This window comes from Exiguobacterium sp. BRG2 (assembly GCF_031844245.1).
Lineage (GTDB): Bacteria > Bacillota > Bacilli > Exiguobacteriales > Exiguobacteriaceae > Exiguobacterium_A.
Window position 1 is genome coordinate 1 of the sequence record NZ_JAUZUW010000002.1, and the last position, 57,423, is coordinate 57,423.

The following is a 57,423-nucleotide window of genomic DNA, read 5'->3' on the forward strand; positions in this document are numbered from 1 at the left end:
CAGAAAAAAAACCTTAACTCAAGAATGGAAGTCTTGAGTTAAGGATTTTCATACAAATGTCAGCTTGTCGCAATCAAGCGAATTTTTTTATGGCGTTTCAATTTATGGAGGAGCCAAGCGTGAACGACCTCACAGGATTGACGTGGTAACGTCAGTTCAACAAGCGATTCCTGCTGTTGCCCTTTAATGACGAAAAGTCCATTTTCTTCATCGACAGGGGCGATGGTCATTGAACTCGCTTCATTCAGCGACAGTTTCACTTCACCGAGTGTCGCATCCTTTAATTTGAGGATGTTCCCGTTCGTCGCAAATTTCGTGAATGAGCCAATTCCGTTCACTTTTAACTGATCCATATTGAATTCCTCCTTCTGCTGATTCCAGTACCATCCCTACAAAAAAACAGGTCTAACTTCTATCTTAAAAAGGTTATCCTCATTATAGCGAAGTCCTCACAAGATGCTAGTCTTATTTTGTGTGAAAATTCGAAAAATTTTTTAACGATATTGTCACATTGTCCAGAATAACCGTAAAGAAGGAATCATCATTTAAAATTCAAATAGAACAAAAGCATCCTTTTCTAAAAGAAAAAGATGCTAAAGGTCAATTTAACTCAAAACTCCATTTCTTTTTTCGGCACACAAGCGTTCCACGTCTAAGAATTGATTCTTTCTCGGCTTCAAAATCTTCATGTAACACGCTCATGTCTTCATAACGGCCAGCCACATAGACAGGAATCGTAATATTTCTTGAAAAAACAGATCGCTTTGCGCTTTCGAAATCAATCAGGACCCCTTCTCCGAGAAAATGACGGATATGAATCATGATTTCAGCTGTTAAAGCAACAGAGGCAACGGATCGTGCGTGCTGTCGGAATTTTCGTTGCACAAGATCAGCAATCAATTGTTCGACGCTTGCCCAGTCTTTTAAGTAAACGGAAGCATGAAGTCCGTCATGCTCGCTAAAATAGACCAATTCATTTTCAATCGAATCAAGGAAGGGAAGTGGCATTCCACGTTTCATATGCATTAGAAATAATAATTCCGCGATTTCGACATCCGTTAATACGTCGAGTGAATGGGAGGAACGAATATCGATAGCGATCAATGGATGACGCTGCACATCCGTGGATTGTGAAAACTGTTCGATTTCATGCGCTTCGATATAATGTAGCATTGTCCGAAACGATTGTTTCGTCTGCTTGAAATCACTTCCTGAAATAAGCAAAGGACGCTTTAAATCGACGGCTGCGGCGAAATCAGAGAAATGCACCCCTGACATCGTCAAGCGTTGATTTTCTTCGTCCTCATATAAGTAAAGTAACGCACTTGACATACCACTTCGCTTCCTTTCCGTGACTAACTCATTCATAATTCAATAGTAGCAAAACTTCGAATTGCCTGAAAGGATATTTACTCCTGAAAACGGGCATACTACATAGAGAAGCATAAAGAGAGGTGATGGAGCATGTGGGGCTTGCGAAAGCCATTCCCGGAATTGCGAACCGAGCGCTTCGTATTACGTGAGCTCGAAAACCGTGACGCACGTGAATTGTTTAAAATCCTATCAGATGATGAAGTCATGTACTATTACGGATCAGATCCGCTTGTGACAGTCTATGAAGCAAAAAATGTCATCAGTTACTTCAAGGAACAGTTTACACAAGGTAAAGCGATTCGCTGGGCAATTGCTGATGCAGAAACGAATCAATTGATCGGTACGATTGGTTTTCATAACTGGCTTTCCCAATACCATCGAGCTGAAATTGGCTTTGAAGTCAGTCAAGAGTATTGGCAACGCGGGGTGGCTTCCGAAGCGGCTCGAGCTGTTCTGACTTACGGATTTGAGGAATTCGCTCTCCATCGTATCAGTGCTCTCGTAGCACCTGAGAATCTTGCTTCCAATGCATTGGTTCAAAAATTAGGGTTTCAAGCAGAAGGATTATTAGAAGATTATGCATATAGTCATGGTCGTTTCATGAACTTGACGATGTACCGTATGCTCGCATCTGAGTGGAAGGGATGAGGTAGTCAATGGAAAAACAAACACTTGTACTCCTACATGGATTTACAGGAGGGACAGATTATTTTAATCGGGTAGAGGCAAATTTACGACATTCTTTTGAAGTTTTACCGTTGAGTTTACCAGGACATGAAGGACTGGATGTCGGACCTGATACGATTGAGGGGTTCGCAGAATGGGTCATGGATGATCTAGAGCGACGTGGTGTTGAAAAGCCAATCATCGTTGGTCACTCTTTTGGCGGGTACATCACGGCTGCAATCGTGGAAAGGTATGCCGACCAAATCAGTGGATATGGTCTCGTTTACTCAACGGCGAAAGCAGATGATGAACAAGCGAAACAAAAACGAAATCAAAATATCACGCGCGTCGAAGAAGTTGGAGTAAGAGAATTTGTCAATGGTCTTGTTCCGTCCTTATTTGCGGAAGGAGCCGATGAATTCGCTGTTGCTGAAGCACTTGAAATTGGGTATATGATGACCGTCGAAGGAGCCATCCGTGCACTCTCTGCGATGCGAGATCGTCGGGATATGACGAAAGCTTTAACGAAAGCAAACGTAAAAGGTGTCATCATTCATGGTACGAAGGATCCATTGATCTCAGAGGAAAGTGCGTTTGCACCAACAAATGATCATCTCATACATCGGTCAACAGACAGTGGACACATGGGGATGTTTGAGACACCGGATGCCTTCGTTGCAATTATCGAAGAAGCATTCAAGTAAGTTTTTGCCCTACGGTCATGTCTGTAGGGCATTTGCTTTGCATTTCAGATTAGATATCTGAAATGATAGAAGTGGAGGGGATACACATGAAAATCGTAGCGATTGAACCAACACCAAGTCCAAATAACATGAAAGTCATCGTTGATGAGGTCTTTTCGGAAAAGGGGCAGACATTCGAGCATGCCTTTGGCGCACCGGAACACATTCAGCGATTACTTGAAATACCTGGCGTTAAGTTTGTTTATCAGGTCAGTGACTTTTTATCGATCGAGCGTTATCCGAAATATGATTGGCGTTCGCTTGTCATCGATATACGACGTGCGTTCGGTGAAACGTTAAATGACGTTGAACAGCACGAGACAGATGCTGAGTATGAGCCAGTCCATTTATTTGTACAGTTCATTTTAGGCGTACCAATGCAAATCAAAGGTGTGAAAGGCTTAGAAGAAAAACGAGAAGGGTTGCCAGAACGATTCCGAGAAGCAGCGCTATTCGTCCAACCGTTCGTTCAGAATGTCATTAGCGATCGACGCTGGGTGGAACAAGCACCTCGATACGGTGACCTTGACGAAAGTTTGCGTGAAGTAGCGAATGAGATTGAGATCGCATATCCAGTCGAACGTATCGAACGTCTCAAGTCGCTCGCAGCAGGGGAAGATATTGCCTTTAGTGGTCAAGCTATTCGTTCGTCTGATTGGAAAGAACGATTCGCGGCGCTTGATGAACTGCCTGTTGAAATGGAATGGGTTCCGGCGTATGCACGATTATTACAGGATGAAAAAATGCAAATTCGTCGTCAAGCAATCGTAAAGCTTGGGATGTTCGAAGAACATCGGGAAGAATTATTAGAGTATCTGACAAGTGCACTCCATGATCCATCAGGTATCGTACGACGAACAGCAGGTGATACGATTTCGGATTGGGCGATGCCAGAGGCTGAACCAATGATGATGGAGGCTTTGACGGATAAAAATAAACTAGTACGTTGGCGGGCTGCTCGATTCCTGTTCGATGTTGGAACAGAACAGTCGATTCCAAGACTGCGTGAAGCGAGCCGAGACCGAGAATATGAAGTCGCTTTACAGGCGGAACTCGCCTTGACTCGAATCGAAAGTGGGGAAGAAGCACTAGGGACGGTTTGGCAACAAATGAATCGAATGATAGATGAAAGTTCATGAGAACTCAAAATAATATTGTGTGAAAGAATCATTCGACAAAATGAGCCATCGATTGTCTAGGTATATTTTCCCTGTTATCTAAAAATGATGGTAAAATAATCAAAATTATGTTGTCATCTTTTTGAAATCGAAATGAAATGTGTTGGAAACGCTCGTAAAAACGCTTGCATGCACCAACTATGTAGATTATTCCAAAATATCCCTATTTGAACTGGAATATTGTTTTGAAATGAAATGTCGAATGACTATTCTCTTCTTTTTTCATCTCTTTGATACAGTAAACCTACAACAACGAATTCGAAGCATGTAGGTCATCTTTTGGCTTGGCATATGAATGAGAAAAGGGGAGAATCGGGGATATGTTACTTTTCGCTGAAACTGATTTAGCAGTAGGATACAAGGAACGGACAACAACAGGGGTATATGTCACGATCGAAACAATGGACAGTCGTACGATTACATTGGTTGCACCAGCAAACGCGGCAGAAGATATCTGTGACGAACTGTTTGCGACAGGTTTAGAGCAATTGTTTTCATTCAAGATGAATCCATCTACTTTACCTGTAGCATAAGAGATGAAATGTACGAGAGAGGAAATCCTCTCTCGCTTTTTTTTGTGATAAAATTGATTAGATAAAAGGAGGGATGAAATGAAACGTCTCGTTTTCATTCTGTTGCTGCTTACTGTTTGTTTAGCAGGTTGCCAAGAAAAGAAACAACAGGCAACAAAAACCATGAACGAACCGATTCAGATTGCAGTCAAAACGACAAAGCAAGACAGTATGATGCAATTAGACATTTCCTTAACGAATCCAAATGATCACAGTGTAAACGTGACATACCCTTCCTCGCAACGATTTCAGGCTCAATTGATTGATGCAAAACAACACGTAACGTATGATTTTGAGAAAGAACAAGTATTCACGCAAGCGATTGAGAAGGATACGTTCACAAAACGCGAAACGAAACAGTACACGGTTGAATTACCGATCTCCTCTTTAGGTGATAGCAAGGAAGTTCGCGTATCGACAATCCGCCAGTTCAAAGGAGCAAATGCAAAACAAACGACGGATCAACAAATGATTGATTCAAAATGACGATCAAAACGATGTGAAGGAGTGAATTTATTCATGCAACAAGAAATCATCCAAGTAACAGGCGTTAAACCTATCATTGATCCAGCCCAAGAAGTAAACGAGCGGGTAGCCTTCTTGAAGGCGTATCTCAAGCATACAGGGGCGAAGGGATTCGTATTAGGCATCTCCGGGGGACAAGATTCAACGCTCGCAGGTCGTCTATGCCAACTGGCAGTTGAAGAGTTGCGAAAAGAAGAGGGACAAGATGTCTCATTTTATGCGGTCCGCTTGCCTTACGGTGAACAACAAGATGAAGCAGACGCACAGGCAGCCTTGACTTTTATTCAACCGGATCATTCGCTTCGTGTGAATATCAAACCAGCGGTCGAAGCATCGATGCGGGCATTCGAAGAGGCGACAGGTGCAGAACTTTCAGACTTTAGCAAAGGAAATACGAAAGCGCGAGAACGAATGAAGAGTCAATATGATTTAGCTGCTCATTATGGCTGTTTAGTCGTTGGAACGGATCATGCAGCCGAATTCGTGACGGGATTCTACACGAAACATGGGGATGGTGCATGTGATTTAACGCCATTAACGGGACTGAATAAACGGCAAGGGAAACAACTCTTACGTTACTTGAACGCCCCAGAAGTCTTGATTGAAAAAGTTCCGACAGCAGACCTTGAAGAAAATCGTCCGGCACTACCAGACGAAGTGGCACTCGGAATGACATACGAAGAAATTGATGATTATTTGGAAGGTAAGTCGATTTCAGAAGCAAGTCAAGAAAAGTTAGAGACGCAGTATAAACGTGTTGGACATAAGCATCATATGCCCGTCTCACCACTTGATGAATGGTGGAAAGCATAATCAAAAATAAGGAGATATGATTTCATGATTGAAATCATGTCTTTTTTCATGTTCTTCGATTCTTCTCCGGTCGTTATGGGAAAAGAAGAGAAACGATGGTTGAGGAGGCGAGAGTATGACGATTGGGATCATAGGTGGAGGGTTATCCGGATTGACAGCAGCGGCATTATTTGCAAAACAAGGAACACCGGTCACGCTCTGGGATGCTGGATTACTCGGAGGACGTGCCACCTCTCAAACCGTAAAGGGCTTTACATTTAATTACGGTGCCCATGCGATTTATGGACGCGATCAATCAATTCTTCGCAAATTAACGAAACAACTCGGTATCGAAGTGACGTGGCTTGATTTTTCAGCGAGTCGTGCGAAATATGAATTTTCAGGTCATTTGACGGCTGTTCCTGCGAATGCCTGGGGACTACTGAAAACAGAAGTCATCGAAGGAACGAACAAAGTACGTTTTACATGGGAGATTATTAAAACGATTTTACGAGTCGAACGAGGGAATCCGCAACAATCCATCGGGCAATGGTTAAAAACAGAACGCGTCGATGAACAAGTGGCACAGTTGATGCTTGATTTGGCATCAACGAATTTTTTTACGGCAGAACCAGAAAAAATTCCATCAGATGTCTATTTCGAGTATTATCAAAAGCTTTTTCGGACGCGAAAGCCTGTCTCATACATCGAAGGGGGTTGGCAAGGGTTAGTACAGGAATTGGAACGGATCATCCTAGAGAACCGCGGAGAGATCTTGAAAAAAACAAAAATAACAGCAGTCGAATTGACTACGACAGGATTCTTGGTACGTGATCGAAAAAAACAAGAATGGAATGTGGAACGGATCATCTTTGCCGTACCACCACGTGAAATCTTAAAAATGGCGACTCCAACGACGATCCAAAAATTCGTGACACCGCATGCGAGTCATGAACCCGTCGAAGTTTTCGTGTATGATCTCGGACTTCAGCCTTATATCCAAACACCGTACTCATACATCTACGACCGTTCGCATCGAGCGTTCATCACGGATTTATCGCATTATGATGCAAGCCTCGCACCAAAGGATGGTCAAGTCCTTCAAGCAATCGCTTATCTTGAACACGATCGACTTGAGGATCCTGATTATATCGGACATGTTCAAACGGGAATCGAACAGATGCTTGACGTTCATTTCACAGACTGGAGAGAACGTATCGTTGCAGAACGAACGATTAAACGAGCAGTCGTACAAGAAATCAAATGGAAAATGGGGCAAGGTCCTCTTGCGACTCAAATTCCGGGACATGCAGGTGTCGCTTTCGTCGGAGACTGGTGTGAAGGGACGGGACAACTCTCAGAGCTTGCGTTCTCAAGCGCCGTAAGTGTTTTCAATCGATGGACGTGATGTAAAACGACAAAAGAAGGAGAAGCCGAATTGACTTCTCCTTCTTTGTATTGACCAAAGATTCATATCTTACGCTTCATTGTTCGAACGTGCTGGATAGAACGCTAGAATCAAGAGTAATGTAAAGGCAATGAGACTCATCATCGGAATCGTCAAGAAACCGAAATAGTTGACCCATTTGATGAGACAGCCACTCGAACATAACGCTTCGCCATCGGGTAAACGCTCAAGGATGACATGGTACAAGGCGACACCAAAGCCGGCAAGCACATATAGGCGTACAAAGAGTGGATCGATCGTTTTCGACCGGAACAAGGATATGAGCAAATAAAAGGCTGTCGTATACATGAATAGTCGTTGCCACCAACAGAGAGGGCAGGGAATGAATCCACGAATTTCACTAAAATAGAGACTGCCAAGCGTTGCAATCGTTGAGATGATGAACATAAAATGATAGCGTGTCATATGTATCGTCCTTTCTAACGTGTTAAACTAATGCCATCTTATATCATGAGGAGTCGAATCTCACATTGCAAGTGTCGGAAATGGAAATGTTGATCACTTTATCGGAAGAATTGAATATGAGGCGAGCTGCTGAACGATTATTCGTTTCACAACCTGCGCTTAGTCAACGTCTTGTTGCGATTGAGAGACGCTGGGGAACCAAACTATTCATTCGTTCATCGCGTGGCTTAAGCATCACACCGCAAGGAGAAAAAGTGATTGGTCTCGCAAAAGAGATGAATCGGAAGGAACTCGAACTAAAAAGTGAATTGACGGCAGAAGAGGGTGCCGTTTACGGAACGCTTCGGATTGCTGTCGCCTCCATCATGGGACAATACTGGCTCCCGCGTGTCTTAAAACGATTCGTCGAGCGTTATCCGCATGTGCGTGTCCAGTTGGTCACCGGATGGTCAAGTGAGATGATGCGTCATATGTTAGAGGAACACTTTCATATCGGGATCATTCGTGGAAACCCGGACTGGAAAGGTGTTAAAGAGCGCCTTTTTTCAGACCCGCTCTATCTAGTTGATAGTGAGTTGACGTCGATTGAACAATTGCGTGTGACGGATCGCCCGTTCATCCAGTTCAAAAGTGATTCGACGTACTATCAAGAAATTTTAGAGTGGTGGCAAGATCGGTTCGCAAGTCCCCCATCTCGGACACTGGTCGTCGACCAAATCGAGACATGCAAACAGATGGCGTTACATGGCATCGGTTTTGCGATCTTACCTGAGTCGACGATTCAGCAATCGAATGAAGTCATGCAGCTTCCGTTGAAGACATCATCCGGAAAAGTACTGAAGCGAGATACTTGGATCTTGTCCACGGAGTCGATGCTTGAATTAAAACAAGTCCAAGCTTTTTGGGACATCGTAAAAGAAGAAGGAGGAAGTCAGTCAGATGGAATACGCCATTAAAATGCGGCGCGCGCTTCATAAAATACCGGAACCCGGGTTCAAGGAATTTAAGACGCAAGCTTTTATATTGGAACAAATTCGTGCATATCCGCCAGATCGTGTCACATATGACACGTTCGAAACAGGTGTTTTCGTCCGGGTGAAAGGATTGACTGGAAACCGGACGATCGGGTATCGCGCAGATATTGATGGATTACCGATTGAAGAAGCAACTGGGCTTCCGTTTTGCTCAGAACACCCGGGGTTCATGCATGCGTGTGGTCATGACATGCATGCTTCGATTGCATTAGGTTTGATGAAACGGATCGTTGAACTACCTGTCATGGATGATGTCGTCTTTTTATTCCAACCGGCAGAAGAAGGACCGGGTGGGGCGGAACCGATGATTAAAAGTCCGTTATTTGAAAAATATCGTCCGAGTGAGATGTATGGTCTTCACGTCGCACCGGAATATCCAGTCGGGACGATTGCCAGTCGTCCAGGTGTTCTGTTCGCAAGTGCTCGAGAAGTTCATATCACGATTTATGGTCAAAGTGGTCATGCGGCATTTCCTCATTTGACGATTGATACAGTTGTTGCGCAAGCAGCCTTGATCATGCAATTGCAAACGATCGTCAGTCGATCCATCAATCCGATGAATTGTAGTGTCATCACGATTGGAAAGGTCGATGCCGGGATTCGAGAAAACGTCATTGCTGGAAGAGCAGTCCTTGACGGAACGATGCGTGCGCTAAACGGCGAAGACATGGAAAAACTCGAACGTCGTGTCCGTGATATCATTCGAGGAATCGAAGCTTCGTTTGGTGTTAAAATCGATCTACAATTCGGTAATCGCTATTATGAAGTCGTCAACGACCGGCAAATCGTGGATAAATTCTCATCATTCGTCAAGATGAATGCCAACTATATCGAATGTGACGCGGCGATGACAGGGGAAGATTTTGGTTTCATGCTGAAAGAGATCCCAGGGATGATGTTCTGGCTCGGCGTCGATAATCCGACATCTGGATTGCATCAACCAACATTAAACCCGGATGAATCAGCCATTTCTTTTGTCATTGATTTACTTGACCATTATTTCCGAGAGTATGTTTAAAAGTTTTTATGAAATAATAAAGGATATAAAGCTTTCCCTTTCGAATTCAGGAATGGGAAAGTTTTTAATATATGTAGGAATAAGAGTTTTCGAACATTTTGTGAAAAAAATCACGTGTATATGTGAACAATTTGTTACATCAAACATTATAAACAGACACAAAGGGTTATGTTCTCTATGATACGGTTATAGACCATATAGAGAAGTATGTTTTAGGAAGAGGGGGCTAAATACATGTTCAATGATCCCGTAGTGCTCAGTCGATTGTTGACAGGGCTCACACTAGCGTTTCATATTATTTTCGCGACGATTGGTGTCGGAGTACCGCTCATGGTACTGGCAGCTGAATTCATCGGTCTGAAACGCAAAGATCCAGATTATATCTTATTAGCAAGACGGTGGACGCGTGGATACGTCGTTACCGTAGCAGTCGGTGTCGTAACAGGGACGGCAATCGGCTTGCAACTATCATTACTTTGGCCGTCACTCATGCAAGTAGCGGGTCAAACAATTGCTCTGCCACTATTTATGGAGACGTTCGCGTTCTTCTTTGAAGCGATTTTCCTTGGTATTTACTTGTATACGTGGGACCGGTTCAAAAATCCGTGGTTGCACTGGTTGATTGGGATTCCAGTCGTCATTGGTGCGACAGCATCAGCGTTCTTCATCACGACAGTCAACTCCTTCATGAACTCACCAGAAGGATTTAAGATCGTCAATGGTACGTTGACGCAAATCGAACCATTAAAAGCAATGTTTAATACAGCGACACCGACGAAGGCGACACACGTCATCGTTTCAGCTTACTTGACTGTTGCCTTTATCTTGGCAGCAATCGCGGCGTTCCATTTGCTTCGCAAAAAGACACTCTCAGCAGCAGAGACGGCATATCATAAGAAAGCTCTTCGTCTCACTGTCATGGCTGGTCTGATTTTCGCGTTCTCGACAGCACTTGTCGGTGACTTCTCAGGGAAATATTTAGCGAAATACCAGCCAGAAAAACTAGCAGCTGCGGAATGGCATTTTGATACGACAAATGAAGCAGAATTGATTTTTGGTGGGATACTTGATCAGCAAGAAGACGGCAGTTATGAAATCAAAGGAGCCGTCAAAATCCCATATGCGCTCTCAATTCTTGCAGGTGGGGCTCCGAATACGGAAGTCATCGGTTTAAACGAATTCGCAAAAGAAGATCAAGCACCACTGATCGTCCACTATTTCTTTGATATCATGGTATCGATTGGGATGTACTTGACTGCTATCTCTGCTTTGTTCATCTTGGCATTCCGATTGAAAAAATTGAATCCATATAATAAGTGGATTTTACGAGGGGTGTTCATCGGTGGTCCGTTAGCGATGATTTCAATCGAAGCGGGATGGATGTACGCTGAGATTGGTCGTCAACCTTGGACGCTTTACGGTATCATGCGAACAGCGGACGCGGCGACGACTTCAACAGCGGTTGGTCCGATGCTCATTTTATTCAGTGCATTGTACTTGTTGCTTGGCACGATTTGTACGGTCGTCTTATTACGGATGTTTAAGAAAAACACGGTTGGAAAAGAACTTCAAGAACTTGCTGAAAACCACCATGCACGCGGTGAAGCAATGTTCGTGGATGATAACAAGTAAGGAGGGAACGATTTGGACGTTCAAACACTAGGGATCACGGTCCTTTGGACTTTCCTGTACGGATATCTCATCGTTGCCTCAATTGACTTCGGTGCTGGATTTTACGCCTTTTATTCAAAATATACGAAGCGGGATCATCTGACGAATCGATTGATTCTTCGTTACCTCTCTCCTGTTTGGGAGGTAACGAATGTCTTCTTCGTATTCTTCTTCGTAGGACTAGTTGGGTTCTTCCCAGACTCCGCTTACTATTTCGGTACGGCACTACTCGTACCAGCGTCAATTGTTCTTGTCTTGATTGCGATTCGTGGTAGTTTTTATGCGTTCGCCAATTATGGATCAAACGACAGCATGTTCTACACATTTTTATATGGAGCGACAGGGTTGCTGATTCCTGCTGCGATGTCGACGACATTGACGATCAGTCAAGGTGGTTTCATCCGCAAAACGAATGATACAGTTGAGTTTTTAGGAACGAAATTATTTTCGAACTTTTACTCGTGGACGGTCGTAGCGCTCGCTATCGTATCTGTCTTATACATCAGCGCGATGTTCCTCTTATTCTACGCGGATAAAGCGAAAGATGAGGGAGCTACGCCGCTTATTCGGAAATGGGCACTCTTCTGGAGTGGACCAACAATCCTCGTCTGTGCGCTCGTCTTCTTTGGACTGAAGAACCAAGCAGCATGGCATTATGAAAATATCCTAAACGGCAACTGGTGGTGGTTCGCTGCTAGTTTCTTATTTTTCCTCATTGCCGTGATACTCGTCTATATGAAGAAAAACTATGGCATCGCGTTCGTCGCGGTCATGCTACAATATGCAGTCGCGTGGTTTGGTTACGGATATACACACTTGCCGTATATCTTGTATCCATATATCGATATCAACAAAGCAGTCGTAAACGAAACGATGGCTTCCGCACTCGTCGTCGTTTTCATCTTCGGACTTTTACTCTTAATTCCGGCGTTGTATTTGATTTTACGGCTCTTCTTGTTCGATAACGATTATGTACGTGGAAAATCATCAAAATAATGAATGGATAAACGCCTCTGCGATTCGCAGAGGCGTTTATAGTATTTTTAAATTGAATCGGGTACACTACTAAGGAAGAGCGATTGTGAAGGAGAGTTGTGAAAATGAATGGAGAGTTTGCAGTAATCGGACTAGGGCGTTTTGGTGGCTCGATTGTCCGCGAATTATCGAAAAACGGCTATGATGTCTTGGCAATTGATTCCGATGAGGAACGTGTCAACGAGTTCATGGGGATTGCGACACATTCTGTCATTGCCGATACGACCGATGAGAACGTTTTAAAAAGTTTGGGGATTCGAAACTTTGATCATGTCATCGTCGCTATTGGGGAGAACATTCAAGCGTCTATCTTGACGACGTTGATCTTAAAAGAGCTTGGTGTGCAATCGATCACCGTCAAAGCAACGAATGATTACCATGAAAAAGTATTGCGAAAAATCGGAGCGGATTTCATCGTTCACCCTGAGCGGGATATGGGGGTTCGGATTGCGAACGGATTAATGAGTTCGAATATCCTTGATTACTTAGACTTATCACAAGAATTTTCAATCGTTGAGATTAAAGTCAGTGATCAGATGGCAAAACAAACCTTAATTGATCTCGACTTACGAAGTAAATATGGAGCAAACGTTGTCGCCATCAAACGGGGGGAAAATGTCATGATCTCCTTGCAGGCAGATGAAGTCATTGAAAAAGGTGATTATCTCGTCGTCATTGGTGAGAATGAAGATCTTGATCGCTTAGAACGTGCGATTCATAAAGTAAAGAATTAAAAAAGCTGAGGCATGCCTCAGCTTTACATCTATCTATTAGATGAGTTGGAATTCTTTAAGTCCATGTGCGATACCGTCTTCAAGAATAGGTTTCGTGACATAATCGGCAGCGGCTTTTGTTTCCGGAAGTCCGTTGCCCATTGCAATACCGGTCCCGACATAGCGTAACATTTCAAGGTCATTGAGAGCATCTCCAAAAGCAAAGGTATCCTCGCGGCGAATGTTTGTCAATTTCAAGAACTGTTTGATGCCTTCTGCTTTCGAGGAACCGACGTTGATGACATCCATCGCATGGGGATGCCAGCGAATGAAATCAAAAGCATCGTAACGTTTGATGTAATCTGCTTCTTCTTCTGCCGTACAGTAGACAAGCGTTTGGAACACATCGTGAGACAAGAAGGCTTCTTCATCGTGAAGCGGTAACGGCATGTCGAGATCACCGAGCGAATCAACGACATGAAAATCATTTGATTTCGTTGTAAAACCTTTTGTTTCGCCAAGATAGACAAGCGTATGTCCGTTTTCCTTTGCTTGTTGCGTCAAATGTGTCAGATCGACTTTAGGTTGTGGACGTTTGTAGATGATTTCGTTTTGATGAACCACAATTTGCCCGTTGTAACCGATGATCGTATCAATGTTGAGCAACTCACGAATTCCAGATAACATTGCGGGACCGCGTCCAGTCGCGAGTGCTACATACACACCGTTTTCTTGAAGTTGACGAATTGCCTGTTTTGTTGATTCCGGAACGAAATGACCATCATGCAATAAGGTTCCGTCGATATCGAAAAAGACGACTTTCTGATTTGCCATGGTTTCACCTTCTCTTTTTAATTGGTCGAAATGACCTGTTCATGTGAAAGTATAGCATAACCAAAAGCGTGTTGCCGGAAGGGAACATGCGGAATAAGGATGAAAAATAGTCCATGTATCGTGTATACTGTACTAAGGACAAAAAACAATGTACTGATAAGGAGTTGCTAGACATGATTTTTAAAGTATTTTACCAACCGCTTCGTTCGGAAGCACCTGTTCGTGAACGGACAGAAACGATGTATGTAGAAGGGGAAAGCATTCGTGACGTGCGATCAACGATTGACCACCTCAAAGAGATCAACATTGAGTTCATCCGCGAAGTTAGTGGAGAATTTTTGACATACGAACAACAACATCCTGACTTCAAGGTTGCGACGTTCGAATGAAGTTCGTCAAAAACCATCAAGCCGCCGTCTTCGCACTCGGTGGACTCGGGGAAATCGGAAAGAACACGTATGTCGTTCAATTCCAAGATGAAATCATCGTCATCGACGCGGGTGTCATGTTCCCTGAGGATGAATTACTCGGAATCGACTATGTCATTCCGGACTACACTTATTTGATCAAGAACAAAGATAAGGTCAAAGGGGTCTTCATCACGCACGGTCACGAAGACCATATTGGCGGTCTTCCTTTCTTGCTTAAACAAGTAAACCTACCGATTTACGCTGGAAAAATTGCAATGGGTCTCATTAAAGTCAAACTAGAAGAACACGGTTTGCTTCGGAATGCAGAACTTCATGAAATCGATGAAGATTCGATCATCAAGTTTCGGAAGACGAGTATCTCGTTCTTCCGTACGACACACTCGATTCCGAACTCGTTCGGTGTCGTCGTCAAGACACCACAAGGCAATATCGTGCATACAGGGGACTTTAAGTTCGATTTCACACCGGTCGGAGAACCTGCTGATTTAGCGAAAATGGCTGAACTTGGTAAGGAAGGCGTCTTGTGCCTCTTATCGGATTCTACGAACGCTGAAGTGGAAGGTTTTACGATGAGCGAACGTGTCGTTGGGGAAACGATTTCAGACATCTTCCGTAAGGCGGAAGGACGAATCATTTTCGCGACATTCGCATCGAACATCTATCGTCTCCAACAAGTCGTCAATGCTTCTGTTGAAGCAGGACGAAAAATCGTCGTTTTCGGACGTAGCATGGATAAGGTCATGATGATTGGTCAAGAACTTGACTTCATCAAGGCGCCGAAGGGTACGATCATCGAGCCGAACGAGATGAAGCGTTATAAATCAAACGAGTTGACGATCCTTTGTACCGGTTCACAAGGAGAACCGATGGCGGCCCTTAGTCGTATCGCAAACGGAACACACCGTCAAATCTCAATCATTCCAGATGATCTCGTCATCTTCTCTTCGTCACCTATCCCGGGGAACGTCGTCTCAGTCGGAAAGACGATCAACCAGTTGTACAAAGCTGGCGCGGATGTCATGTACGGTAAATTAAATGACATCCATACATCAGGTCATGGTAGTCAACAAGAGCAGTTGCTCATGTTGCGTCTATTGAATCCGAAATACTTCATGCCGATTCACGGAGAATACCGGATGCTGAAGAAGCATATGTCGCTAGCAATGGATGCTGGTGTACCGGAAGAAAACTGTTTCGTCATGGATAACGGTGAAGTGCTGGCATTAGATGCAAATGCAGCCGCTATCACTGGGAAGATTCAAGCGAACGCCGTTTATGTTGACGGAAAAGGAATCGGTGATATCGGTAACATCGTCTTACGAGACCGCCGTATTCTCTCAGAAGAGGGACTTGTCGTCGTTGTCGTGACGCTTGACTCTAAAACGAATCGTCTCGTCTCAGGACCGGATATCATCTCGCGCGGTTTCGTCTACATGCGTGAGTCAGGTAATTTGATTAAAGATGCTGAACGTCTACTCAAGCGCTCGCTTGATCAATCGCTTGCGAACCGTAACACGAAATGGACGGACATCAAACAAGTCATCAATGATACGCTCACACCGTATTTAACTGAAAAAACACAACGTCATCCGATGGTCATGCCGATCATCATGGAAGTCTGATTCGAAAAAATCCTCGTTTCCGGAAACGGAAACGAGGATTTTTATATTATGTGGCAGGACCATATTCCTTGAATGGTTCTTTTTTATCGATCCGATCATAGAACATGACGCCATCTAAATGATCATATTCGTGTTGACAGACGATTGCTTTCATACCTTTTAAACGTAATTTTACCGGATTTCCGTTATGATCGATGCCAGTTAGGGTAATACGCATATAGCGCGGTACATGTCCTTCGACTTCACGGTCGACGGACAAACATCCTTCGCCGCCTGTTAAATACGTCTGCTCGACGGAATGACTGATGATTTTTGGATTATAAATACCGAATTCCAATAAATCGTCACCATCCGGTAAGCGGATTGCGAACATACGCTTGTTGACACCGATTTGTGGTGCTGCAAGTCCAATGCCGCTTCGTAGGTCATATTTCTTCGCAATTTCATCATCTTGACTATTAGCGAGGAACTCGCGCATGAGTCGCATCGTTTCCTTATCCTCATCGCTGAGAGGGAAGGTCACTTCTACTGACCGTTCGTGAAGAGCAGGAACGTCTTCGCGTACGATTTCATTCATGGTGATCATGAACAACACTCCTTTCATCTACAAAAAGTATAGCATAGGAAAGTGGGGAATGATGACAACTAACACAGTAGGAAAATATCGAATGATACAGAAGATGGAATATTCTAGTTTTGTGATTGAATTCACAATGTGAATCGCGAAAAAAATAAAACATTTCCTTTGATTTTAAGGTGTTACAGATTTATACTTGTAACGTAATGAACAAGACACTATAACGTGTCGATTCATGATAATACAGTTTACTCAACTGAATAGGTACACAGACACATGTTCAAAGGATAGTCACACGGGACTTCGTTTTTTGGACACTATTGTCATGTGGGCAAATCAGTCAGAGGAATATTTCGCTGAACGCAGTGAAAGGATGAGGTGAAAAGATGAACGTAAACATGTTTAAAAACGTGGAAGAAAACTTTGAAACGTTCCGCATTCTTGACGAGAAAGGTGAAGTCGTCAATAAAGACGCTATGCCAGACCTCTCGGATGAAGAGCTTACGGAATTAATGCGCCGTCTCGTATACACACGTATCTGGGACCAACGTGCAATCTCACTTAACCGTCAAGGACGCCTTGGTTTCTATGCTCCAGTAGCTGGACAAGAAGCGTCAATGATCGGTACGCAATTCGCTTTGGATAAAGATGACTGGATTCTTCCTGGATACCGTGATATTCCACAAATGGTCTTCCATGGCTTCCCACTTTACAAAGCATTCTTGTTCTCACGCGGTCACATCACAGGCGGTCAGATTCCTGAGGGTGTTAACGTCTTAATGCCACAAATCATCATCGGTGCGCAGATCGTTCAAGCGGCTGGTGTTGCTCTCGGTCTTAAGAAAAGCGGTAAAGAACAAGTAGCGATCACTTACACAGGTGATGGTGGTTCTTCACAAGGAGACTTCTATGAAGGAATGAACTTTGCTGGAGCTTTCAAAGCACCTGCAATCTTCGTCGTTCAAAACAACCGTTTCGCAATCTCGACACCTGTCGAAAAACAATCAATGGCGAAAACTATCGCTCAAAAAGCTGTTGCTGCTGGTATCAATGGTATCCAAGTCGACGGTATGGACGTTCTTGCTGTATACGCTGCTACGAAACAAGCACGCGTAGAAGCACTTAACGGTGTTCCGACATTGATCGAAACATTGACTTACCGTTATGGACCACACACACTCGCTGGTGATGATCCAACACGTTACCGTACAAAAGACATGGATGATGAATATCAAGCACAAGATCCACTCGTCCGTTTCCGTGCTTTCATGGAAGCAAAAGGTCTTTGGAACGAAGATAAAGAGAACGAAGTCATCGAGCAAGCTAAAGCTGACGTTAAGGAAGCACTTGCACAAGCTGACAAAGAACCAAAACAAAAAGTTACAGATTTCATCAACGTGATGGCTGAAAAGCTTCCACTAAACCTGCAAGAGCAGCTTGATGAGTATACAGCAAAGGAGTCGAAATAACCCATGGCACAAATGACGATGATCCAAGCGATCACTGACGCAATGCGCGTCGAGATGAAACGCGACGAACAAGTTCTCTTGTTCGGTGAAGACGTCGGTAAAAACGGTGGGGTATTCCGTGCGACAGAAGGTCTTCAAGATGAACTCGGCGAAGACCGTGTCTTCGATACACCACTTGCGGAATCAGGTATTGGTGGTCTTGCTGTCGGATTCAGTCTGACAGGATTCCGTCCAATCATGGAAATCCAATTCTTCGGATTCGTATTCGAAGTATTCGATTCAGTTGCAGCACAACTCGCGCGTCTCCGTTACCGTTCAGGTGGCACATACAATGCGCCTGTAACAATCCGTTCACCATTCGGTGGCGGTGTTAAAACACCGGAACTTCACGCAGATAACCTCGAAGGACTCATGGCTCAGTCACCAGGACTTAAAGTTGTCATTCCTTCAACACCATACGATGCAAAAGGTCTCTTGATCGCGTCAATCCGTGATAACGACCCAGTCGTATTCCTCGAGCACATGAAACTCTACCGTTCATTCCGCGGTGAAGTGCCAGAGGGCGATTACACGATCGAACTCGGAAAAGCTGATGTAAAACGTGAAGGTACAGATGTAACGATCGTCACTTACGGTGCGATGGTGCACGCTTCACTTAAAGCAGCAGAAGAGCTCGAAAAAGAAAACATCAGCGTCGAAATCATCGACTTGATGACGATCAGCCCGATCGATATCGATACGATTCTTGCTTCTGTCAAGAAAACAAACCGTGTCGTCGTCGTTCAAGAAGCACAAAAACAAGCGGGTATCGCTGCAATGGTTGCAACTGAAATCCAAGAACGTGCAATCCTTGACCTCGAAGCGCCAATTCTTCGTGTTGCTGCTCCAGATACGATCTTCCCATTCGCACAAGGTGAAGACGTCTGGATTCCGGATCACAAAGATATCGTCGAAAAAGTCAAGACTGTCTACAATTTCTAAGAGCATTTCGGAAAATATGGAGAGGGGTGCATTCTCTCCTTGCTTCCGTTTTTACAGATAACAATCGACTAGAAGAGTGAACTAAAAGGAGGCATATTCAAATGGGTTTATTTGAATTCAAATTGCCGGATATCGGTGAGGGTATTCATGAAGGTGAAATCGTAAAGTGGTTCGTAAAAGCGGGCGACACTGTCAAAGAAGATGATGTTCTTCTTGAAGTACAAAACGATAAAGCAGTCGTTGAAATTCCATCGCCAGTTGATGGTACTGTTAAAGAAGTAAAAGTTGACGAAGGTGTCGTAGCTGTCGTTGGCGACGTCCTCATCACTTTCGAAGTCGAAGGCGAAGGTTCTGCTCCTTCTGAAGAAGCAGAGCAACCAAAAGCTGAAGAAAATGCGAAAGACGTTCAAGATACGGATCAAAAAGTGGAAGACAAACCAAATGAGGTTCAAATCCATAAATCAGAACGCGTCATCGCGATGCCATCTGTCCGTAAATATGCACGTGAAAAAGGTGTCGACATCCGTGAAGTCCAAGGTTCTGGAGACAACGGTCGTGTCGTCAAAGAAGACATCGATGCATTCGCAAACGGTGGTCAAACTTCTGAAGCACCAGCAACAGAAGAAAAAGCACCAGCTGCAGCTGCTTCTGCACCAAAAACAGAAGTTAAGCCATACGTTGCTGCTCAACCTGAACTTGAAACACGCGAGAAAATCAAAGGAATCCGTAAAGCGATTTCGAAAGCAATGGTTAACTCGAAACATACAGCTCCACACGTAACACTCATGGACGAAGTCGATGTTACGAACCTCGTTGCACTCCGTAAAAACTTCAAAGAAGTTGCGGCTGCTCAAGGTACGAAATTGACTTACCTTCCGTTCGTCGTAAAAGCATTGACTGCTGCTGCTAAAAAATACCCGGCAATCAACGCATCAATCGACGATGTAAACGAAGAAATCGTCTACAAAAACTACTTCAACATCGGCATTGCTGCTGATACAGACAACGGTCTTGTCGTACCAGTCGTTAAAGATGCAGATCGTAAATCGATCTTCGCACTTGCTGACAACATCAATGACCTTGCTGGTAAAGCACGTGACGGAAAACTTTCTGGCGACGAGATGAAAGGCGGATCAATCACGATCACTAACATCGGTTCTGCTGGCGGTCAATGGTTCACACCAGTCATCAACCACCCAGAAGTTGCAATCCTCGGTATCGGTCGTATCGCTGAAAAAGCGGTCGTTAAAAACGGCGAAATCGTTGCTGCACCAGTTCTTGCACTTTCATTCAGCTTCGACCACCGTCTCATCGATGGTGCAACTGCACAAAACGCGCTTAACTTAGTTAAACGCCTATTGAACGACCCACAACTTCTCATCATGGAGGGATAAGCAATGGTAGTAGGTGAATTCGCACAAGAAACAGATTTACTCGTAATCGGGGCTGGCCCTGGTGGTTACGTTGCTGCAATCCGCGGCGCGCAACTTGGTATGAAAGTAACAATCGTTGAACGTGAAAACGTCGGTGGCGTCTGCTTAAACGTAGGATGTATCCCATCAAAAGCCTTGATCACTGCAGGACATAACTTCCAGCACGCTAAAGGTTCAAGCGATATGGGGATCACTTCTGAGAATGCAACTGTCGATTTCTCGAAAGTTCAATCTTGGAAACAATCTGTCGTCAATAAATTGACTGGCGGCGTTAGTGGTCTTCTTAAAGGGAACAAAGTCGAGACTGTCGTTGGGGAAGCTTACTTCCAATCAGAAGATACAGTCCGTATCATCAACGAAGATTCTTCGACTCCTTACAAATTCAAGAAATGTATCATCGCGACAGGTTCGACTCCAATCGAACTTCCAGCTTTCAAATGGTCAAAACGCGTTCTTTCTTCAACAGGCGCATTGAACCTTCCTGAAATCCCGAAAAAACTCATCGTCATCGGTGGCGGATACATCGGGATGGAGCTTGGTACAGCGTATGCGAACTTCGATACAGAAGTCGTCATTCTTGAAGGAACAAAAGACATCCTTTCTGGTTTCGAGCCTGCTATGACGCAAGTCGTTAAGAAAAAGCTCAAACAAAAAGGTAACATCACGATCCACAACGAAGCACTTGCTCAAAGTGTGGAAGAGTCGGAAGATGGCGTTAAAGTAACATTCGAAGTCAACGGTGAAGCACAAACAGTTGAAGCGGACTACGTCCTCGTCACTGTCGGTCGCCGTCCGAACACTGGTGATCTTGGTCTTGAAATGGCAGAAGTCAAAGTCAGCGACCGTGGTCTTGTCGAAATCGACGATCAGTGCCGTACTTCAAACGAAAACATCTACGCAATCGGTGATATCGTTCCAGGACCACCACTTGCACACAAAGCTTCATTCGAAGCTAAAATTGCTGCTGAAGCAGCTGCAGGACACCCTGCATACCTCGACTACAGCGCGATTCCAGCAGTCGTCTTCACAGACCCAGAACTCGCTACTGTCGGTTACACTGAAGCACAAGCGAAAGAAGAAGGACTCGACTACATCGCGTCTAAATTCCCTTACGCTGCGAATGGTCGTGCACTTGCACTCAACGAGCCAGACGGCTTCTTGAAAATGATCACTCGTAAATCAGATGGTCTCTTGATCGGCGCGCAAATCGCTGGTACAGGCGCATCTGATATGATCGCTGAAATGGGACTCGCAATCGAGTCTGGTATGACAGCTGAAGATATCGCACTCACAATCCACGCGCACCCATCACTCGGTGAAATCGCAATGGAAACTGCTGAAGTTGCAATCGGTAGCCCAATTCACATCATTAAATAATTTCGAAACACCTCATACACGGGGAGCCGACCGTGTATGAGGTGTTTTTTTGTTTTGTCTTGATTCAAAAAAGGAAAAGAGTAAAAAATGGAGAGGGTGGACGCATATGGAATCCGTGACTGCCTTAGAGGAGCTGTATTACGTATCAGAGATGGATAAGGTTCGCTTTGTAGGCTGGACGACCGCATTCGCTCGCTATGATTTCGCTGTCATCTGTACAGGACAATTTTTTGGGAAAGTACTCGTCGTTAGTTTAACCGGTGGTCAGTCAGCGTTACTTGATCAACAGGATGTGTTGAATGGAGAAGTTTTAGTTCGTACTTTTGCAATTGAGCAAGAGGATGTTGCATTAATTGGTGAAGCATTAGCGGCATTCATTCCTTGTTCGCCAAACGATGAATATGCAGAATGAAACGATCCAATTAAAAAAGCAGTAATCCTCATCTAGTAAGGATTACTGCTTTGTTTTGTCTTCACCGAATTGCATTCGATTGCTGAATGACTTTGATCGTCTCGAGCGAATGATCCTCAAGACCTTGAACCGGAAGACCAGCTTCAATGTTTTCTTTAATATAGGCAAGGTTGTCTGCCGTGATCATTTCGCCAGGAATAAAGATGGGAATACCAGGAGGGTACACCATCATGAATTCAGCTGAAATCCGTCCGACCGCATCGACTAACGGAATTGTCTCTGTTTCTTCATAGAAAGCATCACGTGGGCTGAGAGCGAGCGCTGGAATGTCTGGAAGGACGATTGAGTGATCAGTCGTTTCAGCGCCATTATTCTGATAGCGTGCAACAAGTAAAGACATCGCATGTAGGAATGCATCGATTGTCTCTTCCGAGTCACCAGAAGTGATGATGACAAGGATATTATTTAAATCAGAAAGTTCAACTTCGATCCGATGTTCTTCACGCAAAAACTCTTCGACAAGGTGACCAGAAATACCAAGTCCCTTAACGGAAACGAGCACTTTCGTTGGATCAAAAGCGAACGTCGCACTTGAATGAAGATCGGATTCGCCGAAAACGGCGAGATAAGGAAGCTTCGCTAATCCGAAACGCATCCGTGTCGCGAGCTCGAGTGCCCGACGATTCATTGCTTCACCGTTGATTGCAAGATGGCGCCGTGCGCAGTCAAGAGAAGCAAGCAGTAGATAGGATGTTGAAGTCGTCGTCAACATCGAGAGTACCGCTTGGACCTTATCTGGAGAGACAAGACCCCGGCGAACGTTTAAAACAGAGCTTCCAGTGAGTGACCCACCGAGTTTATGGACACTCGTTGCTGCGAGATCAGCTCCTGCTTGCATCGCAGATAATGGCATATCTTCGTGGAAGGCGATATGGACGCCGTGTGCTTCGTCGACGAGTACCGGAATACCCTTACTATGGGAAAGTTTGACGATGCTCTCCAAGTCGCCAGCAACGCCGAAATAAGTCGGGTTGATGACGAGCACTGCCTTTGTATCAGGATGAAGTGCAAGGGCACGTTCTACCGCGCTTGGTGTGATACCGTGTGCGATACCAAATGTCTCATCGAATTCAGGATGAATGAAAATCGGGTGCGCACCAGAAAGAACGATAGCTGACATCACCGATTTATGAACATTCCGAGGAACGAGAATTTTATCATCAGGTCCGACGACGCTCATGATCATTGCCATGATTGCGGTTGACGTTCCTTGTACGGAAAAGAACGTTTCGTCGGCATGGAAGGCTTGAGCTGCCAATTGATGAGCTTCCTTAATGATTGCCTTTGGATGATGAAGATCATCAAGGGGAGCGATATTGATTAAATCGATATCGAGCGCATTCTGACCGATGAACGATCGAAAGGCTGGATCCATTCCTTGACCATTTTTATGACCGGGAATATGAAATTGAATTGGTTGACGTTTCGCATGCGCGAGTAGCGCATCGAATAAAGGTGTATCGAGCTGTGTTAAGCTTTTTGTTTGCACCAGATTTCCCCCCTTAAAACCGAATAAAAATACAATCAAACAAGCTAACTATAACAAGTTTTCGAACGGTTGCAACTGTTTTATGCTTCTTTTCCGTGTAAAATAGAAAAGTGCAGAAAGGAAGTGGGAATGATGGCATTGAGTTATCCGCTCAATTCCGATTGGTCGACGGAAGAAATCGTGAAAGTCATCGACTTTTTCAATTTAGTCGAACAAGCGTATGAATCAGGTGTAGAACGACAACGTTTGCTCGAGGCATATCGGGAATTTAAGCAAATCGTCACCTCGAAATCCGAGGAAAAACAGTGGGATCAGTTTTATATGGAAGAGACAGGTTGCTCAAGTTATCGGACGATGCAACAGGCAAAACGCCAAGAAGATCCAATCGTGCGCATGAAAAAATAATGACATCATAAAAGATAAGACTCCTATGCGATCGTATAGGAGTCTTATCTTTTATACGGACTGGAAATGTGCGGAAAATGATCATCATTTGTTTAAAGTGGAAGGGAAGCGGCTATATACTACATACAAGACGTTATCCTTACAAATATGTGAAACTGTATTTTTTAAAATTAGATGCTTTACATCTAATTTGAATCGTACTATTATTGATTCAATCCACTGATAAGTCGCAATTGTCTGACAAATTAAACGTCTGTTTATCCCGCGAAGGAGTGTGGTTACTGTGAAACAAGTGATAGAAGCATACAAGAGAAAAGATGCAGAAAAACGCATTCCTGTATTGCGTCTCGAAATCGACTATGAGCTTGCTACATTACATGATGCGATGGTGGCAAGTGACGCAGAAGCTGTTGGTGCAAGTAAAGAGCGCCTCGAAAAATATCGTCAAGAGATGGTACGTCTTGAAGCTTGATTTCAACGTCCTTTTCTCTACCTTATAATAAAATATCACTACTTCAACCAGCGAATCGTTCGCTGGTTTTCTTTTTTTGTTACTATAGAAGAAGCTGGAAACGATGATGAAGGAGTGAAGGAAGATGCAAATCGAGTTGGATGCGATAGACTTGATCAAGCGAGCAGGGAAATACATTCGCGAAAAGATTGATGTGTCGTATCACATTGAACAGAAAACCGGAAAAAGTGATTTAGTGACGGAGATTGATCAAGCCGTCGAGGATTTATTGATTAAAGGTATTCTAGATCGCTATCCGGATCATCATATTTATGGTGAAGAGGGGCGCATCGCTCGACCCGATACACTCGAAGGTACGATTTGGTTCGTTGATCCGATCGACGGAACAATGAACTTCATCCGTCAAAAGCGAATGTTCGCCATCTCAATTGCGATCATGATGGAAGGGGAATTACGGTACGGATTTGTTTATGATGTCATGGCTGACGAGCTATTTCATGTCATCAAAGGACAAGGGGCTTATCAAAACGGTATTCGGTTACCTCAACTGACAGAACGGAGCGTTAAGGAAGCGATCATCTGTATGAATGCTACCTGGGTGACGCCGAACCGTCGAATTAACACGGATCGTCTTGCTCCACTCGTGCGACACGCAGTAGGTGTACGAGCGATTGGTGCAGCTTCCCTTGAACTCGCATGGACGGCTGCCGGACGCGTTGATGGATATATCACGATGCGTAACATGCCTTGGGATTATGCAGCCGGTCAGTTATTGATTGAAGAGCTTGGTGGACGTGTCGGGACGATTACCGGAGAGCCGATGTCGTTTCTCGAGCAAACGAGTGTATTAGCAGGGAGCCAGACATTCGTTGAAGATGTATTGACGTTCGTACAAACACAAGAGGGTTGAAAAAAGGTCCTTTCGTTTAAAAACGAAAGGAACCTTCCCAGTCATGTTTGTTTGCGCAAACGTGCCTTTAAAACGAATCCGGCACCCATCGCAACTATCATCAAGACGACAGAGGCAATCGTCATCGCTACGTTTTGTTCCGCGATGAAAATGCCGATGGCTGCCATGGATCCTACTGCAAGCATGGCAAGTAACAAAAATAGTAGACGCATGTTTTTTCCCCCTCTACCCGTGAGTACGTTAACAGTGTAGCGTGAATGAAGAATAATGAAAAGGCTTTCGAGATGATGTCGAATCTTAGTCATTGCCAATTAGGACTCTACCTGTGCTATACTCTTAAAGTTGACCGAAAGTATGATAAGATTTATTTAAATGAATAGAAAGAGGTACACACCTATGACAACATTAGTACGAAATGATTTACGCAACGTTGCGATCATCGCTCACGTTGACCATGGTAAAACAACATTAGTCGATGAGCTTTTAAAACAGTCTGGTACGTTCCGTACGAACGAACAAGTCGAAGAACGCGCAATGGACTCAAATGACATCGAGCGGGAACGTGGAATCACGATTCTTGCGAAAAACACTGCAATCGACTACAAAAACACACGCATCAACATCGTTGATACGCCAGGACACGCCGATTTCGGTGGAGAAGTTGAGCGGATCATGCGTATGGTGGACGGCGTCATCCTCGTTGTCGATGCACGTGAAGGCTGTATGCCACAAACACGTTTCGTTTTGAAAAAAGCACTCGAGCAAGGACTTCAACCAATCGTCGTCGTCAACAAAATCGACAAACCGATGGTCCGTCCTCTTGAAGTCGTCGACGAAGTCGTAGATCTCTTGATCGACCTCGGCGCTGACGAAGATCAACTCGAATTCCCAGTCGTTTATGCATCGGCAGTCAACGGCTCAAGTTCATTTGAACCTGAATTAGATAAACAAGAAGATACAATCACGAACGTTCTTGATTTAATTCTTGAGCATACACCAGCACCTGTCGATAACACAATGGAGCCACTTCAGTTCCAAGTTACGATGCTTGACTATGATAACTACCTCGGACGGATCGGTGTCGGTCGTGTCTTCCGTGGCGAAATCAAAGTTGGCGATAGCGTTTCACTTTCAAAACTTGACGGTTCAACGAAGAACTTCCGTGTCACGAAGTTGTTCGGTTACTTCGGTCTAAAACGTGTCGAAATCGAAACTGCAAAAGCAGGAGACTTGATTGCGATCGCTGGTATGGAAGACATCAACGTCGGTGAAACAGTTTGCCCGACTTCACACGTTGATCCACTCCCATTATTACGTATCGATGAGCCAACGCTTCAAATGACATTCATCGTCAACAACTCGCCATTCGCTGGTCGTGAAGGAGATCTCGTTACTTCACGTAAAATCGAAGAGCGTCTTGAAAAAGAACTCGAAACAGACGTTTCACTTCGCATCGAAAACACAGACTCACCGGACCGCTGGATCGTTTCTGGTCGTGGGGAGCTTCACCTCGGGATCTTGATCGAGAACATGCGCCGTGAAGGATACGAAATCCAAGTATCTAAACCGCAAGTTATCATCAAAGAAGAAGAAGGTGTCAAAGTCGAGCCATTCGAACGCGTCGTCATCGATACACCAGAAGAGTACACAGGTTCTGTCATGGAATCGATCGGTCTCCGCAAAGGTGAATTGACGAACATGCAAACAATGGACAACGGTCAAACAAAAATGGAATTCATCGTTCCTTCACGTGGTTTGATCGGTTACCGTAACGAATTCCTTTCTGCTACACGCGGATACGGAATCATGAACCACACATTCGAAGAATACCGTCCGTTCATCCAAGCGGATATCGGTGGACGTCGTAGTGGAGTTATGGTCTCAATCGAAACAGGTAAAGCAACTGCTTACGCGATCTCAGCTCTTGAAGACCGCGGAACGATCTTCATCGAGCCTGGTATTGAAGTATACGAAGGTATGATCATCGGCGAATGTAACCGTGATGTCGATCTCGCTGTCAACGTCGTTAAAGCAAAACAATTAACGAACATGCGTGCATCTGCAAAAGATTCAACAAACGTTCTTAAACGTCCACGTGTCTTCTCACTTGAAGAGTCGTTGACATTCTTGAATGAAGATGAGTACTGTGAAATCACACCACAATCGGTTCGTCTCCGTAAACAAGTCTTGAACAAAAACGAACGTGAAAAGCAAGAAAAACGTCGTCGTCTAGGTAAAGATTGAGTCTTGAACGAATAGGGGGATTGGCAATGAATGCACAAGCTGCCGTTGCTTCTGATTTTCCGAAATACGATATTCCGTTCATCGCGAAACTTCTCGGTGTCGGAAGTGATCCGAATAACATCGAAACGGGATTTTATCCTTTAATGATCACTGTCGTCATCTTGACGCTTGTCGTCTTTAAGTTAGGATTTGCTAAGGAACTAGCATGGTGGAAATCACTGATCGTCTATCTCTTGCTCGCCGTCTTCTCGGCAGCATTGACGCTTGTCTTCTGGACATGGCCGATTCCTGAAGTACTCCTTGCGATGGTCTTCGTACTTGGTATTTATCGCTTCCGGATGTGGATGGTCAAGCGTGAACGTGAACGGACAGCTTCTTGACGGAAGCATGTCATGAATCAAAAGAACGAATCTCTTCGGAGGTTCGTTCTTTTTTTGTGCTAATTCAGATGCATGATTTAAAGCGTAGCGGGAACAGAGATACTAAAAGGGGGGAGAAAACAGTGAAAATAAGGTATGTCATACCCCTGCTGTTAGCGGGTATTCTGATCGGCTGTACACAAACGTCAGAAGAATCGTCAACAAAGGAAACCAATCAGAAGACACAAAAAAACAATCAACAGGATTCAGGTAATCAAGAAGATACGCAATCATCACAAACGCAAGAAGGAGTCGTATTTAAAGAGCTAAACGCCCCATGGAATATCGTTCGCGAAGGAGAGACTTTTTATATTACAGAGCGCGAAGGAACAATCGTCAAAGGAAAACAAGGTGATTATGAGAGGATGCGCTTGCAACTGAAGAAAGATGTAATTGCTGAAGGAGAAAGTGGATTACTCGGTATGGTACTTGACCCTGATTTTAAGAACAATAAGACGGCATACGTCTATCATACGTATGCAAAACAAAATCAAGCGACCAATCGTGTCATTGCAATCAAAGAAGAAGGCCATCAGTGGGTCGAAGAGCGTGTGTTACTCGACGATATTCCGGGAGCGACGATTCATAACGGAGGACGACTTGAGTGGGGTCCAGAAGGTGCACTCTACGTCACAGCAGGAGACGCAGCAAATCCTGAACTGGCGCAAGACATTGATTCATTGGCAGGAAAGATTTTACGCATCACATCTGAAGGAGAACCGTTCAAGGGGAATCAAAAAGGATACGTCTACAGTCTCGGTCACCGGAATCCACAAGGACTTGTTTTCGTCGATGATCAACTGTATGCAAGCGAACATGGGCAAAGTGGGCACGATGAGATCAATCGAATCGAACAAAAGAATTATGGATGGCCGACGATTGAAGGGAAAGAGCAAGCAGACGGACTGGTGACGCCGTGGTATGAAGTAGGAGAACAATCTGTTGCACCAAGTGGAGTTGCAACAGCAGAGAATACACTTTATTTTGCAACACTTGTCGGGCAACGATTACAAACCATCGATCTAGAGACGAAGCAAGTCAAGACGATTGTCGAAAACCAAGGTCGGATTCGCGATGTCTGGATTGACGAGACATCGATTTACTATATTACAAATAATACGGACGGAAGAGGGAATCCATCGGCAGATGATGATCGATTGGTTCGAATCAATCGATGAACAATAAAAGGTCTGTCAGGGAATTTTCCCGCAGACCTTTTGTTTACCAGTGTTTTCGTTTCGTTTCCCAAGTCGGGTATAAATGGAATTGTCCAGAAGCGTGGCGTTCAAGTGTCCGTTCTTCTACGCGTGATCGACACTCATCACAGATATGGACACGAACAGGTTTATTGCGTAATCGCTTCGCCGTGAAGGACCAATCATCAATCGTTTCACGCTTATCGCAAATCGTACATTTCACTCGCATGTCAGGTCCTCCCTTTTTTTCTTAGTATATCATATTAGAAGATTATTCAGATGTAAAAAAGGGAAACGAGAAGTATATCTCGAAATATCATCACTAAGTCGTAGAGGGGGTGATGTCATGGCAAATAAAGTTGAACAACAGCTTAACTCAGGTCAACTAGAAGCACTATCGCAATTACCACTCGTTTTTTTGATTACGCATGATCAATCCAAACATTGGCCCATCACACATGCAATCAGTTGGGTACATGCGACGGATTCGCAAACGGTTCGTTTTGCAATCGAAGCAGATTCTCATCTCGTTAAAACATTACGAGAACATCCGGTCTTCACGTTGATCTTTTTTGCAGATCAGTCGACGTACAGCTTAACGTGTACGGACGTCAAGGCGTTTACGCCGCAAGAAGACCTTCCGTTGCCACTCGCTTTTTATGAGGGACGCGTTGAGGAGGTGCGTGACATCTTGTTTTACGGAGCAACTGTCACACAACGACCGACTATCGAAAAAACATACGATGAACAGGCAGCCGAACGGTTGGATCAACTCGTTCATCGCATCCTAAAAGCGTAACATTCATCACAAACTCGACTCTAAAGGGGCGAACGATGGAATGAAAAAAATATACGTACTTGATACCAATGTCATGCTTCATGATCCACTTTCTCTTTTCCAATTCCAGGAGCACGACGTCGTCATACCAGCGATCGTACTAGAAGAACTAGATGGAAAAAAACGCAACATGGATGAGGTTGGACGTAATGCACGAGAAACAGCTCGCATCTTAGACCAATTACGGGAAACTGGTCAGCTTCATGCGGGAGTGCCACTCGGAAACGGTGGCATTCTTCGCGTCGATATTGGGGACTCCATTCATGAAGGTTCGCCGTTTACGCATGAATCGAACGATAACAAGATTATCGAGCTCGCATGGTCGATTCATCGGGAACAACAAACTGAAGCGACCCCACGAGATGTCATTCTCGTCTCAAAAGATATCTTAGTCCGCGTCAAAGCGGATGCGTATGGATTAGTCGCTGAGGACTATATGACGGATCATATCGCTGACTTGACTGGTCTTTATACAGGATTCATCGAAGTGACCGTCGATCAGGAATATATCGATGCTTTCTATCAGGATAAACGACTTTCAGTTGATGTATTGCCGGAAAAAGTGCAACCGAATGAATTCATCATTCTAAAAAGTAATATGTCAAAAGCCTCTGCCATTGCTGTCGTTGATCAGAATTTGCCGATCATCCGGGCACTTTCGATCGATGTTGATCAAGTCTGGGGTGTTATTCCCCGAAACGTTCAACAACGGATGGCGTTTGAGTTATTACTTCGAGACGATGTACCGCTCGTTACACTCGTTGGGAAGGCAGGTACCGGAAAGACATTACTTGCACTCGCTGCGGGGCTCCTGCAAGTAGAAGACGAGCATAAATATAAAAAACTGGTCGTTGCTCGTCCAGTCGTGCCGATGGGAAATGATATTGGCTACTTGCCAGGTGAGATGGAGGAAAAGCTTCGTCCGTGGATGCAACCGATCTATGATAACCTCGAACATCTCTTTAATACGGGATCAGGAGACGAACTTGGTAACATTCTCGCGGGAATGAAGACGATTCAACTGGAAGCGTTGACATATATTCGAGGACGGAGCATGCCGGGGCAATTCATCATTATCGATGAAGCGCAGAATTTGACGAAACATGAAGTCAAGACGATTTTGACACGTGTCGGTGAAAACTCGAAAATCGTGTTAGTCGGGGATCCGCAACAGATCGATCACCCGTATTTAGATGAATATTCGAACGGTTTATCCTACGCCGTAGAACGCCTTAAAAATGAGAAGATGACGGGACACGTCAAACTCGTCAAAGGGGAACGCTCGAATCTGGCGCGCCTCGCAGCCGACTTATTATAAAAAACGTGGTGCGTCTATTCAGGCGCACCACGTTTTCCTTATATGACGGTAACCGTGTGAATAGATTTGACGATCCGTTGTCCGTGCAACAGGTGAACGGGTCCATCTGATAACACTTTGCCGTCTTGTGAGAACTGCAGGTACACTTCGTCGAGTTTCTCAAGTGGAAGTTCGACCGTTTCTTCACCTTCGAAACGAATAGCGGTCGCTTCCGGTAAGAGTTCAGCATTCCGGATGAACGGTGCGAGCGCCATGGCGAATGACCCTTGAAGCGCGGCTTCTTTTTCAGCGCGTGTCATCGGACGATTATGATCCGTACGACTGCCTTCCATGATGCCTTTATCCCACGCTGCCCCCATTTTCGCGTAGTACGCCTCTTGTTCGCTCGTATCTGCTGGTTGGCCAATCTTCTCAATCGCAACCTTTCGTTCATCAAAGATCCAAACTGTCGGATCAATCGTCAACTGGTGCCGTACTTTACCGTTAATCGGAAAAATCATTGTTATACCCCCTAAATGTGTAAGTCCAACAAATCCATTATACCGAAACGTTGAATTGTTGGCGAAAGTAAGGTAAAGTTTAGCTATAACAGGAACGCGTCATTTGATGAGGAGGGATTGGATTGTCAACTGAAATCGAGACAGTTCATCGCCAGCGCGCTCTTGAGCTACTAGAAGCGGATGCACAAAAAATCCGCCGGTTGATCGAGGTCCAGCTTGCGAATTTAACGATGCCACAATGTCCTCTTTACGAGGAAGTATTGGATACACAAATGTTCGGATTGTCCCGTCAGATTGATTTTGCGGTACGTCTTGAACTGATTGATGCGGGTGAAGGGAAACAGTTGCTCGAATCACTTGAACAGCAATTATCTGATTTACATGATGCGGAGACGTGCTGATTTTCTACTCAAACGTGAAATGCGGCGTTTGGGTATTTTTTTTTAGAAAACGAAAAAAAGGACGTGTACATATGTTAGCGAAGTTTAAAGAAAAACGAGCATTTTTTGACTACGGTCTCTTCTTTACGATGCTCATCCTCATGGCGATCAGTACAGTCATGGTCTATAGTGCCAGCGTGTGGAACGGTGGCGATTATGCGAATACGTCCTTCTTTGAGAAGCAGTTGATGTTCGATGCGATGGCCATCGTGCTGTTCCTTTTAGTTTCGCAAGTGAATCATGAAGTATTTCGTGGACCAATCATTCGTTTACTCTTGTACGCGATTACATGGTTGATGCTGATGGCAACACTATTTTCGGTTCCCCTAAACGGAGCTCGCGCCTGGTTGAACTTCGGTATCTTCTTGATTCAACCAATCGAGCTTTGTAAATTCGTGCTCGTCGTCGGGCTTGCCAGTTATTTTGATCAAAAGCACAAAGGAAAGATGGATGGCGTGATTGGGATTGTCCATCACTTCATCCATCGTCAAATTCCAGCGACGTCCCCCGGAAAACGGATTTTACTTAGTTTCTCGGACTGGATCTTGATTCCGATGGTCGTATTACTTGCACCTTACGCGATCATCATTCGTATGCAACCGGATGACGGCGGATTATTCATTCTGTTACTCATCACGGCGATGATTTTATTTGCAGTAGGATTACCGAGTGGTTACATCATGTTATGTGTCGTTACCGTTCCGATCATCTTCTTGTACGCATGGAACAATTTTTCCGATAATCAGATGCAACGGATTCAAGCGAGTTTGAATCCCTTTCTTGACGCAGAAGGTAAGGGATATCAGCTCATCAACTCCGTCATATCGATTGCCCATGGGGGATTGTTCGGAGTGGGTCTTGGGAATAGTTTTCAAAAGTATGGTTATCTGCCAGAACCTGAAACCGACTACATCATGTCGATCATCTCGGAAGAACTCGGCTTCATCGGGGTCCTTGTCGTACTCGGTCTATTGTTTTACCTGATGATTCAAGGGGCGATCATCGCTAACCGCTGTGTCTCACTTTACTCGAGCATGCTCGCACTTGGGATTTCCGGTATTATTTTCATCCAGACATGTATCAATATTGCAGCCATGTCTGGTCTGTTTCCAGGTACAGGTGTCACCTTGCCATTCATCAGTTACGGTGGGTCATCGTTACTCGTCATGAGTACGATGCTTGGTGTAATGGCAAACATTTCTATGCAAAACAAATATCGGGTGGCTTATCATAAAGAAGTGCAAACTGCACGTTCGATGAGTGCCACGAGCTCATTAACTAAAGGGGGAGCATCAGTTGACTAAAATCCAGAAGATTCTCGTAGCAAACCGCGGGGAGATCGCGATTCGCGTTTTCCGTGCAGCGACGGAACTCGGTATTCGTACCGTTGCTATTTATTCACGAGAGGACATGGGTTCTCTTCATCGTTATAAAGCCGATGAAGCGTACCGGATCGGAGAAGGAAAAAAACCGATCGAAGCCTACCTCGACATTGAAGATATCATCGCAACAGCGAAAAAAGCCGAATGTGATGCGATCCATCCTGGTTATGGATTCCTCTCTGAGAATATTGAGCTAGCCAAACGTTGCCGCGAAGAAGGAATCATCTTCATCGGGCCGCAAGAAGATCACCTGTATAAGTTCGGAGATAAGGTACGGGCACGGACGACTGCAATTGAAGCGGGTCTTCCTGTCATTCCAGGAACAGATGGTCCGATCTCATCAATTGATGAAGCGTATGCGTTCGCAAAAGAAGCAGGCTATCCACTCATGGTCAAAGCATCGCTTGGTGGTGGTGGACGTGGTATGCGTGTCGTCCGGACAGAAGAAGAGCTTTCAGACATGATTGAACGAGCGAAATCTGAAGCTTTAAAAGCATTCGGTTCGGATGAAATTTACGTTGAAAAATTAATCGAACGACCAAAACATATTGAAGTCCAAATCATCGGGGATGCACATGGAAACATCATTCATTTATTTGAACGAGACTGTTCCGTACAACGACGTCACCAAAAAGTCGTCGAAGTGGCGCCATGTGTCACGCTTTCAGAAGAAGGGCGTAAAAAGATCTGTGACGCGGCTGTCACGTTGATGAAACATGTCGGATACGAAAATGCGGGTACGGTCGAATTTCTCGTCACACAAGATGAATCGTTCTATTTCATCGAAGTCAACCCACGTGTACAAGTCGAGCATACGATTACGGAGATGATCACAGGCGTTGACATCGTTCAGACTCAAATCCGTGTTGCTGAAGGCGAATCGTTACATAGCGACCTTGTCGGCATTCCACAACAAGAAGAGATTAAGATGCTTGGTTTTGCGATCCAGAGCCGAATTACTTCAGAGGACCCAGAAAACGGCTTCTTGCCGGATACAGGTAAGATTAAAGCGTATCGTTCACCAGGCGGATTTGGTGTACGTCTTGATGGTGGGAATGCCTATGTCGGAGCAGAAATTTCACCGTATTATGACTCGTTGCTCGTTAAAATCTCGACGCACGGTTTGACGTATGACCAAGCGGTCGCGAAAATGCGTCGAAACTTAAGTGAATTCCGGATTCGTGGTATTAAGACGAACATCCCATTCTTGAGCAATGTCTTGAAACACCACGCGTTCGTCAGCGGCGATTACAATACATCGTTTATCGATGATACACAAGAATTATTTATCTTCCCAAAACGTCAAGACCGGGGAACGAAGCTGTTGACGTACATCGGAGAGGTTTCCGTCAATGGATTCCCGGGAATCGGAAAACTGGACAAGCCACTTGCGCGTGACGTCCGAATTCCAAAAAATCTTCCGGCAGACTACACGCCAGGCGCAAAAGCGATCCTTGATGCAGAAGGTCCGGAAGCTGTCGCGAAATGGTTGAAAGCACAAGACAACGTTTTGTTGACGGATACGACATTCCGTGACGCTCATCAATCGTTACTTGCGACACGAATGCGGACGAAGGATCTCGTTGCGATCGCAGAGGCGGAAGCGAAACTGCTTCCTGAATTGTTCTCAGTCGAGGCATGGGGAGGGGCAACATTTGATGTTGCGTATCGATTCTTATCAGAGGATCCATGGGTTCGTCTGATGAAATTGCGTGAAAAGATGCCGAACGTCCTGATTCAAATGTTACTCCGTGGTGCGAACGGCGTTGGTTACAAGAACTATCCAGACAATGTCATCCATACCTTCGTCAAGGAAGCGGCGCAAGCGGGAGTCGATGTCTTCCGGATTTTCGACAGCTTGAACAACCCGGAATCAATTCAACTCGCCATCGATGCGGTCTTGCCAACAGGTAAAATCGCGGAAGCAGCTGTCTGTTACACAGGGGATCTGTTCGATGCGAATCGTCCGAAATATCATCTGCCGTATTACGTCAATCTGGCGAAACAACTGGAAGAGAGCGGTGCTCACATCATTGCCATCAAGGATATGGCGGGTCTCTTGAAACCGGAAGCAGCCTATGCGCTTGTATCGGCACTTAAAGATGCAGTATCGTTACCAATCCATCTTCACACCCATGATGCGAGTGGAAACGGGATTTATACGTATGCGCGTGCGATCGATGCCGGGGTCGACGTCGTTGACGTCGCGGCATCAAGTATGTCAGGACTGACGAGTCAGCCAGCGGGTGGTAGCTTGATTCATGCCCTAAGTGGTCATCCACGTCAACCACTCGTCTCAGCACAGAAGTTCGAACAGATTTCGGACTATTGGCAGGACGTGCGTCATTTGTATCAAGCATTCGAACTTGATATGATCGCACCAAATCCAACCGTCTACGATCATGAGATGCCGGGTGGACAATATTCGAACTTACAGCAACAAGCAAAAGCGGTCGGGCTTTCGGATCGTTGGTCTGAAGTCAAAGAAATGTATGCGCGTGTCAACATGTTGTTTGGCGATATCGTTAAAGTCACACCGTCGTCGAAAGTCGTTGGAGACATGGCGCTCTTCATGGTCCAACATCATCTGACGGAAGAAGACGTACTGCACCGAGCAAGTGGACTTGACTTCCCGGATTCAGTCGTTGAACTGATGAAGGGTGAACTCGGAACTCCGCCGGACGGTTTCCCGCAAGAAGTACAACGTGCCATCTTGAAGGGAGCTGCTCCGTTGACGGAACGTCCTGGTAAGATGATGCAACCTCTCAACTTTGATGCAATAAAAAATGAGTTGTTTGAGAAACTTGAACGACCAGTCACTGAATTTGATGCTCTCGCTTACGCGCTCTATCCAAAAGTCTTCATGGACTACAGTTCATATGTCGCGCGATATGGCGATATCTCGGTTCTTGATACGAATACATTCTTCCACGGTATGCGCCTAGGCGAAACGATCGAGGTCGAAATTGAACGAGGGAAGACACTATATCTCAAGTTGATTCAAATCGGTCAGCCAGACGATCACGGGATGCGGACAATCTATTATGAGATGAATGGTGTTCCTCGTGAAGTCGAAGTCAAGGACATCAGTATTAAGGAAAGTTCATCAAGCCGTCCAAAAGCAGATCGAAGTAACGCAAAACAGATCGGTGCGTCGATGCCGGGTAGTGTGCTGAAGGTACTCGTTGAGACAGGCACTCGTGTCCGTAAAGGAGAACAACTTCTCGTTACGGAAGCGATGAAGATGGAAACGACGATCCAAGCACCAGAAGACGGTGAGATCAAAGCCGTCCATGTTAAAGAAGGCGAAGCTATTGCGAGTCAAGACTTATTGATTGAATTCGTATAAGGTCACAATGAAAAACAGGCGCACGCTCGGCGGGCTGCCTGTTTTTCATTCAATATGTAATGGGAGAGGATACGGTTGAACATTATTTGTTGGATTCGAAGCGATTTTCGATTACAAGACAACCACATGTTGGCACGTGCGATTGAATTACTGAAGGAAAATCCAAAAGCGACAGTCGAGTTCGTCTTTTGGCTCAATCCAGATTACATTGGAGAATATGAAGCGCGGCAACAATATTTCTTTCAAGCGCTCGAATTGTTTTCAGATGATTGTAAAGAAAAAGAGATGCCGATTCGCTTCATCGAAGGCGATGAACAAGCTTTCTTAGATGCAACCAATGATGCGGACGTTCTGTTATTCAATGCGGAATATGTCGAACCATTCAAGGCGCGGGATGAGAGAATCATCAAAAAACGTAAGGAACGACAAACGGAGCGCTTGTTAGACCGGCATCTGCTCCATCCACATGACATTAAAAAGCAGGATGGAAAGTTCTATAAAGTATTCACGCCGTATAAGAATGCGTTCATGAAAAAAGAAATTCCAACACCCTATGATGTGAAGTGGCAAACGCTACGGGATCATTATCATAAGCGCCAGCACACTAATAGTTTCATTGATGCCTATTTTAAAAAGGCACAGTCTGATGCGGCATTTCATCCGGGTGAGAAGCAAGCGAAACAACGCTTAAAGAAATTCATCGAGCAATCGCTTGAAAACTACGAAGAGAATCGTGATCTTCCAGCGATGGACGGTACGAGTTTACTCTCACGTTATCTACGGACCGGTGAGATCGGGATTCGAACGGTCTATGCAGCTATTCAAGATGCAAAAGAATCGAAAGGGAAGCAGACATTCATCACCGAACTCATCTGGCGTGAGTTCTATTACATGATTTTAATGCACTTCCCGGAATCGAAACGACAAGCGGTCAACACCCAGTACCGAGAAATCAAGTGGGAAGAAAACGAGGACGGATTCAAGGCTTGGTGTGAAGGGAAAACCGGCTATCCGATCGTCGATGCAGCGATGCGTCAATTGAACCAAACCGGTTGGATGCATAATCGTCTGCGGATGATTGTCGCGTCGTTCCTGACAAAAGATCTATTGATCGATTGGCAAAAAGGGGAACGTTATTTCCAACAGAAACTCGTCGATTATGAAGCGGCTTCGAACATCGGTGGTTGGCAATGGGCGGCATCGGTCGGGACGGATGCCGTACCGTACTTCCGAGTCTTCAATCCGACGACACAATCAAAGAAGTTCGATAAGGACGGAGAGTTCATTCGGCAGTATGTCACGGAAATCAAAGATCTGTCGAAGCAATATATTCATGAACCGACGCAGCAACAACGAGAAGACTCTGGATACCCAGAACCAATCGTTGCACATGATGAAGCGCGAAAGCGTGCAATCGCTCGATTCAAGTAATGAAAAAAGGATATTCCTCAGCGGAGGAACATCCTTTTTTTACGACCTTATTGAAGACGGCTATTTGCTTTACGTGTTCGGAATGCATGATACGTCAAGTAGGATAAGACACCGAAATAACACGTAATCAAGAAGGCGTGCAGTAACGGTACATATGTTGCATGTCCACCGAGAACGATCCAAGCACCTGTAGCAACTTGACACGAGATGAAGAACGTCGCGAATGCCATGCCGATTTTCGTCGTCCGGTGTTTTAAGCGAATGGCTGTAATATGAACGAACAACGTGTAGAGGAATAATAGCCCAGCCATGATTCGGTGAATCATTTGGACCCAGGCTTCGAACGTCATCGACGGTTGGGAACAAACGGGCCAACCCACACACGCATATGTAGCGCCAACATGGCGAACGTAAGCACCAGTATAGACGACGATCAGCGTGTAGACGAGCAGACCGTACAAGAGCTTCCGCAAGAATGCTGGGACAGATTCCCTGAATTCCTGACCAGGACGCTCCATGATCAATATCGTTAAAATCAATAAGGCAGCAAAGGAAATCAAGGAGATACCAAAATGTAACGCCATGACGAGATCTGATTGTTGCCAAACGACAGCTCCTGCTCCGACGAGGGATTGAATCAACATGAAGATGAAGGCAAGAAATGCAAAAATCTTCGTATCTAATCGATCCTTAAAGGCAACGAGCGTCCAGAGACATAAGGCGATGATTAGGAGTCCAACGACTCCGGTCACAGCGCGGTGACTATATTCAATCATCGTTTCAACACTTGGGTTCGTCGGAATGAGTTCCCCATGACAGAGTGGCCAATCTGTTCCGCAGCCATCTCCCGAGTCCGTTTTTGTGACTGTCCCACCCATCAGCAAGACGATCATCATCGTAAACGTGACGAAGGCTGAAAACATCGAAAGCTTTCGATTCAAGATTTGGACACCACCTTTCTAAAAAATACGAAATACATGGATTTCCATAGGACTAGTATCGCATAAAAAGTCTCGAAACGCTTGCAATCTTTTAGAACAACGCTATTCTAGTATTAGGTAAATATGGTGAACTGTGATGAAAATCACATAGATTTCACATTTTGTTCATTATGTCGAAAGTATTTTCATACGTCACGGTCCTAAATATGTGGTATCTTTTATAGAGAAAAGGACGTTTCGTGGCATGTCTGTGTTATTTCTGTGAAGAAATTACGTGAAGCCTAGGTGCTACACGGAAGCAGATGGTGAAAAGGAGGGAACAGCATGGCGAAAGTTACTGGAGAGGCACTGGATATGGCAATCGAGCAGGCGGATCAGCCCACATTCAAGGACTATGTCACCCTAGCAAAAATGGGGATCGTCCGTGCCAATCTGATTACGGTCTTCGCAGGGTATGTCGTGGCGGCATCGTACATAACGGATGATGTCCTATTGTATCTATGGCAAACCAAGTGGATGTTACTGTGGACGCTTCTCGGGAGTGGATTAGTCATTGCCGGAAGTTGCTACCTCAATAACTACATTGACCGGGACATCGATTATAAGATGGAACGGACGATGGGAAGACCAAGCGTTACTGGGAAGATGGATGGACAGCGAATACTCGCGCTAGGACTCGGGATTCTTGCGACCGGTACGGTATTGTTGTTGATCGTCAACCATGTGGCGGCAGTGTTCGGATTGATCGGATCATTCGTTTACGTCGTGATTTATACGATGTGGTTAAAGCGAACACACACGATCAATACAGTCGTAGGTGGTATATCAGGAGCTGTGCCACCAATCATTGGATTTGCGGCAGTCACTCCGACGCTTCACATTGATGCGTGGATTTTATTCCTCATCATGTTCGTGTGGCAACCACCACATTTCCTCGCACTCGCGATGCGACGGACAGAGGAGTATCGGGCAGCAGGTATCCCGATGTTACCTGTCGTAAACGGATTCGCGATCACGAAACGACAAATTGTATGGTGGATTGCAGTACTTATTCCATCATCACTCCTCTTAGCACACTATGGCATCATCTACATGATCGTCATGGCATTGCTCGGTGGATATTGGCTCTATATGGGACTGAAAGGTCTGAAGATCCAAGATGAACAAGCCGAAATCAAATGGGCGTCGAAGATGTTCTTCTTCTCACTGTTTTATTTCACGGCTTGGATCGTGACGGTCGTACTCGTTTCTTTCTAAAACGATTTGACATAATTCACGTACACCATTACGAAAGACAAAATTGGGGACAAAGAAAGTGGGGATGGTTGTGAAAAAATCAGTAAAAATGCTCTTCCGGCTTCTTCCAATCGGCTTGATGGCACTCATGTTATCAGGTTGTGGAATTCCGGAATTGTCTGCGCTACAGCCTCGCGGAGAAGGCGCTGAAATGCAACTTGAGATCATCAAGCTTAGCTTGTGGGTCATGTTGTTCGTCCTTGCGATCGTAGCCGTCATTTATATTTACGTACTTATGAAATTCCGTCGTAAATCAGGTGATAACACGGTTCCGAAGCAAGTCGAAGGGAACCACACGCTTGAAATCATCTGGACAGTTATTCCGATCCTTCTCTTGATCGTTCTTGCAATTCCGACGATCAAAACAACGGTTGAACTTGCGGATGCAAAAGAAGCGAAGAAAAACGAACAAATCAACGTTACAGCGAACCTTTACTGGTGGGAATTCGAATATCCAGACAAAGGTGTTTCGACAGGACAAGAACTTGTCATCCCAGTCGGTAAACGTGTTGCGGTTAACTTGACGTCTAAAGACGTCATTCACTCATTCTGGGTACCGGCTCTTTCTGGTAAGACAGATACAAACCCAGGTCTTGATAACGAAATGTGGTTACAAGCAAAAGAAGCAGGCACGTACTACGGTAAGTGTGCCGAGTTGTGTGGTCCTTCTCACGCATTGATGGACTTTAAAGTCGTTGCGATGGAGCAGGATGACTATGACAAATGGTTGAAAGACATGAAATCTGCAAAAGAAGCAGAAACAAAACAGCTTGATAAAAAGAATGAAAAGAACTGGACGACTGGTGAGCAAGTCTACGCCCAGAACTGTCTCAGCTGTCATGGCGGCGGGAAAGTCGCACCTAGCTTGACGAACTTCGGTGATCGTCAGCGTATCGCGGGTTACCTCAAGCATGATAAAGAAAACCTCGAAAAATGGATTCGCGATCCACAAAAAGAGAAACAAGGTACAAAAATGCCTGGATTCTCTGAAGATAAGATCAGCGATGAAGAATTGAGCGAATTGGCAGATTATCTATTGGACAAAAAGCTCCAATAATTTTTTAAGGGGGAATCATAGTGGGGACACATACTATGGGTATGCCGCAGAAAAAAAGCGGCATCATGGACTGGCTAACGACAGTCGACCATAAGAAAATCGGGATTCTCTACATCATCTCTGGATTGTTCTTCCTTCTAGTTGGTGGCGTAGAAGCCCTAATGATTCGTTTTCAATTGATTAAACCGATGAACGATTTCGTCAGCGGTGAACTTTTTAACCAATTGATCACGATGCACGGTACGACGATGATCTTCTTGGCAGCGATGCCGATGTTGATCGGTTACATGAACGCAGCAGTACCGCTTCAAATCGGAGCACGCGATGTTGCGTTCCCATTCTTAAATGCACTTGGTTTTTGGTTGTTCTTCTTTGGTGGAGTCTTACTGAACCTTTCATGGTTCTTCGGCGCTGCGCCAAACGCAGGTTGGACAGCTTACGCACCACTCTCGACAGTACCAGAGTCGCTTGGTGTTGACTTCTACTCACTCGGGTTACAGATTTCTGGTTTCGGTACACTTATGGGGGGGATCAACTTCCTCGTTACGATTTTGAACATGCGTGCACCAGGTATGAAACTGATGCGGATGCCGCTCTTCACATGGACAGCATTCGTTGCTTCTGCCTTGATCGTTTTCGCATTCCCACCACTTACGGTTGGATTGTTCCTCTTGACGTTCGAGCGACTCTTCGGAGCGCATTTCTTTGACCCGGCAGCGGGCGGGAACATCGTCATCTGGGAACACCTCTTCTGGATCTTCGGTCACCCGGAAGTTTACATCTTGATTTTACCGGCATTCGGTATCTTCTCTGAAATCATCCCTACGTTTGCTCGTAAACGTCTCTTCGGATACACGACGATGGTCTTTGCGACGATGTTGATCGGTTTCCTCGGATTCATGGTATGGGTTCACCACATGTTCACAGTCGGTCTCGGTCCGGTTGCGAACGCGATCTTCGCAGTAGCGACGATGGCGATCGCTGTACCGACAGGGGTCAAGATCTTCAACTGGCTCTTTACGCTATGGGGCGGGAAGTTGACGTTCCCAGTCGCGATGCTTTATTCGGTCGCCTTCATTCCATCATTCCTTGTTGGTGGTATGACAGGGGTCATGCTTTCAGTAGCACCTGCCGATTATCAGTACCACGACAGTTATTTCGTCGTTGCCCACTTCCACTACGTTATCGTTGGTGGGGTCGTCTTTGGTCTCTTCGCAGGTCTTTACTACTGGTTCCCACTCATGTTCGGGAAACAACTCAACGAGTTCTGGGGTAAAATTCAATTCTGGTTGTTCTTCATCGGCTTCCATTTGACATTCTTCCCACAACATATTCTTGGTCTTACAGGTATGCCACGTCGTGTCTTCACGTACTTGCCAAACCAAGGCTGGGAAACAATGAACTTACTTTCTTCAATCGGTGCAGCCTTCATGGGTGTGTCGACGATCATTCTCGTCATCTCGATCGTTGCCGCATTGATGTCAAAAGAATATGTAAAACGCGACGTATGGGGCGATGGACGTACGCTTGAGTGGACACTTCCTGTTCCAACTCCAGAATACAACTTCGCACAAATTCCACTCGTCAAAGGTTTAGATACGTACTGGCTCGAAAAAATGGCAGGTAACAAAACAGTCTCTGTTTCGGAAGAAGTCGGTGATATCCACATGCCGAACAACTCGATCTTGCCGTTCGTTATGTCAGTCGGTCTGTTCCTTGCAGGTCTTGGATTCATTCTTCGCCTAGATTACGGTACTGTCGGTCTGGTCATTGCCTTGATCGGTCTTGCGATGACATTCATCGCGATGTTCTTCCGTTCTTGGATCGACGATGAAGGATACTACATCCCGAAATCAGTCGTCGAAGAAGATCTACGCCTTGAAGCAGAAAAGGAGGCGAAGTAAGATGGGTCATCATTCAGTACCAAACAACCCGATCACGGGTATTCCGGATCATGTTGAAAAAGCAACACTTGAGGGTAAGAATAAATATGTAGCCTTCTGGTTCTTCCTTGGAGGAGAGACGACTTTGTTCGCCTCTCTCTTCGGAACATACATCGGACTTCATAACTCCGGTGCTAAAGAAGGTCTACGCAGTTATGACATCTTCGAAATGGGTCTCGTCTTCATCATGACGATGCTCCTCTTGACAAGTTCGTTGACAAGTGTTCTTGCGATGATGGCGATGAAACGTAATGATGTCAAGAAGATGAAAATGTGGTTGATTATCACACTTGTTCTTGGACTAGCATTCTTAGCGGGTGAGATTTATGAGTTCAATCACTACTACCACATCGGTCATACATTCACGTCGAGTGCATTTGGTTCTGCCTTCTACACTCTCGTCGGTTTCCACGGTGCGCACGTCTTATTCGGTCTTCTTTGGATCTCGACATTGCTCATCCGCAACTGGAACCGTGGCATCACGGTCGTGAATGCGCCGAAGTACTATGTTTCAAGTCTTTACTGGCACTTCATTGACGTCGTCTGGGTCTTTATCTTCTCAGTCGTCTACCTCATGGGGATGGTGAAATAAGATGGAAAAACACGAACCGCAACTTACGCGCAATCAAATCGAGCTTGAGATGAAAGCAGAACGTGGTCGTGAGACACAACTGCAACTCATCAGTTTCGCACTCATGATTTTCTTGACGCTCATCGCTTTCGGTGCTGTCATGGCTGATCTCATGCCGCACTGGGCAGCTGGCGGCTTCCTGATCATCATGGCAATCGTTCAGGTTTACCTTCAGCTTTACATGTTCATGCATATGAACAATAAAGGCAACACATGGATCAAAGTCATGATGGGTCTTGGCATCTTCGTCGCCTTGACGATCGTCGCGACACTCCGTCTGTTGATCTGGTAAGAAATGTGACCATTCTGCTAACGTTTAGCAGGATGGTCTTTTATTTTGGAATCGTTTTATGAGAAACCTTTACAATGAAATAGGGGAACGGTAATCTTAGTTTGTAAGAGAAAGGAACGGGGTGAAGAAATATGTTAGGCAATTTAAGGGGAGCACTTTCGCAATTCGAATGGACTGTCTTATGGAGTCCATATTATGCGTTGATACTCGTTGGATTGTATATCCTATATGCTGTCGTGACAGAAAAGCTGCGTCGTCCGGACGAGCCGGAAACAACGCTTGGGCAAAAGTTTTCGATGCTCGCGGCATTGATCGTTTTTTACATCGGTTTTGGAAGTCCGTTAGACCTGCTAGCACATATCACGTTCTCAGCACACATGCTGCAGATGGTATTCGTCTATATGGTCGCACCGCCGCTCTTGTTGATTGCACTACCAGAGTGGCTTTATAAGCGCTTGTTCAATATACCGTATCTTGGGAGGATTCTTCGTTTCTTCGTCAAGCCGTTGATTGCACTCGTCGTCTTTAATGCCTTGTTTACGTTTTATCATATGCCATTTATTTTTGATTATGTCCTGACGAACTATACCGTTCACCGTCTGTTCCATGGAACACTTATTTTCTTGAGCATGACGATGTGGTATCCGATCATTGCACCCGTCAACGAAAACGATAGTTTGTCTGACCTGAAGAAGATGGTCTATATCGTCGCGAACGGTGTGTTGTTGACACCTGCCTGTGCCTTCATGATCTTCAGTCAAAGTTTTCAGTATCAAGCGTATCAGGATCCGGCAACATTCGCGAAAGTACTCGCTTACTGTATGCCTAACAATGATTTAAGCGGATTGAACCTGGAACGATTGCTCGGAACGACAGATGACTTATTAGAGGACCAACGCTTTGGTGGTGTCCTCATGAAGCTCGGTCAAGAACTCGTGTATGGTCTATTCTTCGGACTGACCTTCTTTACATGGGTGCGCCGTTCAAAAAGTACTGCCGTGGATGAAGGCATGTCCTTCACACCAAAAGCGGATTAAATTGGAGGAAGTTGGAACATGAGTTATTTGCCGTTGATTTGTGTATCGCTGATTGTCATCAGTGCGATTTTCGTAGCGATTGGCTGGTTTTTGATCGCCCAAACGCGTCGTAACATGAAAGCTCACCAAACCGTGATGACGATTGCAGCTGCACTCGCTTTATTATTCTTCATCATGTATGCCTTGCGGACGATTCTGCTCGGCAACACAGCCTTTGGCGGTCCAGAGTCTGTCAAAGCCTACTACACAGGATTCTTGATCTTCCACATCCTTCTTGCGACATCAGGTGGGGTGCTCGGTTTGATGGCACTCTATCACGCGTATAAGAAGAACTTTGCACGTCACCGTAAAATCGGACCAGTTGCTTCGATCATTTGGTTTTTGACGGCCATCACCGGTGTGATCGTGTATTGCTTATTATATGTCGTCTACGATCCGGGTGAGACGACGAACGTATTCCGGGCGATCTGGAGTCATTAAGGGGGAGCCAACTTGAAAAAGAACAGTTACTTGACGGTCGCTGCCGTCGTCCTCATCTTAGTTGCGGCAGCCGGGGGATATTATTATTTCTTCATGAAAGAAAAGTTACCTGTCATCGCTGAACCGACGCCATTTGAATTAACGAATGCCGTAGACGGAAAATCATTCAATTCAGAAGACGGAAAAGTCAAAGTGTTGACGTTCTTCTACTCGAACTGTCCTGATATTTGTCCGCTGACATTGAATGATTACCGAAAGCTTGAGAAGAAGCTTCGGAGTGAAGAGTTATACGGAAATGACGTCGAACTCGTCGCTGTGACGGTTGATCCAAAAGTGGATACACCGAAAGTCCTGAAAAAGTATGCTTCGAACTTTGAAGCGGATGCTAAAGGATGGAAAGTATTGACGGGAGATCCAGTCGTCATCGATCGTCTGACACGTCAGTTGAATTTCTATTACTCAAAAGCTGAGAGTGGCTTAGTGACTCACGGAACACAAATGTTCATTTTGGACCGTGAGAATAAAGTACGGGCGATCTCTTCGATGGCGAAGACGCCGGATGAACCGGTCGACTTAGAAGAGGTCATGTCTTCGGTCACACAATTAGCAAAGGAGTGAAGGTAGATGACTTATGAAGAGTACTTGCAAGGAGATGTTACCGTCTCTATTCAAGCCATCGAGGAATTACTTGCTTGTGCGATCGAGGATTATGGAATCCATCACTCCCGGATCAAACGGATGGACCGGGAAGAGATTGCATTTAGCGTAAAGGTCAATGCACCGGCAACGTCACTTCACGCGCTTTATCTTCATGTACGCGAGCAGCTTGGGATTCAGCTCGGAGACGATGTCGTATCTTATGTACAATTCGTCGCGCGTTAAAAGCGGTTTCGCGCGTATTAAAGAATAACAATCAGGTGGACAGAACAGCTAATGATTTCGTGGATGATGCGAGGTCGTTAGCTTTTTTGTTTGGAATGAAGAACAAAAAATAGAGGCTCCTTAATTTGGAACCTCTACGTGTGGATCTTATTTTTCGAGTGTTTCGAGCAATGCTGCTAAACGACGTTCGCAGTCCTTGACGATTTCCGGAGGGAACGTCTCATCATACTCGACACCGTGTGGATAGTAGTGTTTCCCTAGAAGTGGTGTCATCATACGGACGACAGCATGGCGGTCTTCAATCTCGCCTTGGATCGCATAGACAGGAACACGGAGATAGAATACTTCGCCTGTTGATTGTTTTTCGTATTTCATGTCGTACATCGCACGTTCGTAATCCCATTGTCCTTCGCGAACGAAACGGTGATGATCCATAATTGTTTCAAGAAGACCGAACTTCAGTTCCTTGCCTTCGATGCCATATTGTTCAAACTTCATGTTTGAATCCCCCTATACCCCAGTTTGCTAGTAGATACTAGTCTTTCCAAACTATCATACCATAATGAATGAAACGATGACGTAAAAGTTGTGAAGTCATTTTGAAGAATTCATGAACTTCCGTATTTTCGTTCAACGTACTCAAGGATCGTATCTGGTGCATGAATGCCGAGGTGATTAAGTCCTTCACCACCAAAGAAGACGTTGAACTCGAGAACGTACCATTGTCCGTCGCGGATGATAAGATCAAAACCAGCGTGATCGATATCAAGCTGTTTCGCAAGCGCGAGCACGAAATCAATTGCACCTTGTGGCACATCATCGAAATCAAGGACGCCACCTTGAGCAACGTTATTTAAGAACTGTGCACCACCGACGCGCCAATACGCAGCGAGGACTTGATCACCGACGACGACGACACGTAAATCCTTTTCGTTCGGAATGTACTCTTGGATGTAGAACGTCTCGTGGGTATCCGTGTATTTCTTCCAGTCCGCTTCGTTTTTGATGAGATGGACACCTTGCCCCATCGAGCTACGGACTGTCTTAGCGACGAACGGAAACGAAAATTCACGTAAGACTCGATCGACCGTGAACTCATTTTTCCCGTAGATGCCTGTTCGAGGGATATTATCCGGAATGACGGTCTGAAAAATCCGAGTCATCTCAATCTTGTCATGACCTAGGTGGAACGTAGCAGCAGATGGAAAAATCGGCTTCTTCATTCCATAGATGATCGAGTGGATTTGCCAGTATTCCGGGAACAAGACGACATCCGCCTGTTCAATCTTTTTCAAGGAATCAAAGTGATAATCTGATTTGGCATGTTCCGTCTTGATTCCAATCGTCCGGAACATATTAAAAGAGAGCAGTTGCATAAAGTTCATTCCTTCCTTCTGAACAAATTATACACAATTCAACGGGCTAGGAGGGAGAGAAATGTTATGATAAGATGGTAAAGTTAAGGAGGAGATTCGTTGTGATATATACCGATAAGACGATTGACCTCATCAACGCAGCGGAAGACCTCATTCGATCTCTCGCTCAAAGTGAAACGGGGCAAGCATATAGATGTGCGAAACAAGCACAGCAAGAGTCAGTAGAGGCACAGACTGTCATTCGCGATTTTCATCAAGTCAAGGAAGACTACGAACTCGTACAACGATTCGGACGATATCACCCTGACTATCAGACGATCACGAAAAAGGTCCACGAAGTCAAACGGCGACTTGATTTACAAGAAGAAGTCGCGCAGTTTAAAAAAGCGGAAAAACAACTCGAGACGTTACTCGGGCAAATCAGTCTGAAGCTCGCTGGAGAAGTATCACCGCAAATCAAAGTACCAACGGGGAATCCATTCTTTGATCAAGGATGTGCCGGAGGCTGTTCAACCGGTGGCAGCTGCAGCTGTAGCGGATAACGAAGATGAAGGGGGTAGGCTGGCGTGATCAAGGAACGAGTGGGACTCATCGTCTATGTCAATGCGATGAAAGCATCCCGTCAATTGCGCCGTTACGGGAACGTCTACTTTACGTCTAAACGTGAACGATACGTTCATCTGTATGTCGATTTAGATCAGCATGAACAGGTGATGGAAGTCATTTCGACTCTCCCGTTCGTCGAATCGATCAAACGATCAGAACGACCGTTCATCACGGAGACGTTCGCGAACAAAAAAGGAAAAATGCAAGAAGAAGCATAATCCATGGAGCGATGAGGACATCCTCGTCGCTTCTTTGTTGAAAGGAATGAAGGAAATGCGAGTCATTTCAGGAGAACGGAAGGGAACACGGTTAAAGGCTGTTCCAGGCGATCAGACACGACCGACGACGGATAAAGTAAAAGAATCGTTATTCAACGTCATCGGTCCTTATTTCAACGGAGGGCGAGCGCTTGATTTGTTTGCCGGTAGCGGAGGTCTCGGCATCGAGTCTCTTTCAAGAGGATGCGATGAGGCGGTATTCGTCGACCAACACCATAAAGCTATCCAGACCATTCAAGATAACCTACGGACGACACACTACACGGATCAAGCACGTGTGTTGAAAAAAGATGTTACGATCGCCTTGACGGAACTAGCCTCCGAAAAGCCGTTTAAATTGATTTATTTAGACCCACCCTATGCAAAAGAACGATTGACGGAACACGTCACGTACATAGAGCAACACGACATGCTGACAGACAATGGTGTCATCGTGTGTGAACATGACTCTGCTGTTGTATTACCGGACCGAATCGGACGGCTAGAGGTCGTTCGTCGACTTCGTTATTCCGCTGTCATCTCAATCACGTTATATGAATTCATGGAAGCGGAGGAAGACCACGTATGAAACGAATCGCCATTTGCCCAGGGAGCTTTGATCCAATCACGAACGGACATTTAGACATCATTGAGCGGGCTGTTCCGATTTTTGATGAGATCATCGTTGCCGTATTGAACAATTCTTCGAAGCAACCGCTCTTTTCTGTTGAGGAACGGATGGAGTTGATTGCAGATGTGACGTCGCATCTACCACATATCAAGGTCGATTCCTTCAATGGATTGCTTGTCGATTATGCGGAGGAAGTCGGCGCAACTGCAATCGTCCGCGGACTACGAGCGGTCTCGGACTTTGAGTATGAAATGCAGGTCGCATCCATCAACAAAAAGATGAATGATCAAATCGAGACACTGTTCATGATGACGAACAATCAATATTCCTTCTTAAGTTCTTCGATCGTCAAGGAAGCAGCTAAATACGGGGCTTCCGTCGTTGATCTCGTACCGCCATCCGTTGAAGAGGCGCTACGTCAGAGATATACGAGAGGAGAACTGTGATGAAAGCTTGGAAACCGGCCTTAGCAGCGGTCATTGCTGCCTTGCTCGTGTTTTTCGTGCCACTTCCGTATTTCATCTCCTATCCAGGTGATGCGACATCGACGGAAGATTTGATTGATGTGTCTGGGGGGGACAAGGAGCCAGGCGATTTGATGATGCTGACGATCGCCCAACGTCGGGCAACCCCTTACTTCCTCGTAGAAAGCCTCTTCCTGCCGTTTTCTGAAACATCTAGTGTAAGTGATTATTTGTACGACGGTGAGTCAGACGCACAGTATGAAACACGTCAGAAACTATACATGGAAGAAGCACAACATAATGCGACGATCGAGGCCTATGAATTAGCTGATAAAAAGGTCGATATCGACTTTAAAGGAGTTTACGTGTCCGGTGTCATTCCAGGAGGTCCAGCCGAAGGAAAACTAAAGGCTGGGGACCGAATCACGGGCGTCGACGGAAAACCGATTACGTCGTTTGACGGATTCATGAAGACGATTCAATCGAAAAAAGCAAAAACAGCTGTTCCAATTCAGTTCACGCGTAAATCGGAAATCAAGAAGACGACGATTCGGGTGGATCAGTTGTCGAAAGAAGTCAAACGTGTCGGACTTGGTATTTATGAACCATTACCGATCTCAAACGTAACGACGGACCCCACTATTAAGTTTCAGATTGAGGATGTCGGTGGTCCTTCTGCCGGGATGATGTTCACGCTTGAAATCTATGATCAATTGACGCCGGGTGATTTGGCGAAAGGACATAAGATTGCCGGTACAGGGACGATTGAAGAAGGTGGTAAAGTTGGACCGATCGGTGGAGCGTGGCAAAAGGTCGTCGCTGCTGACGAGGCAGAAGCTGAAATCATGTTCGTACCAGCAGGAGAGAACTACAAAGAAGCAAAACCATCCATTAAAAAACTCGGAACGAACATGAAGCTCGTTCCGATCAAGACAGTTGAAGATGCGATTGATTATTTAGAAGAACTTCCAGCGAAATAAGGAAAACGACGGTGTTCGAGCAACGCGTCGTAGCGAGCCAAGGGCAGTGCGTATGCAGCTGTCACTTGGCTTTCTTTCGTTAGCCAAGGATGGCTCGTGAAGGTACTTAAAACAGGGACACGCGTTTTAATACTCTTAAGTGCCAGTCGTCCTTGTTCTGAAAAAGCGAGGGGGCGAACGAAATCAACATGGTCATAATCAATCCGTGCGATCTCTTCCGTTGTCGTTGAAGTCAACAGATAGACAAGGGCACGCTGCAGGCTCGTACGCGTATAACGACGTGTTTTGACGTGATTTAAAAAGAAATCGAACGTCTCTGCTTGTTTGGCACTTTCAATGAGACGAGGAGCTAGTGAAGCATCAATTCCGGCGATTCGTATCAACTCAGATACGGGAGTCGTCAATAGGCGTTGTCGAATCCATGGATAATAGTGCGAAAAATGAGCGAAAGAGGCGTTTGTCAGGACGTCCTCCGTCTGTTCGGGAAGTGCGAGCAGCTGACCGTGCGTCTGGTAATGGGCGCGTATCGCAGTGGCGCTCATGATAGCTCCGGTTGATAGGTCATGATAGCCACTTCCAATTCGTTTGGTCGTATGAAGCAAAACGGTCTTCGCGGCGCGAGCATAATAATAACCAAGTGTATTGTTCGGTTGTGTCAAATCAAGCGTCTGTGAGACACTCTTGAACGCTTGACTAGCAGCATGAGCAGAAGAAAGACCAGCTGTTAATCCGTCACGTAACGCTTGCTTATATGCAGGAATCTCTTCAATTTGTTCCGCTGCCGCATGCAAAAAGGGATGGATGTCTCCACATTCGCTTCCGAACGAAAGCGACTCACAACCGATCGTTTCAGCGATCGTCACCCCACCGAGCGCAAACCGATCTGCGCGTTGGACGGCAAAATAAAAGGGGAGTTCAAGAACGAGATCAACGGCACCACTTGCGACTGCTGCTTGAGCACGTGTCCATTTGTCTGTAAAAGCGGGCTCCCCACGTTGCATGAACGTCCCGCTCATGATGGCGACGATGACGTCGGCATCTGTTTCCCGTCGTGCTGTCGTCGCTTGATAATAGTGTCCATTATGAAACGGATTGTACTCTGAAATGATAGCTGTCATCCTCATGAAAACTTTCTCCTTTGCAAACCGAATTAAGTGCGGTAATATGGATAAAGACGTCCAAAAGTGTTCGTTCTCTAGCGATTTCAGTGTAAAGAAAAAACATTGACAAAACAAGATGTCCTCTCTATAATTCATATTGTTGCAATTGAGGTGATTCGGATGAAATGGTCCCTGATGCAATTGAATAAATTGCGCAATCTGGGTCAACTTCAGGTTAACGAGACGATCGAGCTCAATGAGCTAGTCGCCCTCCATCCGGATATCCGGGCGGTGCAACCTGTGCACGTTCGTGCAAATGCATCGTTTACATCGAATCAATTAATATTCAATCTCCGGATTACCGGCGAAATGACGCTTCCGGATGCCCGGACGCTAAATGACGTCGCTTATCCATTCGAGATTGAATCCATCGAGCCATTCCTGCTCGAGGTTGATGCTGTTTCGAACGAAGCAGATGACATCAACGTGCCGATCGGGAATACGGTCGATCTTCGACCGCTCGTGCAAGAATTGATTTTACTTCATGTGCCAGTGCAAGTGCATGGGGATGATGAAGAGAATCAGTTGGTTGAGGGGGAAGGCTGGACGATTCTTTCTGAAGAGGATCCAGAGGAAACCGAACCAAAAATCGATCCGCGACTCGCGGGTCTCGCTCAGTTCTTTAAAAAAGATCAGGATTCCTGATTTCTGAAGTAAAGGCGAGTGTATTTTTTCAAGGAGGTGGACAACGATGGCAGTACCATTCCGCAGAACGTCGAAAACACGCAAACGTCTTCGCCGTACTCATTTCAAACTCCGTGTACCAGGTATGGTCGAGTGCCCAAACTGTGGTGAAATGAAACTTTCACACCGTGTTTGTAAAGCATGTGGCTCGTACAAAGGTAAAGAAATCGTCAGCAAGTAAGCTGATTGATCGGTATAAAAGCGACCTTCGAATCGAGAAATCGGTTTTGGGGTCGCTTTTTTCATGAAAGGGGAAATGATGAAGATGAACGTTGGAATCATTGGCGCGGGAGCCATCGGTTTATTGTTTGCCTCTTATTTATCGGAAGAGCATGCAGTCACGCTCTATACTCGACAAGAACAAGAAGAGGAACGTTCGATCATTCGCGATGGACAGGCAAGTCGACTTGTACGAATCCGGAAGATTGATCGACTCGAGTCAGAAGACTTGGTGTTTGTAGCGACAAAGTCGTATGATATAAAAAGTGTGATTCCATTCCTCAAACGGCTGACGTGTCCCGTCATGTTCCTGCAAAATGGAATGGATCATTTGAAATGGAAAGAGCAATTGCCGCAAGTCTTATTCGGTGTCGTCGAACATGGAGCCATGCGCACTGCGCCGTTTGAAGTCAGGCATACTGGACAAGGACGCATCCGCTACGGAAATCAAGAAATTTCGAACTTGTCGTCAATACAGCTCCGTTTTGAATTCGAGTCGGATATGGAAGCGGTCTTATTGACGAAACTGTTCATCAACGTCGTCATCAATCCAGTGACGGCATATTACGGTGTTGAGAATGGCTCCTTGTTAGAAATGCCTTATCGACAAGAAGCACGTCAATTATTTGACGAAATGCAGACGATTTTTCCGAATCATAGCATTACTTATTCCGAAATCGAGCGAATCATGGAGAACACGAGTAAAAATCGTTCTTCGATGTTACGAGATCTTGAGCAAGGACGCCAAACAGAAGTGGAACCGATACTTGGATACGCGTTACGTCAGGCGACGACTGCGACGCCACGTTTATCTTTTTATTATGAACAGATCAAACAGAGGGAGGGTCCGCAGTGACGGTCTTCATCATTTTTCCTTTATTCAGCCTACTTGCGTTGTATCTCATCTTTTTACTTCTGTTTCGAAAACACGGGAAGGCAGTCCGATTCGCACTCGACGTTGGGACATTCATTGTTCTATATGCCATTCATGTCGCATTGATTGCCTTGACCGGAACAAATTACTTAGGATGGATCGTCATCGTCGTGTTGGTAGTGTTTGCGTTGAACGCGCTCTGGCAACGGATTCGGCAACTTGATGTCGATTTAAGACAAATGATTCGGCACAGTTGGCGGATCATCATCTTGCTAGCGTTACCCGTTCATTTCGTGTTGTTCGTGCTCGGTATACGTCAACTGTTCATCAGCTGACGAGTTAGGTAAGAAAGAAGGGATTTTGTTTGAAGGTACAACCATTTGAAGCCTTATATGATGACAACTCGCTGATGCATCGTGCTTCACGAGAAGAATTCTTAACATATGTCGATCACCTCGGAACGAGTGGTTTAGCGTCGAGAAGCCGCTTACTTGAAGAGCGTCACTATCCGCATCTTGCGGCGCTAACGGACGAACTCGAACGCCAAAATCCAAATATGACGGAGCGATTGCGGGAGCGTGTCGCGAAACTTCGTACAGGTGAGGCACAAGCTGTGGTCACAGGGCAACAAACCGGCATCTTTGGCGGACCATTATATGCCATCTATAAACTGTTGACCTGTCTTAAGGTCGCGCAGCAGGCGGAAGCGACACTTGATCGCCCTGTCGTTCCGATTTTTTGGCTCGCGACCGAAGATCACGATTTTGATGAGATCAATCATGTTTATGTTCCGACAGCAGATTTTCAAACGCGAAAAATCGCAGTCTCCCCTGCGGAAACGATTGCCCGCTCGGTCAGTCGCTTGTCTTTTGATCAGCCGGCACTTCTAGAAATCATTGAAGAAACGTTCCGGGCAATGCCGGAGACGATCCACACGAAACGATTAGTTGCGAGGCTGAAACAACTCGTTGAAGAATGTAGATCGTATGGCATGTTTTTCTCACAATTAATCGGCGAATTGATCGATTTCGATATCGTCTTCTTTGATGCTGATACACACCCTGTCCGTGAACTCGAGATTCCGTTTTTTGAACGATTGATTCAAGACAATGCGGAATTCAGACAGGCATTGACGGACGGAATAACACAGACGAAAGAATTACCCGACACATTCTTGAACGAGGAGGCCGCGCATCTTTTCATCGATGATCACGGTCGTCAGTTGCTTTATCCGACAGCAAGCGGATTTGAGACGAAACAAGGGAAGCAGTATACAGAACTTGAATTGATCGCGTTACTGTACGCCAGTCCGGAACGATTCTCAAACAGTGTCGTGACCCGACCATTGATGCAGGATTATCTGTTCCCGACGCTTGCCTACATTGGTGGACCGGGAGAATTAGCTTACTGGATGCGCTTACGCCCACTGTTTCACCATCTGAAGTGGACGATGCCGTTATTGATCCCTCGTATGGGCGGATTACTCGTGCGTCATAGCGATGAAAAACGGCTTATGAAACTCGACGTGTCGCTCGAAGAGATCGTCCGGTCAGGCGTTCCGATTCCCGTCTATTCGGAAGAGCAGATGACAGGGCGCCTGCAGACGGCAGCGATGCTGAAAGATAGCTTCGTCTCCGAGTTTCTTTCGCTCGAACATCAGCTACTGCGAACTTCGAGTAAGAGTGAGAAAATCAAGAAACAACTCGAACAATCGATTGCTAGTTTGTTAGCAGAAGATCGACGTCAATTTGATCGACAGACGCGACAGTATAAAGAAACGGCCTATCATTTGCTACCGGATGGAGCGCCACAAGAAAGGATTCACTCCATCTTACCGTGGTTGAATCATCATGGTCCTGATTTTGTTCGGGACTTAAGGAACGCTTATGAGGCAAATGCGGCTGAACAACTGAAAATTTTCCTTTAAACCTGCTGAAACAAGCAGGTTTTTTTGATTTTTTAGCGAAAATTACACAAAAGTTAAATAAATCAAGGAAACTGTCTCATTTTCGTAACGTTTTCATGAGAGAATGTGATACATTGAAAAAGAGTAACGTCCTTCAAGGACAGTGAAAGGTGAGGCAGGACATGTTTGAGCATGAAACGGTATTGAAATGGGAGTCAATCGAAGGACTCGCGATTAAACCCGACGGTATTTACGTCGATTGTACATTAGGTGGAGCAGGACATAGCGAAGAGATCGTCAAACAACTGACGACAGGTCATCTATACGCATTTGATCAAGATGATGTCGCCCTTGCTCATGCAGCAGAACGTCTCGCGGCGTATGAAGGTCGCTTTACTTTAATAAAGAGTAATTTTGCTTATCTAAAAGAGCAATTAGCAGCACATGGCGTCGAGAAAGTAGACGGCATCTTATTCGATCTTGGTGTCTCTTCACCACAATTAGACGAAGGGGAACGGGGATTTAGTTACAATCACGATGCACGTCTTGACATGCGTATGGATCAATCTTCTCCACTTTCTGCCTACGAAGTCGTCAATGAATGGTCTTACAATGATCTCGTACGTATCTTCTTTACATACGGGGAAGAGAAGTTCTCAAAACAAATTGCACGCAAAATCGAAAAAGCGCGGGAAGAGCAACCGATTGAGACGACGTTCGAACTCGTCGAATTGATCAAGGATGCGATTCCAGCACCAGCACGACGTAAAGGTGGTCACCCTGCGAAACGGACGTTCCAAGCGATCCGAATCGCCGTCAATGACGAATTGAACGTCTTTGACCGTGCGGTACACCAAGCAATTGATGTGTTACGGGTTGGTGGACGTTTATGTGTCATTACGTTCCATTCACTTGAAGATCGTA

Annotated in this window: 64 protein-coding genes (1 of these 64 only partly in view); 51 read left to right on the plus strand and 13 right to left on the minus strand. The window is 45.3% G+C overall.

From position 1 onward, the window contains the following. Positions 1-59 precede the first annotated feature (59 nt). Positions 60-353, minus strand: a complete 294-nt coding sequence (locus Q9R23_RS02680; RefSeq protein WP_290759447.1) for a hypothetical protein — start codon at positions 351-353, stop codon at positions 60-62. Between the two features lie 247 nt (positions 354-600). Next, a complete protein-coding gene (locus Q9R23_RS02685; protein WP_214854666.1) occupies positions 601-1,332 on the minus strand; it encodes a hypothetical protein in 732 nt (243 codons plus the stop codon). Between the two features lie 132 nt (positions 1,333-1,464). Here Q9R23_RS02685 and Q9R23_RS02690 point away from each other — a divergent pair, with 132 nt between their 5' ends. The 7 genes from Q9R23_RS02690 (at position 1,465) to Q9R23_RS02720 (ending at position 7,258) form a co-directional block, all read left to right on the plus strand. Beyond that, the gene (locus Q9R23_RS02690; RefSeq protein WP_035406655.1) at positions 1,465-2,022 is read left to right on the plus strand and encodes a GNAT family N-acetyltransferase; all 558 of its coding nucleotides are present in this window, start codon (positions 1,465-1,467) and stop codon (positions 2,020-2,022) included. A gap of 8 nt (positions 2,023-2,030) precedes the next feature. Further along, positions 2,031-2,744, plus strand: coding sequence for an alpha/beta fold hydrolase (locus tag Q9R23_RS02695; RefSeq protein ID WP_311246376.1), 714 nt, complete (start codon positions 2,031-2,033; stop codon positions 2,742-2,744). 86 nt (positions 2,745-2,830) lie between these two features. Continuing rightward, positions 2,831-3,922 (plus strand): conserved virulence factor C family protein, encoded by a 1,092-nt coding sequence (locus Q9R23_RS02700; protein ID WP_056062400.1) that lies wholly within the window; start codon positions 2,831-2,833, stop codon positions 3,920-3,922. Positions 3,923-4,281: 359 nt separating this feature from the next. Then, positions 4,282-4,494: a hypothetical protein gene (locus Q9R23_RS02705; RefSeq protein ID WP_214854661.1), complete on the plus strand. Its 213-nt coding sequence runs from the start codon at positions 4,282-4,284 to the stop codon at positions 4,492-4,494. A gap of 78 nt (positions 4,495-4,572) precedes the next feature. Beyond that, a complete protein-coding gene (locus Q9R23_RS02710) occupies positions 4,573-5,019 on the plus strand; it encodes a BsuPI-related putative proteinase inhibitor (RefSeq protein WP_308101789.1) in 447 nt (148 codons plus the stop codon). 33 nt (positions 5,020-5,052) lie between these two features. After that, entirely contained in the window at positions 5,053-5,871 is an 819-nt protein-coding gene (nadE, locus tag Q9R23_RS02715; protein ID WP_035406669.1) for an ammonia-dependent NAD(+) synthetase, read from the plus strand. A gap of 115 nt (positions 5,872-5,986) precedes the next feature. Next, a complete protein-coding gene (locus Q9R23_RS02720) occupies positions 5,987-7,258 on the plus strand; it encodes an FAD-dependent oxidoreductase (RefSeq protein WP_311246377.1) in 1,272 nt (423 codons plus the stop codon). A gap of 69 nt (positions 7,259-7,327) precedes the next feature. Here the strand turns inward: Q9R23_RS02720 and Q9R23_RS02725 are convergent, their stop codons facing one another. After that, on the minus strand, positions 7,328-7,723 hold the full coding sequence (locus tag Q9R23_RS02725; protein ID WP_035406674.1) for a disulfide bond formation protein B: 396 nt from the start codon (positions 7,721-7,723) through the stop codon (positions 7,328-7,330). Positions 7,724-7,788: 65 nt separating this feature from the next. On the opposite strand from Q9R23_RS02725, the gene Q9R23_RS02730 reads away from it, so the two are divergent. The 5 genes from Q9R23_RS02730 to Q9R23_RS02750 all read left to right on the plus strand — a co-directional run bounded on the left by Q9R23_RS02730 (position 7,789) and on the right by Q9R23_RS02750 (position 13,215). Further along, positions 7,789-8,679 carry a transcriptional regulator CcpC gene (locus Q9R23_RS02730; protein ID WP_023468861.1) on the plus strand — a complete coding sequence of 297 codons (891 nt, stop codon included), beginning with the start codon at positions 7,789-7,791 and terminating at the stop codon, positions 8,677-8,679. After that, positions 8,663-9,775 carry an N-acetyldiaminopimelate deacetylase gene (locus Q9R23_RS02735; protein ID WP_311246378.1) on the plus strand — a complete coding sequence of 371 codons (1,113 nt, stop codon included), beginning with the start codon at positions 8,663-8,665 and terminating at the stop codon, positions 9,773-9,775. The genes Q9R23_RS02730 and Q9R23_RS02735 overlap by 17 nt, the downstream gene beginning before the upstream one ends. A 234-nt stretch (positions 9,776-10,009) precedes the next feature. Beyond that, positions 10,010-11,407: a cytochrome ubiquinol oxidase subunit I gene (locus Q9R23_RS02740; RefSeq protein ID WP_035406678.1), complete on the plus strand. Its 1,398-nt coding sequence runs from the start codon at positions 10,010-10,012 to the stop codon at positions 11,405-11,407. A 12-nt stretch (positions 11,408-11,419) separates the two neighbouring features. After that, positions 11,420-12,442, plus strand: a complete 1,023-nt coding sequence (locus Q9R23_RS02745) for a cytochrome d ubiquinol oxidase subunit II (RefSeq protein WP_311246379.1) — start codon at positions 11,420-11,422, stop codon at positions 12,440-12,442. A gap of 104 nt (positions 12,443-12,546) precedes the next feature. Continuing rightward, a complete protein-coding gene (locus Q9R23_RS02750; RefSeq protein WP_214854655.1) occupies positions 12,547-13,215 on the plus strand; it encodes a potassium channel family protein in 669 nt (222 codons plus the stop codon). A 36-nt stretch (positions 13,216-13,251) separates the two neighbouring features. Here Q9R23_RS02750 and Q9R23_RS02755 read toward each other — a convergent pair whose 3' ends face one another. Then, positions 13,252-14,028 carry a Cof-type HAD-IIB family hydrolase gene (locus Q9R23_RS02755; protein ID WP_035406686.1) on the minus strand — a complete coding sequence of 259 codons (777 nt, stop codon included), beginning with the start codon at positions 14,026-14,028 and terminating at the stop codon, positions 13,252-13,254. A 173-nt stretch (positions 14,029-14,201) separates the two neighbouring features. On the opposite strand from Q9R23_RS02755, the gene Q9R23_RS02760 reads away from it, so the two are divergent. Both Q9R23_RS02760 and rnjA read left to right on the plus strand, forming a co-directional pair. Further along, the gene (locus tag Q9R23_RS02760; protein WP_029342182.1) at positions 14,202-14,417 is read left to right on the plus strand and encodes a DNA-dependent RNA polymerase subunit epsilon; all 216 of its coding nucleotides are present in this window, start codon (positions 14,202-14,204) and stop codon (positions 14,415-14,417) included. Next, entirely contained in the window at positions 14,414-16,081 is a 1,668-nt protein-coding gene (gene rnjA / locus Q9R23_RS02765) for a ribonuclease J1 (RefSeq protein ID WP_035406688.1), read from the plus strand. Before Q9R23_RS02760 ends, rnjA begins: the two co-directional genes overlap by 4 nt. A 46-nt stretch (positions 16,082-16,127) precedes the next feature. Here rnjA and def read toward each other — a convergent pair whose 3' ends face one another. Continuing rightward, positions 16,128-16,667, minus strand: coding sequence for a peptide deformylase (gene def / locus Q9R23_RS02770; RefSeq protein WP_023468853.1), 540 nt, complete (start codon positions 16,665-16,667; stop codon positions 16,128-16,130). 377 nt (positions 16,668-17,044) lie between these two features. On the opposite strand from def, the gene pdhA reads away from it, so the two are divergent. The 5 genes from pdhA (at position 17,045) to Q9R23_RS02795 (ending at position 22,330) form a co-directional block, all read left to right on the plus strand. Further along, on the plus strand, positions 17,045-18,127 hold the full coding sequence (gene pdhA / locus Q9R23_RS02775; RefSeq protein ID WP_035406689.1) for a pyruvate dehydrogenase (acetyl-transferring) E1 component subunit alpha: 1,083 nt from the start codon (positions 17,045-17,047) through the stop codon (positions 18,125-18,127). Between the two features lie 3 nt (positions 18,128-18,130). Next, positions 18,131-19,108 (plus strand): alpha-ketoacid dehydrogenase subunit beta, encoded by a 978-nt coding sequence (locus Q9R23_RS02780; protein ID WP_035406692.1) that lies wholly within the window; start codon positions 18,131-18,133, stop codon positions 19,106-19,108. 101 nt (positions 19,109-19,209) lie between these two features. Next, a complete protein-coding gene (locus tag Q9R23_RS02785; protein ID WP_311246380.1) occupies positions 19,210-20,502 on the plus strand; it encodes a dihydrolipoamide acetyltransferase family protein in 1,293 nt (430 codons plus the stop codon). Positions 20,503-20,505: 3 nt separating this feature from the next. Further along, a complete protein-coding gene (gene lpdA, locus Q9R23_RS02790; protein ID WP_029342176.1) occupies positions 20,506-21,918 on the plus strand; it encodes a dihydrolipoyl dehydrogenase in 1,413 nt (470 codons plus the stop codon). Between the two features lie 106 nt (positions 21,919-22,024). After that, positions 22,025-22,330, plus strand: a complete 306-nt coding sequence (locus tag Q9R23_RS02795) for an SAV0927 family protein (RefSeq protein ID WP_214854652.1) — start codon at positions 22,025-22,027, stop codon at positions 22,328-22,330. A gap of 61 nt (positions 22,331-22,391) precedes the next feature. Here Q9R23_RS02795 and Q9R23_RS02800 read toward each other — a convergent pair whose 3' ends face one another. After that, positions 22,392-23,879, minus strand: coding sequence for an aminotransferase class I/II-fold pyridoxal phosphate-dependent enzyme (locus Q9R23_RS02800; RefSeq protein ID WP_035406702.1), 1,488 nt, complete (start codon positions 23,877-23,879; stop codon positions 22,392-22,394). A 132-nt stretch (positions 23,880-24,011) separates the two neighbouring features. On the opposite strand from Q9R23_RS02800, the gene Q9R23_RS02805 reads away from it, so the two are divergent. From Q9R23_RS02805 to Q9R23_RS02815, 3 genes are all read left to right on the plus strand, one after another. Then, positions 24,012-24,284 carry a UPF0223 family protein gene (locus Q9R23_RS02805; RefSeq protein WP_214854650.1) on the plus strand — a complete coding sequence of 91 codons (273 nt, stop codon included), beginning with the start codon at positions 24,012-24,014 and terminating at the stop codon, positions 24,282-24,284. A 283-nt stretch (positions 24,285-24,567) separates the two neighbouring features. Continuing rightward, on the plus strand, positions 24,568-24,756 hold the full coding sequence (locus tag Q9R23_RS02810; RefSeq protein ID WP_023468845.1) for a hypothetical protein: 189 nt from the start codon (positions 24,568-24,570) through the stop codon (positions 24,754-24,756). Positions 24,757-24,880: 124 nt separating this feature from the next. After that, positions 24,881-25,666 (plus strand): inositol monophosphatase family protein, encoded by a 786-nt coding sequence (locus tag Q9R23_RS02815; protein ID WP_214854648.1) that lies wholly within the window; start codon positions 24,881-24,883, stop codon positions 25,664-25,666. Between the two features lie 41 nt (positions 25,667-25,707). Here the strand turns inward: Q9R23_RS02815 and Q9R23_RS02820 are convergent, their stop codons facing one another. Further along, positions 25,708-25,878, minus strand: a complete 171-nt coding sequence (locus tag Q9R23_RS02820) for a DUF5325 family protein (RefSeq protein WP_214854647.1) — start codon at positions 25,876-25,878, stop codon at positions 25,708-25,710. 184 nt (positions 25,879-26,062) lie between these two features. Here Q9R23_RS02820 and typA point away from each other — a divergent pair, with 184 nt between their 5' ends. The 3 genes from typA (at position 26,063) to Q9R23_RS02835 (ending at position 29,507) form a co-directional block, all read left to right on the plus strand. Then, positions 26,063-27,910: a translational GTPase TypA gene (gene typA, locus Q9R23_RS02825; protein ID WP_035406711.1), complete on the plus strand. Its 1,848-nt coding sequence runs from the start codon at positions 26,063-26,065 to the stop codon at positions 27,908-27,910. A gap of 26 nt (positions 27,911-27,936) precedes the next feature. Further along, the gene (locus Q9R23_RS02830; RefSeq protein ID WP_058264776.1) at positions 27,937-28,290 is read left to right on the plus strand and encodes a YlaH-like family protein; all 354 of its coding nucleotides are present in this window, start codon (positions 27,937-27,939) and stop codon (positions 28,288-28,290) included. A gap of 122 nt (positions 28,291-28,412) precedes the next feature. Next, on the plus strand, positions 28,413-29,507 hold the full coding sequence (locus Q9R23_RS02835; protein ID WP_290759410.1) for a PQQ-dependent sugar dehydrogenase: 1,095 nt from the start codon (positions 28,413-28,415) through the stop codon (positions 29,505-29,507). A 43-nt stretch (positions 29,508-29,550) separates the two neighbouring features. Here the strand turns inward: Q9R23_RS02835 and Q9R23_RS02840 are convergent, their stop codons facing one another. Beyond that, positions 29,551-29,754 carry a YlaI family protein gene (locus Q9R23_RS02840; RefSeq protein WP_029342171.1) on the minus strand — a complete coding sequence of 68 codons (204 nt, stop codon included), beginning with the start codon at positions 29,752-29,754 and terminating at the stop codon, positions 29,551-29,553. 117 nt (positions 29,755-29,871) lie between these two features. Between Q9R23_RS02840 and Q9R23_RS02845 the strand changes: the two genes are divergently transcribed. Beyond that, positions 29,872-30,324, plus strand: coding sequence for a PNPOx family protein (locus Q9R23_RS02845; protein ID WP_214854646.1), 453 nt, complete (start codon positions 29,872-29,874; stop codon positions 30,322-30,324). 40 nt (positions 30,325-30,364) lie between these two features. Beyond that, positions 30,365-31,681 carry a PhoH family protein gene (locus Q9R23_RS02850; protein WP_290759407.1) on the plus strand — a complete coding sequence of 439 codons (1,317 nt, stop codon included), beginning with the start codon at positions 30,365-30,367 and terminating at the stop codon, positions 31,679-31,681. A gap of 38 nt (positions 31,682-31,719) precedes the next feature. On the opposite strand, the gene Q9R23_RS02855 is transcribed toward Q9R23_RS02850, so the two are convergent. Beyond that, on the minus strand, positions 31,720-32,181 hold the full coding sequence (locus Q9R23_RS02855) for a hypothetical protein (protein WP_214854644.1): 462 nt from the start codon (positions 32,179-32,181) through the stop codon (positions 31,720-31,722). A gap of 122 nt (positions 32,182-32,303) precedes the next feature. On the opposite strand from Q9R23_RS02855, the gene Q9R23_RS02860 reads away from it, so the two are divergent. The 4 genes from Q9R23_RS02860 to Q9R23_RS02875 all read left to right on the plus strand — a co-directional run bounded on the left by Q9R23_RS02860 (position 32,304) and on the right by Q9R23_RS02875 (position 38,783). Beyond that, positions 32,304-32,582, plus strand: a complete 279-nt coding sequence (locus Q9R23_RS02860) for an Fpa/YlaN family protein (RefSeq protein WP_023468835.1) — start codon at positions 32,304-32,306, stop codon at positions 32,580-32,582. 71 nt (positions 32,583-32,653) lie between these two features. Then, on the plus strand, positions 32,654-33,925 hold the full coding sequence (locus Q9R23_RS02865; protein WP_214854641.1) for an FtsW/RodA/SpoVE family cell cycle protein: 1,272 nt from the start codon (positions 32,654-32,656) through the stop codon (positions 33,923-33,925). Then, a complete protein-coding gene (locus tag Q9R23_RS02870) occupies positions 33,918-37,352 on the plus strand; it encodes a pyruvate carboxylase (protein WP_214854639.1) in 3,435 nt (1,144 codons plus the stop codon). The genes Q9R23_RS02865 and Q9R23_RS02870 overlap by 8 nt, the downstream gene beginning before the upstream one ends. Positions 37,353-37,427: 75 nt before the next feature. Continuing rightward, positions 37,428-38,783 (plus strand): cryptochrome/photolyase family protein, encoded by a 1,356-nt coding sequence (locus Q9R23_RS02875; RefSeq protein ID WP_214854637.1) that lies wholly within the window; start codon positions 37,428-37,430, stop codon positions 38,781-38,783. A 47-nt stretch (positions 38,784-38,830) separates the two neighbouring features. Here the strand turns inward: Q9R23_RS02875 and Q9R23_RS02880 are convergent, their stop codons facing one another. Continuing rightward, positions 38,831-39,724: a COX15/CtaA family protein gene (locus Q9R23_RS02880; RefSeq protein WP_214854636.1), complete on the minus strand. Its 894-nt coding sequence runs from the start codon at positions 39,722-39,724 to the stop codon at positions 38,831-38,833. A 324-nt stretch (positions 39,725-40,048) separates the two neighbouring features. Between Q9R23_RS02880 and cyoE the strand changes: the two genes are divergently transcribed. The 9 genes from cyoE (at position 40,049) to Q9R23_RS02925 (ending at position 47,342) form a co-directional block, all read left to right on the plus strand. Then, positions 40,049-40,981 carry a heme o synthase gene (cyoE, locus tag Q9R23_RS02885; RefSeq protein ID WP_214854635.1) on the plus strand — a complete coding sequence of 311 codons (933 nt, stop codon included), beginning with the start codon at positions 40,049-40,051 and terminating at the stop codon, positions 40,979-40,981. 64 nt (positions 40,982-41,045) lie between these two features. Continuing rightward, the gene (gene coxB, locus Q9R23_RS02890; protein ID WP_081780348.1) at positions 41,046-42,077 is read left to right on the plus strand and encodes a cytochrome c oxidase subunit II; all 1,032 of its coding nucleotides are present in this window, start codon (positions 41,046-41,048) and stop codon (positions 42,075-42,077) included. A 35-nt stretch (positions 42,078-42,112) separates the two neighbouring features. Continuing rightward, on the plus strand, positions 42,113-43,981 hold the full coding sequence (gene ctaD, locus Q9R23_RS02895) for a cytochrome c oxidase subunit I (RefSeq protein ID WP_052018991.1): 1,869 nt from the start codon (positions 42,113-42,115) through the stop codon (positions 43,979-43,981). 1 nt (position 43,982) lies between these two features. Continuing rightward, the gene (locus Q9R23_RS02900; RefSeq protein ID WP_029342161.1) at positions 43,983-44,612 is read left to right on the plus strand and encodes a cytochrome (ubi)quinol oxidase subunit III; all 630 of its coding nucleotides are present in this window, start codon (positions 43,983-43,985) and stop codon (positions 44,610-44,612) included. A gap of 1 nt (position 44,613) precedes the next feature. After that, positions 44,614-44,943 carry a cytochrome C oxidase subunit IV family protein gene (locus Q9R23_RS02905; protein ID WP_029342160.1) on the plus strand — a complete coding sequence of 110 codons (330 nt, stop codon included), beginning with the start codon at positions 44,614-44,616 and terminating at the stop codon, positions 44,941-44,943. Between the two features lie 131 nt (positions 44,944-45,074). After that, complete coding sequence (ctaG, locus tag Q9R23_RS02910) at positions 45,075-45,980, plus strand: cytochrome c oxidase assembly factor CtaG (RefSeq protein WP_214854632.1); 906 nt, start codon at positions 45,075-45,077, stop codon at positions 45,978-45,980. An 18-nt stretch (positions 45,981-45,998) separates the two neighbouring features. Continuing rightward, entirely contained in the window at positions 45,999-46,460 is a 462-nt protein-coding gene (locus tag Q9R23_RS02915) for a DUF420 domain-containing protein (protein WP_311246381.1), read from the plus strand. A 12-nt stretch (positions 46,461-46,472) separates the two neighbouring features. Then, entirely contained in the window at positions 46,473-47,078 is a 606-nt protein-coding gene (locus Q9R23_RS02920) for an SCO family protein (protein ID WP_050677540.1), read from the plus strand. Positions 47,079-47,084: 6 nt separating this feature from the next. Then, positions 47,085-47,342 (plus strand): hypothetical protein, encoded by a 258-nt coding sequence (locus tag Q9R23_RS02925; protein WP_214854629.1) that lies wholly within the window; start codon positions 47,085-47,087, stop codon positions 47,340-47,342. A gap of 147 nt (positions 47,343-47,489) precedes the next feature. On the opposite strand, the gene Q9R23_RS02930 is transcribed toward Q9R23_RS02925, so the two are convergent. Then, positions 47,490-47,840 (minus strand): YugN family protein, encoded by a 351-nt coding sequence (locus Q9R23_RS02930; protein ID WP_035406760.1) that lies wholly within the window; start codon positions 47,838-47,840, stop codon positions 47,490-47,492. Between the two features lie 110 nt (positions 47,841-47,950). Continuing rightward, the gene (locus Q9R23_RS02935; RefSeq protein WP_231496837.1) at positions 47,951-48,718 is read right to left on the minus strand and encodes an ATP-grasp domain-containing protein; all 768 of its coding nucleotides are present in this window, start codon (positions 48,716-48,718) and stop codon (positions 47,951-47,953) included. A gap of 101 nt (positions 48,719-48,819) precedes the next feature. Here Q9R23_RS02935 and Q9R23_RS02940 point away from each other — a divergent pair, with 101 nt between their 5' ends. The 5 genes from Q9R23_RS02940 to Q9R23_RS02960 are packed head-to-tail and all read left to right on the plus strand — an operon-like array spanning position 48,820 to position 51,656. Further along, on the plus strand, positions 48,820-49,260 hold the full coding sequence (locus tag Q9R23_RS02940) for a YlbF/YmcA family competence regulator (protein ID WP_311246382.1): 441 nt from the start codon (positions 48,820-48,822) through the stop codon (positions 49,258-49,260). Between the two features lie 24 nt (positions 49,261-49,284). After that, on the plus strand, positions 49,285-49,542 hold the full coding sequence (locus Q9R23_RS02945; RefSeq protein ID WP_035406768.1) for a YlbG family protein: 258 nt from the start codon (positions 49,285-49,287) through the stop codon (positions 49,540-49,542). A 46-nt stretch (positions 49,543-49,588) separates the two neighbouring features. Then, a complete protein-coding gene (gene rsmD, locus Q9R23_RS02950) occupies positions 49,589-50,170 on the plus strand; it encodes a 16S rRNA (guanine(966)-N(2))-methyltransferase RsmD (RefSeq protein WP_214854627.1) in 582 nt (193 codons plus the stop codon). Next, complete coding sequence (coaD, locus tag Q9R23_RS02955; protein WP_214854625.1) at positions 50,167-50,658, plus strand: pantetheine-phosphate adenylyltransferase; 492 nt, start codon at positions 50,167-50,169, stop codon at positions 50,656-50,658. The genes rsmD and coaD overlap by 4 nt, the downstream gene beginning before the upstream one ends. After that, positions 50,658-51,656, plus strand: coding sequence for a SepM family pheromone-processing serine protease (locus Q9R23_RS02960; protein WP_290782779.1), 999 nt, complete (start codon positions 50,658-50,660; stop codon positions 51,654-51,656). The genes coaD and Q9R23_RS02960 overlap by 1 nt, the downstream gene beginning before the upstream one ends. Here Q9R23_RS02960 and Q9R23_RS02965 read toward each other — a convergent pair. Further along, complete coding sequence (locus Q9R23_RS02965; RefSeq protein ID WP_311246383.1) at positions 51,629-52,780, minus strand: tRNA(Met) cytidine acetate ligase; 1,152 nt, start codon at positions 52,778-52,780, stop codon at positions 51,629-51,631. The two genes, Q9R23_RS02960 and Q9R23_RS02965, sit on opposite strands and share 28 nt — an antisense overlap. A gap of 156 nt (positions 52,781-52,936) precedes the next feature. Between Q9R23_RS02965 and Q9R23_RS02970 the strand changes: the two genes are divergently transcribed. The 6 genes from Q9R23_RS02970 to rsmH form a co-directional block, all read left to right on the plus strand. Then, positions 52,937-53,461 (plus strand): YceD family protein, encoded by a 525-nt coding sequence (locus tag Q9R23_RS02970; RefSeq protein WP_023468813.1) that lies wholly within the window; start codon positions 52,937-52,939, stop codon positions 53,459-53,461. 46 nt (positions 53,462-53,507) lie between these two features. Next, positions 53,508-53,681, plus strand: coding sequence for a 50S ribosomal protein L32 (gene rpmF / locus Q9R23_RS02975; RefSeq protein WP_012370841.1), 174 nt, complete (start codon positions 53,508-53,510; stop codon positions 53,679-53,681). Positions 53,682-53,765: 84 nt separating this feature from the next. Continuing rightward, complete coding sequence (locus Q9R23_RS02980; RefSeq protein ID WP_290782781.1) at positions 53,766-54,575, plus strand: ketopantoate reductase family protein; 810 nt, start codon at positions 53,766-53,768, stop codon at positions 54,573-54,575. Beyond that, positions 54,572-54,928, plus strand: coding sequence for a DUF3397 family protein (locus Q9R23_RS02985; protein ID WP_035406782.1), 357 nt, complete (start codon positions 54,572-54,574; stop codon positions 54,926-54,928). The genes Q9R23_RS02980 and Q9R23_RS02985 overlap by 4 nt, the downstream gene beginning before the upstream one ends. Before the next feature lie 29 nt (positions 54,929-54,957). Beyond that, positions 54,958-56,520, plus strand: coding sequence for a bacillithiol biosynthesis cysteine-adding enzyme BshC (gene bshC, locus Q9R23_RS02990; RefSeq protein ID WP_311246384.1), 1,563 nt, complete (start codon positions 54,958-54,960; stop codon positions 56,518-56,520). 161 nt (positions 56,521-56,681) lie between these two features. Further along, positions 56,682-57,423 carry the 5' portion of a 16S rRNA (cytosine(1402)-N(4))-methyltransferase RsmH gene (gene rsmH / locus Q9R23_RS02995; protein ID WP_056062348.1) on the plus strand. It continues 197 nt past the right edge of the window, so 742 of the gene's 939 nt are visible here — the first part of the coding sequence; the start codon lies at positions 56,682-56,684; its stop codon lies beyond the right edge, outside the window.

Coding starts and splice junctions, on each gene's coding strand:
- Q9R23_RS02855 (WP_214854644.1), bottom strand. CDS start 32,181: ATGATTTTTCCGATTAACGGTAAAGTACGGCACCAGTTGACGATTGAT.
- rnjA (WP_035406688.1), top strand. CDS start 14,414: ATGAAGTTCGTCAAAAACCATCAAGCCGCCGTCTTCGCACTCGGTGGA.
- Q9R23_RS02830 (WP_058264776.1), top strand. CDS start 27,937: ATGAATGCACAAGCTGCCGTTGCTTCTGATTTTCCGAAATACGATATT.
- Q9R23_RS02725 (WP_035406674.1), bottom strand. CDS start 7,723: ATGACACGCTATCATTTTATGTTCATCATCTCAACGATTGCAACGCTT.
- Q9R23_RS02845 (WP_214854646.1), top strand. CDS start 29,872: ATGGCAAATAAAGTTGAACAACAGCTTAACTCAGGTCAACTAGAAGCA.
- coxB (WP_081780348.1), top strand. CDS start 41,046: ATGGTTGTGAAAAAATCAGTAAAAATGCTCTTCCGGCTTCTTCCAATC.
- typA (WP_035406711.1), top strand. CDS start 26,063: ATGACAACATTAGTACGAAATGATTTACGCAACGTTGCGATCATCGCT.
- Q9R23_RS02930 (WP_035406760.1), bottom strand. CDS start 47,840: ATGAAGTTTGAACAATATGGCATCGAAGGCAAGGAACTGAAGTTCGGT.
- Q9R23_RS02710 (WP_308101789.1), top strand. CDS start 4,573: ATGAAACGTCTCGTTTTCATTCTGTTGCTGCTTACTGTTTGTTTAGCA.
- Q9R23_RS02815 (WP_214854648.1), top strand. CDS start 24,881: ATGCAAATCGAGTTGGATGCGATAGACTTGATCAAGCGAGCAGGGAAA.
- Q9R23_RS02965 (WP_311246383.1), bottom strand. CDS start 52,780: ATGAGGATGACAGCTATCATTTCAGAGTACAATCCGTTTCATAATGGA.
- rsmD (WP_214854627.1), top strand. CDS start 49,589: ATGAAGGAAATGCGAGTCATTTCAGGAGAACGGAAGGGAACACGGTTA.
- Q9R23_RS02755 (WP_035406686.1), bottom strand. CDS start 14,028: ATGGCAAATCAGAAAGTCGTCTTTTTCGATATCGACGGAACCTTATTG.
- def (WP_023468853.1), bottom strand. CDS start 16,667: ATGATCACCATGAATGAAATCGTACGCGAAGACGTTCCTGCTCTTCAC.
- ctaG (WP_214854632.1), top strand. CDS start 45,075: ATGTTAGGCAATTTAAGGGGAGCACTTTCGCAATTCGAATGGACTGTC.
- Q9R23_RS02980 (WP_290782781.1), top strand. CDS start 53,766: ATGAACGTTGGAATCATTGGCGCGGGAGCCATCGGTTTATTGTTTGCC.
- Q9R23_RS02820 (WP_214854647.1), bottom strand. CDS start 25,878: ATGCGTCTACTATTTTTGTTACTTGCCATGCTTGCAGTAGGATCCATG.
- Q9R23_RS02780 (WP_035406692.1), top strand. CDS start 18,131: ATGGCACAAATGACGATGATCCAAGCGATCACTGACGCAATGCGCGTC.
- rpmF (WP_012370841.1), top strand. CDS start 53,508: ATGGCAGTACCATTCCGCAGAACGTCGAAAACACGCAAACGTCTTCGC.
- Q9R23_RS02915 (WP_311246381.1), top strand. CDS start 45,999: ATGAGTTATTTGCCGTTGATTTGTGTATCGCTGATTGTCATCAGTGCG.
- Q9R23_RS02685 (WP_214854666.1), bottom strand. CDS start 1,332: ATGTCAAGTGCGTTACTTTACTTATATGAGGACGAAGAAAATCAACGC.
- coaD (WP_214854625.1), top strand. CDS start 50,167: ATGAAACGAATCGCCATTTGCCCAGGGAGCTTTGATCCAATCACGAAC.
- lpdA (WP_029342176.1), top strand. CDS start 20,506: ATGGTAGTAGGTGAATTCGCACAAGAAACAGATTTACTCGTAATCGGG.
- Q9R23_RS02760 (WP_029342182.1), top strand. CDS start 14,202: ATGATTTTTAAAGTATTTTACCAACCGCTTCGTTCGGAAGCACCTGTT.
- Q9R23_RS02840 (WP_029342171.1), bottom strand. CDS start 29,754: ATGCGAGTGAAATGTACGATTTGCGATAAGCGTGAAACGATTGATGAT.
- Q9R23_RS02905 (WP_029342160.1), top strand. CDS start 44,614: ATGGAAAAACACGAACCGCAACTTACGCGCAATCAAATCGAGCTTGAG.
- pdhA (WP_035406689.1), top strand. CDS start 17,045: ATGAACGTAAACATGTTTAAAAACGTGGAAGAAAACTTTGAAACGTTC.
- Q9R23_RS02700 (WP_056062400.1), top strand. CDS start 2,831: ATGAAAATCGTAGCGATTGAACCAACACCAAGTCCAAATAACATGAAA.
- Q9R23_RS02850 (WP_290759407.1), top strand. CDS start 30,365: ATGAAAAAAATATACGTACTTGATACCAATGTCATGCTTCATGATCCA.
- Q9R23_RS02900 (WP_029342161.1), top strand. CDS start 43,983: ATGGGTCATCATTCAGTACCAAACAACCCGATCACGGGTATTCCGGAT.
- Q9R23_RS02720 (WP_311246377.1), top strand. CDS start 5,987: ATGACGATTGGGATCATAGGTGGAGGGTTATCCGGATTGACAGCAGCG.
- Q9R23_RS02925 (WP_214854629.1), top strand. CDS start 47,085: ATGACTTATGAAGAGTACTTGCAAGGAGATGTTACCGTCTCTATTCAA.
- Q9R23_RS02960 (WP_290782779.1), top strand. CDS start 50,658: ATGAAAGCTTGGAAACCGGCCTTAGCAGCGGTCATTGCTGCCTTGCTC.
- Q9R23_RS02970 (WP_023468813.1), top strand. CDS start 52,937: ATGAAATGGTCCCTGATGCAATTGAATAAATTGCGCAATCTGGGTCAA.
- Q9R23_RS02865 (WP_214854641.1), top strand. CDS start 32,654: ATGTTAGCGAAGTTTAAAGAAAAACGAGCATTTTTTGACTACGGTCTC.
- Q9R23_RS02935 (WP_231496837.1), bottom strand. CDS start 48,718: ATGCAACTGCTCTCTTTTAATATGTTCCGGACGATTGGAATCAAGACG.
- Q9R23_RS02690 (WP_035406655.1), top strand. CDS start 1,465: ATGTGGGGCTTGCGAAAGCCATTCCCGGAATTGCGAACCGAGCGCTTC.
- Q9R23_RS02740 (WP_035406678.1), top strand. CDS start 10,010: ATGTTCAATGATCCCGTAGTGCTCAGTCGATTGTTGACAGGGCTCACA.
- nadE (WP_035406669.1), top strand. CDS start 5,053: ATGCAACAAGAAATCATCCAAGTAACAGGCGTTAAACCTATCATTGAT.
- Q9R23_RS02705 (WP_214854661.1), top strand. CDS start 4,282: ATGTTACTTTTCGCTGAAACTGATTTAGCAGTAGGATACAAGGAACGG.
- Q9R23_RS02795 (WP_214854652.1), top strand. CDS start 22,025: ATGGAATCCGTGACTGCCTTAGAGGAGCTGTATTACGTATCAGAGATG.
- ctaD (WP_052018991.1), top strand. CDS start 42,113: ATGGGTATGCCGCAGAAAAAAAGCGGCATCATGGACTGGCTAACGACA.
- Q9R23_RS02735 (WP_311246378.1), top strand. CDS start 8,663: ATGGAATACGCCATTAAAATGCGGCGCGCGCTTCATAAAATACCGGAA.
- Q9R23_RS02805 (WP_214854650.1), top strand. CDS start 24,012: ATGGCATTGAGTTATCCGCTCAATTCCGATTGGTCGACGGAAGAAATC.
- Q9R23_RS02750 (WP_214854655.1), top strand. CDS start 12,547: ATGAATGGAGAGTTTGCAGTAATCGGACTAGGGCGTTTTGGTGGCTCG.
- Q9R23_RS02695 (WP_311246376.1), top strand. CDS start 2,031: ATGGAAAAACAAACACTTGTACTCCTACATGGATTTACAGGAGGGACA.
- Q9R23_RS02680 (WP_290759447.1), bottom strand. CDS start 353: ATGGATCAGTTAAAAGTGAACGGAATTGGCTCATTCACGAAATTTGCG.
- cyoE (WP_214854635.1), top strand. CDS start 40,049: ATGGCGAAAGTTACTGGAGAGGCACTGGATATGGCAATCGAGCAGGCG.
- Q9R23_RS02785 (WP_311246380.1), top strand. CDS start 19,210: ATGGGTTTATTTGAATTCAAATTGCCGGATATCGGTGAGGGTATTCAT.